47 protein-coding genes, 1 pseudogene and 1 riboswitch (1 of these 49 cut by a window edge) are annotated in these 57671 nt (G+C 49.0%); of the genes and pseudogenes, 35 read left to right on the top strand and 13 right to left on the bottom strand.

The genetic code is table 11. The features are described from left to right. Positions 1 to 4: 4 nt before the first annotated feature. Positions 5 to 172, top strand: a complete 168-nt coding sequence (locus S7335_RS26970; RefSeq protein WP_071776938.1) for a DUF2256 domain-containing protein — start codon at positions 5 to 7, stop codon at positions 170 to 172. Here S7335_RS26970 and S7335_RS18305 read toward each other — a convergent pair. Further along, positions 145 to 813, bottom strand: coding sequence for an HAD family phosphatase (locus tag S7335_RS18305; RefSeq protein WP_006455418.1), 669 nt, complete (start codon positions 811 to 813; stop codon positions 145 to 147). The two genes, S7335_RS26970 and S7335_RS18305, sit on opposite strands and share 28 nt — an antisense overlap. A gap of 64 nt (positions 814 to 877) precedes the next feature. Further along, positions 878 to 1043, top strand: a riboswitch (cobalamin riboswitch). A gap of 38 nt (positions 1044 to 1081) precedes the next feature. Here S7335_RS18305 and S7335_RS18295 point away from each other — a divergent pair. The 9 genes from S7335_RS18295 to S7335_RS18255 all read left to right on the top strand — a co-directional run bounded on the left by S7335_RS18295 (position 1082) and on the right by S7335_RS18255 (position 9730). Beyond that, on the top strand, positions 1082 to 1723 hold the full coding sequence (locus tag S7335_RS18295; RefSeq protein ID WP_006453822.1) for a HupE/UreJ family protein: 642 nt from the start codon (positions 1082 to 1084) through the stop codon (positions 1721 to 1723). Then, the gene (cobW, locus tag S7335_RS18290) at positions 1720 to 2772 is read left to right on the top strand and encodes a cobalamin biosynthesis protein CobW (RefSeq protein ID WP_006453906.1); all 1053 of its coding nucleotides are present in this window, start codon (positions 1720 to 1722) and stop codon (positions 2770 to 2772) included. The genes S7335_RS18295 and cobW overlap by 4 nt, the downstream gene beginning before the upstream one ends. A 46-nt stretch (positions 2773 to 2818) precedes the next feature. Then, positions 2819 to 3169 (top strand): nucleotidyltransferase family protein, encoded by a 351-nt coding sequence (locus tag S7335_RS18285; RefSeq protein ID WP_006453685.1) that lies wholly within the window; start codon positions 2819 to 2821, stop codon positions 3167 to 3169. Beyond that, positions 3151 to 3627, top strand: a complete 477-nt coding sequence (locus S7335_RS18280) for a hypothetical protein (RefSeq protein ID WP_006453621.1) — start codon at positions 3151 to 3153, stop codon at positions 3625 to 3627. The genes S7335_RS18285 and S7335_RS18280 overlap by 19 nt, the downstream gene beginning before the upstream one ends. 192 nt (positions 3628 to 3819) lie before the next feature. After that, a complete protein-coding gene (gene trmFO / locus S7335_RS18275) occupies positions 3820 to 5208 on the top strand; it encodes an FADH(2)-oxidizing methylenetetrahydrofolate--tRNA-(uracil(54)-C(5))-methyltransferase TrmFO (RefSeq protein ID WP_006455207.1) in 1389 nt (462 codons plus the stop codon). Then, positions 5209 to 6177: an alkaline phosphatase family protein gene (locus S7335_RS18270; protein ID WP_050765919.1), complete on the top strand. Its 969-nt coding sequence runs from the start codon at positions 5209 to 5211 to the stop codon at positions 6175 to 6177. Positions 6178 to 6324: 147 nt separating this feature from the next. Beyond that, a complete protein-coding gene (locus tag S7335_RS18265) occupies positions 6325 to 7233 on the top strand; it encodes a S1C family serine protease (protein WP_006456301.1) in 909 nt (302 codons plus the stop codon). 17 nt (positions 7234 to 7250) lie between these two features. Further along, complete coding sequence (locus S7335_RS26195; protein ID WP_006457497.1) at positions 7251 to 7913, top strand: response regulator transcription factor; 663 nt, start codon at positions 7251 to 7253, stop codon at positions 7911 to 7913. A 125-nt stretch (positions 7914 to 8038) separates the two neighbouring features. Then, the gene (locus S7335_RS18255) at positions 8039 to 9730 is read left to right on the top strand and encodes an NAD-binding protein (protein ID WP_006456375.1); all 1692 of its coding nucleotides are present in this window, start codon (positions 8039 to 8041) and stop codon (positions 9728 to 9730) included. A 53-nt stretch (positions 9731 to 9783) separates the two neighbouring features. On the opposite strand, the gene S7335_RS18250 is transcribed toward S7335_RS18255, so the two are convergent. Both S7335_RS18250 and S7335_RS18245 read right to left on the bottom strand, forming a co-directional pair. Further along, the gene (locus S7335_RS18250; protein ID WP_006455886.1) at positions 9784 to 10104 is read right to left on the bottom strand and encodes a hypothetical protein; all 321 of its coding nucleotides are present in this window, start codon (positions 10102 to 10104) and stop codon (positions 9784 to 9786) included. A gap of 140 nt (positions 10105 to 10244) precedes the next feature. Beyond that, positions 10245 to 10661 carry a hypothetical protein gene (locus tag S7335_RS18245; RefSeq protein ID WP_006454159.1) on the bottom strand — a complete coding sequence of 139 codons (417 nt, stop codon included), beginning with the start codon at positions 10659 to 10661 and terminating at the stop codon, positions 10245 to 10247. 245 nt (positions 10662 to 10906) lie between these two features. Here S7335_RS18245 and S7335_RS18240 point away from each other — a divergent pair, with 245 nt between their 5' ends. Beyond that, complete coding sequence (locus S7335_RS18240; protein ID WP_006454320.1) at positions 10907 to 11764, top strand: alpha/beta fold hydrolase; 858 nt, start codon at positions 10907 to 10909, stop codon at positions 11762 to 11764. Positions 11765 to 11854: 90 nt separating this feature from the next. On the opposite strand, the gene S7335_RS18235 is transcribed toward S7335_RS18240, so the two are convergent. Further along, on the bottom strand, positions 11855 to 12985 hold the full coding sequence (locus S7335_RS18235; RefSeq protein WP_006455595.1) for a cob(I)yrinic acid a,c-diamide adenosyltransferase: 1131 nt from the start codon (positions 12983 to 12985) through the stop codon (positions 11855 to 11857). Positions 12986 to 13112: 127 nt separating this feature from the next. Here S7335_RS18235 and fraC point away from each other — a divergent pair, with 127 nt between their 5' ends. The 3 genes from fraC (at position 13113) to S7335_RS18220 (ending at position 15603) form a co-directional block, all read left to right on the top strand. Continuing rightward, positions 13113 to 13685 carry a filament integrity protein FraC gene (gene fraC, locus S7335_RS26190; RefSeq protein ID WP_006455563.1) on the top strand — a complete coding sequence of 191 codons (573 nt, stop codon included), beginning with the start codon at positions 13113 to 13115 and terminating at the stop codon, positions 13683 to 13685. A gap of 1 nt (position 13686) precedes the next feature. Next, entirely contained in the window at positions 13687 to 14688 is a 1002-nt protein-coding gene (locus S7335_RS18225) for a DUF5357 family protein (RefSeq protein WP_006456014.1), read from the top strand. Between the two features lie 111 nt (positions 14689 to 14799). Beyond that, positions 14800 to 15603, top strand: a complete 804-nt coding sequence (locus tag S7335_RS18220) for an ABC transporter permease (protein WP_038019012.1) — start codon at positions 14800 to 14802, stop codon at positions 15601 to 15603. Positions 15604 to 15718: 115 nt separating this feature from the next. Here S7335_RS18220 and S7335_RS18215 read toward each other — a convergent pair whose 3' ends face one another. Beyond that, the gene (locus tag S7335_RS18215; RefSeq protein WP_006453769.1) at positions 15719 to 16345 is read right to left on the bottom strand and encodes an N-acetyltransferase; all 627 of its coding nucleotides are present in this window, start codon (positions 16343 to 16345) and stop codon (positions 15719 to 15721) included. Positions 16346 to 16571: 226 nt separating this feature from the next. Between S7335_RS18215 and larE the strand changes: the two genes are divergently transcribed. After that, complete coding sequence (gene larE, locus S7335_RS18210; RefSeq protein ID WP_006455952.1) at positions 16572 to 17381, top strand: ATP-dependent sacrificial sulfur transferase LarE; 810 nt, start codon at positions 16572 to 16574, stop codon at positions 17379 to 17381. Positions 17382 to 17486: 105 nt separating this feature from the next. On the opposite strand, the gene S7335_RS18205 is transcribed toward larE, so the two are convergent. The 3 genes from S7335_RS18205 to S7335_RS18195 all read right to left on the bottom strand — a co-directional run bounded on the left by S7335_RS18205 (position 17487) and on the right by S7335_RS18195 (position 20955). After that, positions 17487 to 18110: a heme-copper oxidase subunit III gene (locus tag S7335_RS18205; RefSeq protein ID WP_006454396.1), complete on the bottom strand. Its 624-nt coding sequence runs from the start codon at positions 18108 to 18110 to the stop codon at positions 17487 to 17489. A gap of 109 nt (positions 18111 to 18219) precedes the next feature. Continuing rightward, positions 18220 to 19851 (bottom strand): cytochrome c oxidase subunit I, encoded by a 1632-nt coding sequence (ctaD, locus tag S7335_RS18200; RefSeq protein WP_227500073.1) that lies wholly within the window; start codon positions 19849 to 19851, stop codon positions 18220 to 18222. Positions 19852 to 19929: 78 nt separating this feature from the next. Beyond that, positions 19930 to 20955, bottom strand: a complete 1026-nt coding sequence (locus tag S7335_RS18195) for a cytochrome c oxidase subunit II (protein WP_006457602.1) — start codon at positions 20953 to 20955, stop codon at positions 19930 to 19932. Positions 20956 to 21752: 797 nt separating this feature from the next. Here S7335_RS18195 and S7335_RS18190 point away from each other — a divergent pair. The 7 genes and pseudogenes from S7335_RS18190 to S7335_RS28920 all read left to right on the top strand — a co-directional run bounded on the left by S7335_RS18190 (position 21753) and on the right by S7335_RS28920 (position 30300). After that, the gene (locus tag S7335_RS18190; protein WP_006454870.1) at positions 21753 to 22784 is read left to right on the top strand and encodes a heme A synthase; all 1032 of its coding nucleotides are present in this window, start codon (positions 21753 to 21755) and stop codon (positions 22782 to 22784) included. 145 nt (positions 22785 to 22929) lie between these two features. After that, the gene (locus tag S7335_RS18185) at positions 22930 to 23931 is read left to right on the top strand and encodes a heme o synthase (protein ID WP_006457210.1); all 1002 of its coding nucleotides are present in this window, start codon (positions 22930 to 22932) and stop codon (positions 23929 to 23931) included. Between the two features lie 65 nt (positions 23932 to 23996). Beyond that, positions 23997 to 25016 (top strand): ABC transporter ATP-binding protein, encoded by a 1020-nt coding sequence (locus S7335_RS18180; RefSeq protein ID WP_006455961.1) that lies wholly within the window; start codon positions 23997 to 23999, stop codon positions 25014 to 25016. Between the two features lie 78 nt (positions 25017 to 25094). Further along, positions 25095 to 25964, top strand: a complete 870-nt coding sequence (locus S7335_RS18175) for an ABC transporter permease (protein ID WP_006455074.1) — start codon at positions 25095 to 25097, stop codon at positions 25962 to 25964. Positions 25965 to 26166: 202 nt separating this feature from the next. Next, positions 26167 to 26520, top strand: a complete 354-nt coding sequence (locus tag S7335_RS18170) for a hypothetical protein (protein WP_006454045.1) — start codon at positions 26167 to 26169, stop codon at positions 26518 to 26520. A gap of 405 nt (positions 26521 to 26925) precedes the next feature. Next, a pseudogene (locus tag S7335_RS18165) lies at positions 26926 to 29412 on the top strand (valine--tRNA ligase); the annotation flags it as partial. A 36-nt stretch (positions 29413 to 29448) separates the two neighbouring features. Beyond that, on the top strand, positions 29449 to 30300 hold the full coding sequence (locus S7335_RS28920) for a CAAD domain-containing protein (protein WP_255346482.1): 852 nt from the start codon (positions 29449 to 29451) through the stop codon (positions 30298 to 30300). A gap of 79 nt (positions 30301 to 30379) precedes the next feature. On the opposite strand, the gene S7335_RS18160 is transcribed toward S7335_RS28920, so the two are convergent. Beyond that, complete coding sequence (locus S7335_RS18160; protein WP_006457720.1) at positions 30380 to 31387, bottom strand: ABC transporter substrate-binding protein; 1008 nt, start codon at positions 31385 to 31387, stop codon at positions 30380 to 30382. 12 nt (positions 31388 to 31399) lie between these two features. Further along, entirely contained in the window at positions 31400 to 32035 is a 636-nt protein-coding gene (locus tag S7335_RS18155) for a LysE family translocator (RefSeq protein ID WP_006456349.1), read from the bottom strand. A gap of 123 nt (positions 32036 to 32158) precedes the next feature. Between S7335_RS18155 and S7335_RS18150 the strand changes: the two genes are divergently transcribed. From S7335_RS18150 to S7335_RS18140, 3 genes are all read left to right on the top strand, one after another. After that, positions 32159 to 32563 (top strand): GNAT family N-acetyltransferase, encoded by a 405-nt coding sequence (locus S7335_RS18150; RefSeq protein WP_006455307.1) that lies wholly within the window; start codon positions 32159 to 32161, stop codon positions 32561 to 32563. Positions 32564 to 32650: 87 nt separating this feature from the next. Then, a complete protein-coding gene (locus S7335_RS18145; RefSeq protein WP_006456939.1) occupies positions 32651 to 33283 on the top strand; it encodes a bifunctional 2-polyprenyl-6-hydroxyphenol methylase/3-demethylubiquinol 3-O-methyltransferase UbiG in 633 nt (210 codons plus the stop codon). Between the two features lie 22 nt (positions 33284 to 33305). Then, positions 33306 to 35009, top strand: coding sequence for an aconitase/3-isopropylmalate dehydratase large subunit family protein (locus tag S7335_RS18140; RefSeq protein ID WP_006455792.1), 1704 nt, complete (start codon positions 33306 to 33308; stop codon positions 35007 to 35009). Between the two features lie 65 nt (positions 35010 to 35074). Here S7335_RS18140 and S7335_RS18135 read toward each other — a convergent pair whose 3' ends face one another. After that, entirely contained in the window at positions 35075 to 36310 is a 1236-nt protein-coding gene (locus tag S7335_RS18135; protein ID WP_006455872.1) for a LeuA family protein, read from the bottom strand. A gap of 190 nt (positions 36311 to 36500) precedes the next feature. Between S7335_RS18135 and S7335_RS18130 the strand changes: the two genes are divergently transcribed. From S7335_RS18130 to S7335_RS18115, 4 genes are all read left to right on the top strand, one after another. After that, complete coding sequence (locus S7335_RS18130) at positions 36501 to 45305, top strand: type I polyketide synthase (RefSeq protein WP_050765918.1); 8805 nt, start codon at positions 36501 to 36503, stop codon at positions 45303 to 45305. A 3-nt stretch (positions 45306 to 45308) separates the two neighbouring features. Next, a complete protein-coding gene (locus S7335_RS18125) occupies positions 45309 to 47279 on the top strand; it encodes a type I polyketide synthase (protein ID WP_006454732.1) in 1971 nt (656 codons plus the stop codon). Between the two features lie 96 nt (positions 47280 to 47375). Further along, the gene (locus S7335_RS18120) at positions 47376 to 48077 is read left to right on the top strand and encodes an SRPBCC family protein (protein WP_006456192.1); all 702 of its coding nucleotides are present in this window, start codon (positions 47376 to 47378) and stop codon (positions 48075 to 48077) included. Positions 48078 to 48082: 5 nt separating this feature from the next. Then, complete coding sequence (locus tag S7335_RS18115) at positions 48083 to 48898, top strand: SDR family oxidoreductase (protein ID WP_006457135.1); 816 nt, start codon at positions 48083 to 48085, stop codon at positions 48896 to 48898. Between the two features lie 9 nt (positions 48899 to 48907). Here S7335_RS18115 and S7335_RS18110 read toward each other — a convergent pair whose 3' ends face one another. Further along, entirely contained in the window at positions 48908 to 49543 is a 636-nt protein-coding gene (locus S7335_RS18110) for an RraA family protein (RefSeq protein WP_006455675.1), read from the bottom strand. A 423-nt stretch (positions 49544 to 49966) separates the two neighbouring features. Here S7335_RS18110 and S7335_RS18105 point away from each other — a divergent pair, with 423 nt between their 5' ends. The 5 genes from S7335_RS18105 (at position 49967) to S7335_RS18085 (ending at position 54441) form a co-directional block, all read left to right on the top strand. Further along, on the top strand, positions 49967 to 51187 hold the full coding sequence (locus S7335_RS18105) for an ABC transporter permease (protein WP_006455441.1): 1221 nt from the start codon (positions 49967 to 49969) through the stop codon (positions 51185 to 51187). 94 nt (positions 51188 to 51281) lie between these two features. Continuing rightward, positions 51282 to 52001, top strand: a complete 720-nt coding sequence (locus S7335_RS18100) for an ABC transporter ATP-binding protein (protein ID WP_006457299.1) — start codon at positions 51282 to 51284, stop codon at positions 51999 to 52001. Positions 52002 to 52333: 332 nt separating this feature from the next. Then, complete coding sequence (locus S7335_RS18095) at positions 52334 to 52912, top strand: DUF3177 family protein (protein ID WP_227500028.1); 579 nt, start codon at positions 52334 to 52336, stop codon at positions 52910 to 52912. A gap of 70 nt (positions 52913 to 52982) precedes the next feature. Then, positions 52983 to 53273, top strand: coding sequence for a hypothetical protein (locus S7335_RS18090; RefSeq protein WP_006453966.1), 291 nt, complete (start codon positions 52983 to 52985; stop codon positions 53271 to 53273). A gap of 97 nt (positions 53274 to 53370) precedes the next feature. Further along, on the top strand, positions 53371 to 54441 hold the full coding sequence (locus S7335_RS18085) for a 3-deoxy-7-phosphoheptulonate synthase (protein ID WP_006453729.1): 1071 nt from the start codon (positions 53371 to 53373) through the stop codon (positions 54439 to 54441). A gap of 62 nt (positions 54442 to 54503) precedes the next feature. Here S7335_RS18085 and S7335_RS18080 read toward each other — a convergent pair whose 3' ends face one another. Beyond that, positions 54504 to 56012 carry a hypothetical protein gene (locus S7335_RS18080; RefSeq protein WP_006455032.1) on the bottom strand — a complete coding sequence of 503 codons (1509 nt, stop codon included), beginning with the start codon at positions 56010 to 56012 and terminating at the stop codon, positions 54504 to 54506. Between the two features lie 409 nt (positions 56013 to 56421). On the opposite strand from S7335_RS18080, the gene S7335_RS26185 reads away from it, so the two are divergent. Continuing rightward, positions 56422 to 57671: the 5' portion of a FecR domain-containing protein gene (locus tag S7335_RS26185; protein ID WP_006456634.1), read on the top strand. Its footprint extends 1039 nt past the window's final position; 1250 of the gene's 2289 nt are visible here — the first part of the coding sequence; it begins with the start codon at positions 56422 to 56424; the stop codon falls past the right edge of the window.

Below are 57671 nucleotides of genomic sequence, written 5' to 3'. Positions count from 1 at the left end.
CTCCATGCCTCGTCATCGTAAAAAGTCCGATCTTCCTTCCAAACCTTGTCAAGTTTGTGGTCGTCCTTTTGTCTGGCGTAAAAAATGGGAGAATTGTTGGGATGATGTGAAATATTGCTCTGATCGCTGTCGGCGGAGGCGAAATCAGATTGAGAGAGGCGACGAGGGTTGAAATAGCGTTTGAAGGTAAGGATCGCTAAAGTCTGCGATCACCCGCTGTGCACCGACTGAGATTAAGCCTGTTTCACTATGTGTTGTCATTACGCCTATCGTTGTGATTTTCGCTCCAACTGCTGATCGAATTCCTGCCGTTGAGTCTTCAAAGACAATTGCCTCCTCGGGCTTGATACCTAGTTTGTTCAACGCTGTCTGATAGGGTAGCGGGTCAGGCTTTCCTCTAGGAAGCTCATCGGCAATGATGACTGGATCAAATTGTTCACTTAGCCCAATCGTATCTAGCATAAACCAGGCGTTCTTTGGCGGTGCGTTAGTGACCACTGCCGCTGCGAGTTCATGCTTTTGAATAGCCGCTAGAAAGTCAGTCAGTCCTGATAGTGGCTCTAGAGATCCTTTTGCCCGTTTTCGGAACAGCGCTTCTTTGTTATCGCTAAAGGCTTCTCCTTCTTCTTCTGACATATCAGGAAAGAAGTCGGACACGATTGCGCTGTTTTGCCGTCCGCTGATCCTTTCTCTGTAGAGCGCTTTATCTATTTCGATGTCTCGCTCGGCAAACAGTTCTTGAAAAACCTGAAAATGCACTTTGTCGCTGTCAGTTAAGGTGCCATCTAAGTCGAAAATAACGGCTTTGAGCATAGTGATAGATTCAGGATGGACCAATATATTTTTACAAATGATAAGGGATGTAGACCTTATATGATTGTGTCGCTATGCGCCGTGCTAGGCTAGGTAGCCTGCATGGGGAAAGTTCGGTGAAAAACCGGCGCTGTCCCGCAACTGTGATGGCAATCTCTAACAAAGTTTCTTCAATATAGTTGCTTTCTTTTGCCTGAGCCAGAATGCCTGTGCGGGTTTTCGCTACACTCAACCGCTGTCTGCGAGGTACAGACAAGGAAAGTAACTCATGAATCATCGCCTATCGAGCCGTCGGATTCTATCTGGCGCTGTTTTTGCCGGTTTGGTTAGCCTGTGCCTAGCTAAACCCGCCCTAGCTCATCACCCCTTTGGTGGCAGCGCCCCTAAAAATATTTTTGAAGGAATACTCTCAGGCGCAGGACATCCTGTGATTGGATTTGACCACTTGGCTTTTGTGGTCGCAGCCGGTTTGCTTGCTGCTGTTATCAGCCGTGGCTGGAGAGTGCCGGCTGCTTTTGTCGTAGCTACGCTCTTTGGCACTGGAGTGCACCTCGCTGAGATTAATCTGCCGATGATAGAGATAGTAATTTCTGTTTCGGTGCTTTTGTTTGGAGCGCTAGCAGTGATGCGTGATCGTCTAAACCCTATGGTCGTCGTATTGCTGAGCGCTTTAGCAGGTGTCTTCCATGGCTATGCCTATGGTGAGGCGGTTGTGGGCGCAGAGCCGACACCGATAGTGGCCTATCTAATTGGATTTGCTGGTGTGCAGAGTGCGATCGCCTACACCACCTACCTGCTATCAAAACGCGCTATCAGCACCAACCAAACAAGTGGCCTCGTGTCAGTTCGTCACGCTGGCTTCGCGGTACTAGGTGTAGGCATCGCCTTTGTCGGAGGGTTATTGGCATGAGCAAACTCCCCGTTACCGTCGTCACTGGCTTTCTTGGCGCTGGAAAAACAACGCTTGTTCGCCACCTTCTACAGAACAATCAGGGGCGACGAATTGCTGTGATCGTCAACGAGTTTGGTGAAGTTGGCATTGATGGAGAACTGTTGCGCGACTGCCAGATCTGTGACGAAGAGACAGAAAATAATGCAGAAAAGAACAATTCTAAAAGCAACATATTAGAACTGGCTAACGGCTGTTTGTGCTGCACCGTCCAAGAAGAGTTCTTACCGACTATGCAAGCACTAATCGAACGACGCGATGAGCTAGACTGCGTAGTCATTGAAACCTCGGGCTTAGCCTTACCCAAACCGCTTGTTCAGGCCTTTCGCTGGCCAGAAATTCGCACTAGCGCCACTGTCGACGGTGTGGTTACCGTTGTCGATTGCGAAGCGCTAGCAAAAGGAGAACTAGTTGGCGATTTAGACGCGCTGGAAGCGCAACGTCAAGCCGATGAAGAACTAGACCACGAAACGCCAATCGAAGAACTGTTTGAAGATCAGCTTGGCTGTGCGGATATGGTCTTGCTCACCAAAGTTGACTGCGTAAATCCCACTGGGCTCGACAAAGTCAAAACCTGGCTAGCGAGTGAACTTCAAGACGGCGTCAAAGTCGTACCCTGTCACAGCGGTCAAATTAGCCCCGACGTCCTACTCGGTTTCAATGCTGCTGTAGAAGACAATCTCGACAGTCGCCACAGCCATCATGACCACGAAGAAGAACATGACCACGATGAAGACATCACCTCTATCCCGTTAACACTAGACCAAGCGTTTGAGCCAAAAGCACTAGTGCGTCAGCTTATGCAGCTAGTCAGTGAGCAAGAGATCTATCGGATCAAAGGCTTCGTCGCTGTCCCCGGAAAAGCAATGCGGCTGGTTTTAAATGGGGTTGGCAATCGGTTTGACTACTTCTACGATCGCCCCTGGCGGGCTGATGAGCCTCGACAAACCAAACTCATCGTAATTGGGCACGAGCTAGATGGTGAAAAGATCTGCTCGCAGTTTCAATAAGAATTTGAGAGTCTCTTAGAATGGAGTCACATCACTGTGATTTCGTATGGCGTTCTCCACTCACTTACTTGATGCCAGACTAGCTAGAGAAAGAAAGCAAAACGAACAAACTCGTCAACAGCTTTTGCAGGAAACGCTAGATTGGTTGACAGCCAATGCTCAGCGTTACGGTATCAGTAGCGGCTATCTGTTTGGCTCGGTGATTGAGCCAAATCGATTTACTCAACGCTCAGATGTTGATTTGGCCGTCGAGACTCACAAGACTGGGAATATCTGTGGACTAATGGGAGCTTTATCAGCGCATCTTTGCCGGGATGTAGACTGTGTTCCTTTGGACCAGTGCCATTTTGCTGCCAAGATTAGAGACATTGGGTTGATATGGACAGCGAAAGATTAGCGGGTCTGACAGCAGAACTAAAAGGTCAGCTCTGGCTAATTGAGAAAGTAAACGTTCGTTTGCAATCTAGGCTCAATGCTGGCTTGGACACACCAGGTCAGCTAGACAGCGTTGCCTACCAAATTCACAATCTCTACTGCTCAATAGAAGATCTGCTGAAGCTAGTTGCAAAGGCTTTTGAGAATAACGTTGGCACAGGTGAAAACTGGCATAAAGTGCTACTACTTCGACTCAGTCAGCCAATTGAAGGAATTCGTCCAGCTTTACTTTCTGAAGCCTCCTGGGATGTGCTGGATCAGCTTAGAGGCTTCCGCCATCTGGTAAGACACGCCTATGGAAAAGACATTGAGCTGACTCAGCTACAGGTGAATATTACGGCTGCACAAAAGCTGTATCAACTTATAGAACAAGATATTCATACCTTTGTCGCTGAGCTGGAAAAGACAGTTCCTACTTGATACCCTTTAAAGCCTTACTCTTCTGGATTTTTCCAAAGTTCCAAGCGGAGCACAACCCTAGAGATTCACCTACCGATACAGCAGAGAACCTGTTGCACTATAGACTCGTTATGATCAAGAAGGGGCAACTAATCACAGATACCCTCTAGAATTAGACAGCCAATTAGTTTAATGAGCGTTTGAGTGGTGAAAATGAGTGACCAGCAGCCAATTCATGTGATTGGCGGCGGCCTAGCCGGGACAGAGACGGCTTGGCAGATTGCGCGGGCCGGGGTGCCGGTGGTGCTGCATGAGATGCGTCCGGTGAAGAAGAGTCCGGCGCATCATTCTGAGCATTTGGCGGAGCTGGTGTGTAGTAATTCATTTGGAGCGATGGGGACCGATCGCGCTTCTGGAATGCTGCACGAGGAGCTACGGCGGCTAGGTTCGATTGTGATTGGCAAGGCCGATGAGCATGCAGTGCCGGCCGGAGGAGCGCTGGCTGTAGATCGCGGAGTGTTTGGCCAAGATCTAACGGCGGTACTGGCGTCGCATCCACTCATTGAGCTGCGACGAGAGGAAGTGCTGCGAATTCCTGAAGAGGGGGTGACGGTGCTGACGACTGGGCCGCTGACGAGTGAGTCGCTTAGTGAGGATTTGGAGCGGTTTGCAGGACAAGCCTATATGAGTTTTTTTGATGCGGCAAGTCCAATCGTGGTCGGTGAGTCGATTAATCGGGACGTTGCCTTTATGGCCTCTCGGTATGACCGGGGCGAGGCAGCATATCTAAACTGCCCGATGGATAAGGCGCAGTATTTTGCTTTCTATCATCAGCTATGCACGGCAGAGCAGGCAGAGCTAAAGGATTTTGAACGTGAGACGGCAAAGTTCTTTGAGGCGTGTTTGCCGATTGAGGAGATAGCCCGCCGGGGGGAAGACACGATGCGCTACGGGCCTTTGAAGCCTGTGGGATTATTTAACACTCAAAAGTACGGAGCGTTTGACGCGCCAGAGAACAAGGTGCATAAGCCCTATGCGGTGGTGCAGCTACGCCAGGAAGATAAAGCCGGGCAGCTCTGGAATATGGTGGGCTTTCAAACTAATTTGCGCTGGGGTGAGCAGAAGCGAGTGTTTCGGATGGTTCCAGGATTGGAGAATGCAGAGTTTGTGCGAATGGGGGTGATGCATCGCAACACGTTTATTAATTCGCCAGAGTTGCTGAACAGCTCGCTACAGTTTAAGTCGCGTCCGAATTTACTGGCAGCAGGGCAGCTAGTAGGAACGGAAGGCTATACTGCCGCGATCGCAGGTGGCTGGCTAGCTGGTACAAACGCTGCTCGAATCGCGCTAGGGAAACCGCCGCTGACGCTACCGATAACAACCATGCTCGGGGCGCTAGTTGATTTTATTAGCTCGGCTGAACCTAAGCATTTTCAGCCGATGCCGCCAAATATGGGCATTATTCCAGCCCTGCCCAAGCGAGTTAGGAACAAAAGAGAACGGTACGGACAGTATCGTGATCGCGCCTTTGCCGATCTTCAAACCTGGGCCGATGAGAACAACTTGTCGCTAGTGTTGCCAAAGATGAGTGCGATCGCATAGATGGACGAATCCCATTCTGTTCCATCCTCATCAGATGCTAGCTTCTTATTGGTGTTTTTAGATGGACTTGGGCTAGGAGAAGCAAACAACAATCCGCTATCTACGTTGGTAGCGATGCCATTTCTAGAAAGATATCTAGGAAGAAAGCTGCTGAAAGTCCCGTCTAATCAGTCATTTGATCGACTTCCCAATCTGTTGCTTCCTAATCTTCTATTAAAGCCAATTGATGCGACCTTAGGCGTCGAAGGTTTACCCCAAAGTGCCACGGGTCAGACGACACTCTACACCGGACAGAATGCGGCTAAGTTTTTAGGAAGGCACCAGTCAGGATTTGCCAATGGCTCTTTGCGAAAGCTGATTGACCAGTATGGATTGTTCGCTCAAGCCCTGGCGCTAGGAAAAACGGCAACTTTGGCCAATGCCTATTCGCCGGAATATTTTTATGCGATCGCTCGCAGAAAACGTCGTTATTCGGTCTGTACCCTACTAAACCTAAGCGCCGGTCTACCTTTTCGGATGCAGTACGAATACGAACAAGGGGAAGCCATCATCTGGAACATTATTGGCACGGTGCGTTCGGCCAGAGATGCACAGGTGCCAGGGCAAGTAGGCGCTAGAACGTCAATCCCTCCAGCCGTAGCCGGAAAAAGACTGGCCCAACTCAGTGAAGGCTACAACGTCACTTTATTTGAGTGCTATCTCACTGATTATGCTGGCCATGCTCAGGATTGGGATCAAGCTATTGCCGCTCTTCAGCGGGTGGACACTTTTCTAGCAGGTGTGATTGCCTACCTACCGCCAAACGTCACGCTGATCGTTACCAGCGACCACGGCAACATAGAAGATCTTTCTACAAAGCGACACACGCTGAACCCGGTACCGCTGATCGCGATCGGCCCTCATGCAGCCGATTTTTATCGGGTAGAAGACCTAACAGGGATTACGCCTCAGATTTTATCATTGCTATAAAAGTCCTCTGCCTTAGCTGATTCGCTTTGTCTGTCTCGCTGGGAACCCAGAACTCACTCTATAACCCTACTCATATGGGCGGTGCTAACTAGCGTCATCCAAAACACAATTGTGAGCATACGTTGTGAGCACCAAGGAAATAAGCTGATGGACACTACGCTAGAAACGCTCTCTCAAAATCTCTCGGATATTATCGCTAACACCAGTCGATCGGTGGTCTCTGTTTGGGGCAAACGCTCGGCAGGCACTGGCATCCATTGGAAAAGGGGACTAATTGTTACCTCTTGCGAAGCCCTCTCTACAGAAGATAGTCTCAAAATTGGTCTACCCAACGGTCAAACCGTCGACACGGAGCTGTTAGGAACTGATCTAGCGACCGATATTGCGCTGCTATCCCTGCCAGAAACTACAGACTTACCGGCTGCCGTGCTGGGCGATCCACAGACATTGGCATTAGGCCAATTGGTCTCTACCGTTGGCTATCAGGTAGGGCGAGGCCGAAAGCGTAGTCAGTTTGCCAGCCTAGGCATAGTTTGTCAGATCGGGCCGGCATGGCGATCGCAGCGCGGCGGACAGATCGATTGCTATATCGTTGTCGATCTCAGCCTTTACCGGGGTAGTGCTGGCTGTCCGTTGATCAACGCGGGCGGTCAGGTTGTCGGCTTCAATACTTTTGGGCCTCGGCGTCAGGTTTTGACCATACCCGCTACTAATGTGACGGCTACCGTCAATCAGCTACAGCAGCGTGGCAGGCTATCACGCGGCTATCTGGGTCTAGGAATGCAGGCGATTTCGCTGCCAGAGAATGTGCGAGAGCAGCACAATCTCACCCAGGCCGTTGGCATCTTGATCGTGAGCGTAGAGACGGAGAGCGCCGCAGATACCGCTGGCCTGACGCTAGGCGATATCATGCTCACTTTTGATGGAGAGATGCTGGAAGACCTCAAACAGGTTCAGTCTTTCCTCGGCCCTCAAAGCGTTGGCAAAGCGCTACAAGTTCAGCTACTGCGCGGCGGAGAACTTCGTTCGGTTTCCGTTGTAGTCGGTGAGCGCTAGGCGATAAAAGACAGTTCATGGAAAAAGTTGTTATCTGTGCGGATCAGTCTGTGACTAGAGCAGGCATGGCGGCGATGTCAAAGATGGCCACCACTCAAATCGTTGCTCAAGTTGGCAATCTACAGTTATTAGAAGCTTGGTTGCAGAATCAGCGGGCAGATCTAGCAATCATTGAGCTATCCGCGCTAGGAATTACTGAGAGCGAAGCAGTCTTTCAAATGCTGGAGGAGCTGCCATTAGAAGATGCGCTAAGCGTGTTGATGCTGTTAGAAAATGGGATTGAAGCCCAAGCAAGAGAAAGCGCGGCTCAGCTAGTCGGCACAGGCGCTGTCAACATAGTGCCTGTAGATATTTCAGCAAATCAGTTGAGATGCGCGATTTCAGCAATTATCAGCGGCTTCAATATCTCTCATCCCAGTATTACAGAAACTCTCTTTTCTCAATCTGACACGGCCTTTAGTCTAGCCGAACCATATCTTATAGATCCGCTGACCACCAGAGAAGTTCAGGTGCTAAACCAGCTAGCAGACGGGCTTTCTAACAAGGCGATCGCCCAAGTCCTGACGATCTCTGAGAACACTGTTAAGTTCCACATCAGCGCTATTTTGGCTAAGCTCGACGTTTCTAGCCGCACTGAAGCGGTTAGCGTCGGGATCAAAGCAGGTTTGGTGAAGCTATAGCTAACTCGTAGAATGTTTTTGGTGTCAGCGTTGAAATTCGCCCCAAAAGCGTTATCTCGACTACACCTGGAAGAGTCACGATCTTCTTAGAGTAGAGTGATCGGTTGTTTCTAGCATCGTCAGCCATGACGCCTCAAATCATCGTCTACGGGTTGGATTCTATTGGCTATGGCGTCCTATGTCTGCTTCGCCAACAGCAAGCCGCCGTTGTAGGCGTTAACCGCTATTCTATTCCAGGGGAAGCAGATATTATTGTGGGCGATCTGCTTTGCACAGAGACACTGCGTAGAGCCGGGGTCGAAATGGCACAAACAATCGTTATTGCCAACAACGATGATGCTACTAATCTAGAAATTCTGCTTCAGGCGCGTTTGCTTAACCCCCGCATTCGCATTATCAATCGACTGTTCAATCACAGTTTAGGCGATCGCCTAGATCGCACCCTAGTCGATCATACAACGATGAGCGTGGCAGATCTCTCGGCGCCAATCTTCACCTTTGCGGCAATGAGTCAGGTGGCCATCGGTCATCTTCAGCTATTCCAGAGCATCTGGCCAATCTACGAAGAGCGGATTCACCGGGATCATCCTTGGTGTAATCGTCTTCTTAGCGAACTTTGGAACGATCGATCCCGAATGCTGATCTACTACCTGACGTCTGATGCTGAAATTAGCCTGATTGAAGCAATGAGCCAAGATCGGCGCTTGCAATCAGGCGATCGCCTGATTATTGGGACTCATCCTAACATCGCAACCTATCGATCTACCGCCGCTGAAAAGATCAAAAAAAGCTTTCTTTGGCTAGAACAGTTTCGGCGCTATCTGCGACCAGGTTTGATTGTCAGCTTTTTTCTATTGATGACGATTGCGATCGCTACTTTTACCTACATTCTCTTTGGCTGGGAGCAAAGCACCCTAGTCGATGCCCTTTACTTCTCAGTGGGCATGATTACGGGAGCTGGTGGCAATGAAGACGTTGCTGAAAGATCATCTGCGCTTTTGAAGGTATTCACTGCTGTGATGATGCTAGTCGGTGCTGGCGTAATCGGAATCTTTTACGCGCTGCTTAATGACCTAGTGCTGGGTAGTCGGCTAAGAGCATTTTGGGACGTGGCCAGGGTCCCTAGCAAAGGTCATTACATCATCTGTGGTCTAGGGGGAGTAGGGATCAAAACGGCACAGCAGCTACTAGCCCAAGGATATAAAGTTGTGGTAATCGAACGCGATGATGACAGCCGGTTTCTCAGCATGGCTCGGTCTCAGCAAATCCCAGTGATTTTAGCCGATGCGAGCTTGCCGCTAACCTTGCAAACGGCGAATATTGCTCAGGCAACTGCGCTAATTGCGGTTACCAACGACGATATGGTCAACCTAGAGATTGCGCTCACTGCCAAAGAGCTGGCTGCGCATCTATCGATTGTTGTACGCAGCAACAATCCTACCCTTGCCAACAGAATGTCTCAAGTATTTGACTTTACCACCGTACTAAACCCTTTTGAGATTGCGGCATCCACTTTTGCAGCAGCGGCGCTAGGAGGCCGCATTTTGGGCAGTGGCGTTACTGGCGAGATTCTATGGATTGCGCTTTCTCTTTTGATCACGCCTACTCATGCCTTTTGCCACAGACTTGTTCAAGAGATTGCAATCGAAGCAGATTTAGTGCCGCTCTATTTGCAAAGCACCCATGAAAGCTTCCACGGTTGGAATTTACTGAACGCCATTTTAGAACCTGGCGATGTCCTCCATCTGACGATTCCAGCGAAGAATATCGAGCGACTGTGGTGCACCCGCCAAGGAAGCTTAGAGTATCAGCAATAGTGACGGTTACGTTCTCTATAAGAGAAGAACTCGATTAAGGCATGAAAGAGAACTTAGTAGGCTTTGCTAGAAAGGTCTTGTAGGATACCGGACTCGAAATCTTGACAGCCAATAGCCTGCTCTGAGAATGCAACAGAGGGCCTTATAGAACATTTCAGATGGTAGCTATTAGTCGCATACTGACAGCCGGCACAGGGGATACGGTGCATTTGACGAACGTTGTCGATACCTTTACGCAGTCCGGTAACCAGGTTATAGGTGGTAAGCAAAATCACTCCCCACACAAATACAAAGCAAATAGTAGGTAAAAACGGACGCACCCAAACCACAAACTTTGCTAACAAGACAAATGCTAGCTGCATCACCTGGTCCATTGAGACAATCCTTCAGTGCAAAGAAGACACCTCTTATCTTAGAAGCGGGTCTCAACAAGATAGGCTCAAATTCACGAAATTTATAACTACCATAGAGAGCATAGAGATCTTCCCAATCGGCATTCTCAGCTGGGTGCTCTCTACTCGCCTCTTAGCTTTTCCGCCATATCCGCATGCATTAGCGCAATTTTGGGATCTCTCTGGATAGCTTGAAAATACCGTTCACCTAATGGGGTCAATGAGTCTTTGTTCGGCTTTAGCATCAGCCGGGCTTTTTCGAGCAGAATGGCAGCACTTTCTGGTTCAACTGCGTCTTTCTTCCGCAGATCTAGCAGCTCGTCAATCTGGACAATAAATTGGGAAATGGGTCTAAGCCAGCTAAAAGCTTCATCTTCGGTCACCAGTCGAAAAAATTCGCCGCTATTGGCAATCGGACCATGCGTTTGCTCATATACGGTTCGCTCAGAATAGAGCAGCGCTTTGTGCAACTTAAGCAAATCGGGACGAATCCGTTGAAGGCGGACGACTGTCTGGTCATCAGGGAAAGTAGCGCTCATGGTGATGGGTAGCTTTACTGGGATTAGAGTAGCATTTTGGTCTTTATCGTGTTGGTCATTATTGACGGTTTGCCATAGGTGCTCTTTTTTGTGAAGGATGTAAAGGAAGCTGAACAACGCCTGCGGTTTGATTTTTCATATGTTTGATCCAGGGTATTTGACTGGGGTGTTTGATCTGGGGTGTTTGATCTGGGGATTGTTAGAGGAGTAAGGTCAAAGGGATACCAAGCGTTTGGAGTAGGCCAGTGGGGAAGATTGCAGAGCAAGAATGTGAGGCCGGTGGACTACGGTGGTTCTATCGAGAAGCACTGCCGGTTAATCAGTCGGGTAAATTACCAGTGGTTTTGCTGCATGGGCTGGTCTCTCAAAGCTATAGCTGGCGCGAGGTGATGGCAAGTCTGGCAGATGTAGGCTTCAGAGCGATCGCACCTGATTGGATTGGCCATGGTTATTCATCCAAGCCAGATAAACGCGAATTTGACTACACCCCTGAGGCCTTTGTCGCTGGATTAGAAACCTGGCTCGACTCGCTAGAAATCGACCGATTTTATTTAGTGGTTCAAGGTTTTTTGGGCTCGGCGGGGCTACTGTACGCAGCAAAACATCCTGACAAGATTGAGCGCCTGGTAATTTTGAACACGCCGCTGACCACTGCTGCCAAAGTGCCTTTCAAAATTTCGCAGCTGGGCATTCCACTGGTGGGCGATATGCTGACGCAGGACCCAATTCTGGTTGATCGCACGCTAGAAGGCGCAGGACCATATGTGGTTGATGATAAAGACTTAGAAGTCTATCGTCAGCCGTTTTTGAAAAGCTCGGATGCGGGGCGATCACTCTTAGCGACTGTCAAACAGCTTCAGCTAAAGCGCATTTTACCTGAGATTGATCAAGGCTTTGCAGACTGGAGCATACCTACTCTGATTGCTTGGGGTACAGCCGATAAGTGGCTACCTGTTTCTTTGGCCAAAAACTTTGCCAAAACGCTTACCGATGTGGAGATCGCCGAGCTAGAAGAAACCGGACACTATGCCCAAGAAGATTGGTCGGAAAAAGTAAGTGAGGTAGTTGTGCCTTTCCTAAGGCGAAAAGCGATAGGACGCTGACTCACTCATAGGGGCATTAGCGGCTCTCATCTTTAGCTTGAGTGTTAGCCCAATCTAGGGTTTGTTCGCACGAGGTAGCTCAAGTCCAAATCAAAAATCAACCCCCCGTTTGAGTTCGACGCCGCGTTCTGCATAGTGCTTGTGACAGTAAACTTCTGAGTGCGTGCTGGCAAGCTGAAAGTAATTAGGCTGATTTTTACAGCGTCCGGTGATGATGACCTCGGTGTCTTTGGGTTTACGCAATAGCGTCTGGATAATCGGCTCTTCTGGCAGTAGCTCTAGATCCACCGTAGGGTTGAGTTCGTCGAGGATGATGGTTTTGTATAGCCCTGAGGTGATTGCTGTGCTGGCAACCTCCCAGCCACGTTCGGCTTCGATGTAGTCAATCGGCTGCTGCTGTCCTCTCCAGACAATCGCGTCGCGGCCACAGCGTTGGTGATCGACTAGGCGCGGATAGCTTTTGCGCAGGGCGGCGATCGCTGCATCTTCTGTATAGCCTTTGCCTCCTTTTAGCCATTGGATTATCATCACTCGGTGAGACTTATCTTGGCTGATGCCGCGACCGATGGCTTGAAGCGCCTTACCGAGCGCACTAGTCGATTTGCCTTTGCCGTCCCCTGTATAGATCTCAATGCCTTCAATTCCAATATCTGCGGCGGTTTGATGAATCTGCGGCTTCATTTCCGAGTGCAAATCGGCAATCTCAATGAGCTGTGGCGGTGCGCCTCTTCCGGTCGCGATCACTTCTAGATGCTCAGGTTTATTCCTGAGCGACTTGACCACATCTGCAATCGAAAGTAAACCAAGATCTAAAACCGGGTTGATTTCGTCTAGAACAACGACAGAATAGAGTCCCGATGCGATCGCTCCTTTAGCCACATCCCAGCCGCGTTGGGCCTCTTGTTTGTCGAACTTGGTGATCTCTTCTGGCCCGAAAAACTCAGATCTTCCTGTACGCACCTGGTCAATCAAGTGGGGAAACCCCCGTTGCAATGCCTCGATTGCAGCATCCTCGTCATAGGTCCGTCCGGGGCCTTTTAGAAAGCGTAGCAGCAGTACTCGGCTTTCCATAAATTGATGAATGCCTAGGCCAATTGAGCGTAGCACTACACCTAGAGCAACCTGAGACTTGCCTTTCCCTTCGCCGTCATACAGGTGAATTTGACCCGTTAGTCGTTCGCTGGTGTTCTGAGCAGTGCGGATACCGATGGTTCTAGGCATGGAAAACTAACACAAATTCACCTCTAGGTTATATCTTATGCGGTATGTCGGTGTGGGTAAAAGTAGCCGTTTTTTGGTGAGGCGGCTTTGATCCCAAGCGTTTTAAGAATATTAGGCGAAGACCATAATGGAGTATGAGCCAATATTTCCAATCAAAGCGATTGTGTTCCAGATCTTGTTTCTAATGGTGACAATCGTGATAGAAGCTGGCATCTTAAGGCAGCGGCTACGGCTAGGATTTCAAACGAGTGTGCAGTATGCGCTGGTGACTAATCTAGCAACGGTCGTCGCTGGCTGGATCGTCTTCTTGGCTATAGAGCCACTTGCTTCTATATCCATCAGAGAGCGGATGATCAGCTATGTACTTTTTGATAACTTGCTAATCGGCGGCTGGACAGCGCAGGTAGGGGCCTTGCTGTTCGTTTGCGCCATTGTAGTTTTCTTTGTGGCTATCTTTATCAAGGCAAAAGGACTAGAATTGCTGCTACGCGCTGATGACACATGGGAGGTTTTGGCACCTCGAAACCAGAAAACAAACCTTCGAGACGCTCGATACGCCAGAGCCCGTGGAGATGCTTCTAGAGCGCAGAGCACTATCTCTAGCTTCACGGACGCTGTGATTTACGCTAATGCTGCTAGCTTTAGCACGATTTTGCTGCTGCTATTGCTACGCACCGTAGCGCAGGAATGGACTTTTTGAGATGCAAGATCTGCTTCGCAGCTTCGGTAAAGAGATCAAAACCCTGCTTCAGCCACTTTTGCCAAACGAATATTTCTCATGGCAGACTTTACTACTGCTGAGTTTGTTTTCGCTGTTTATGGCAGCGGCTGTTGAGTCTACTGGCGAGAGCAACCCGTGGGCAGTCGCACTGCTTACTAATTTTAGCTGGATATTTTTCATCTCTGCCATCTGGTGGGCACTTAAGGAGAATCCGATTGAAATATTCAGATTCTCAATCAATCCTTGGATCATAGGCGCACTCATCTGTTTATTTTTGTTCAACCCGTGGACGGATGATACTCGGTTTCGCTGGGCACTAACCTGCTGGCCGCTAATTTCTATGGGTGTCTTAGCGCTACCACAGTTTGTCGACTGGGAACTTAGGCTGAAGCAACGTAGCCAGTCAACAAATAAGACCTTAGTGATGACAACACTGATCAATCTGTTGTTGAGTAGCTGGATTTTATTCCATTTTCGAGTACAAGACTGGGTCAATCACTATCCCAGTTTGCTAGCTAGCAGCCTTGAACAAAGTTCGTTTGTTTATGACTTTGATCAAGGCAGAGCGCGTCAGGCTCAAGGGATTCCGTTGTTAGAAAGTATGGCTGTTGAGATTACAGAAGAACTTAACGAACAACCGTGGTATCAAACCGAACGTTGGCTCTATACTCGGGACTCTCAGCTTGAGACAATTTTCCAGCGTGCAAAGGAGTTGCTAGATGCCCCAACCGAAGGAAAATTCTGGCAAGTAGAAGTTCCTCAAGCGCTAAGACCCGTTGATGAGGGTTATCTGCTAGATCTTACGGTTAACTGGACTGGGCCAGCGAGTAGAGAGGGTAGGTTGTTCGTTCAAAAGACCTGCAAAATTCTACCAGTTGACCGATCTAGTGCGGTTTCTATGCAAGCAGACGCACAGCCAACATCTAGATCTACTTTCGTGGACTGCGGCAGCGAACTAGCCTTACAACGGCTGAGAAAATAAAACCTATCAAACCTATAAAGTTTGATACCAAGTTGCTCGTTCTCAATCCGCTGGGCATTGTATAGGCGATGATTCGTTTCAGTAGTGATTGATCGCTACGGTAAGGCACCCATGGATTTGGTAACGACGCTTTCGACCACTTGGAGCAAGATCTGGACAATCGCTCGCAATGTATTTCTAGAAGTCATACGCGATCGCATCCTTTATGTTGTTGGCATCTTTGCCATCATCATGGTGATGGCCATTGTCCTGTTGCCAGAAGTCGCGGCGGGCACCGAAGATAAGCTCATTCTTGATACCGGACTTGCCGCTATTAACCTTCTCTCTTTATTGGTAGTCGTGTTCGTTGGGACGAGCCTAATCAACAAAGAGATTGAGAAGAAGACTGTCTTAGTGCTAATTGCTAAACCCGTTAGCCGAACGGAGTTCATTTTGGGAAAGCACTTTGGACTTAGCCTGGTTATGGCCGCGTTGATCGGGGCTTTGACTTTACTGATGCTAGGCCTATTTTCTATCAGTGGCATTCCTTATCAGCTAGATCTAATGCTGCTAGCAATTTCCTTTATGTTTCTCGAGATGGTGCTGCTGATCGCGGCTGCTATCATGTTTGGCGTCATTACTAGCACTGTGCTTGCCACTTTGATGACACTTGCTCTCTTCGCAGTTGGCCACGAAACTCGAAATATCTTGGCATTTGATCAGATCGCAGAGAGCGAGAGCTTTCGCCGGGTGGCAGAAGGGCTATTTTTGGTATTGCCTGATCTCGAAAGGTTGAATCTGAAAAATGAGATTGCTAACGGTTTTGTTGCGCCCCCTAGCGGTGGGGGCTTACTAGAAAATGCTGTATATGGACTGATTTACACAGTGCTACTGCTGACAGTAACCGTCACGGTATTTGAAAGTCGTCAGTTTTAGACCTTTGGCTAGCTAGAGAGATAAATCTTTTTTACAGATCCTTTTTCACACAGTAAAGTCAATGTATAAGGGCCTATGTGAGCTAGTAAGCTAAGACGAACTAACGAGTATGATGTTATTGCGGTTGACGCTGCATGGGAAACAGGGGCGGTGATGTCCCTACTTGGATGGTGCCTAATAATTCAAACCCGTGTCGCTGATAGAAGGCGGTACTTTTCTGACTCGATGCTTCAAGATAGGCCAGCGTTTGAGTGCGATCGCATTGAATAAGAGCCTGCCGTATTAGGGCTGAGCCATAACCTCTGCTCTGTTGGGAAGGGTCGATACCGATGAGTGGTAGATACCAATGTGGCTCACTTGGATGATAGCGGTCTATCTGTTCAAATACCGTAAAGAGATCTGTTTGCCGCTGCTTAGAAACGGTGCACTGTAGAAAGTTGAATAGCGCCTCTTCGTCTGGGTACGTGTTCGGAGGAAGCCATAGAGATGCACCGGCGTAGTCCTCAACGAAGTAGGCGCTTTTCTGTGCAAACGCCTTACCTCCAAATACCTCGACGAAGCTCGGAAAGTAGGTGAGATAAGACTGTAAGTCAGGCCATACCCAACGGATGACTGGATCGGAGCGAAACGCCCGGACGAGGACATCAACAGTCGGCGTCTCGTCGGTCGCGGTGGCGATCTTAACGAGTGGCTTTTGAATAGTTGCAGCTGTCTTGAAGAAAGAACGCTTAGGTGACTTCATGACTCATACATTCATGTTCGAGGATAAGGGCTTTTGCCCTCTAGGCATACTCTAGAAAACAATCGAGAAGGAATCGGGAGATCGGGGTTTATGGCAGATCGGGGCTTGTGGCAGATCGAGGCGATCAAGATTTCTGGCTATTGCAAAACGTCAAAGGGCAGCTAATACCTTTGTAGAAGCGTTAGAGTGAGAGCTGAAGTCTTCTGTAACGTTGCTTACGCTCGATATGTCTGACAAACTGGCCCAGCTTCAAGCTATTTTTCGCGCAATGGATCGCGCACTGATTGCCTATTCAGGCGGAATTGATAGCACACTAGTAGCAAAGGTGGCCTGGGATGTGCTGGGCGATCAGGCGCTAGCAGTCACTGCTAATTCCCCTTCTTTGATGCCAGAAGACTTCGAAGATGCCAAGACGCAGGCAGCGCAGCTGGGCATTGCGCATCGCGTGGTAGAAACGCATGAGATGGACAATGAGCAATATACGTCTAATCCAGTCAACCGCTGCTACTTTTGTAAGAGCGAACTGCATGATACGCTGCGACCTCTCGCCGACGAGCTAGGCTATGACTATGTAGTAGATGGTCTTAACGCCGACGATCTATTAGACTATCGACCGGGAATTGCAGCAGCGAAGGAAAGAGGCGTGCGATCGCCCCTTGCAGAAGTGGGAATTACTAAACTAGAAGTGCGCGAAATATCTAGGCAGCTTGGCCTGCCTTGGTGGGACAAACCTTCTCAACCTTGTCTTAGCTCCCGGTTTCCCTATGGCGAGCTGATTACAACAGAAAAACTGCACCGGGTAGGAAGAGCTGAACGCTATATGCGAGATTTGGGGTATCGAAACTTGCGCGTGCGATCAGATGGAGAAACTGCACGGATTGAGCTGATGCCAGAAGAGATAGCCGATTTCACGAGTAGAACCAACCTACCATCATTGGTAGAAGCCTTTCAAAGCTTTGGTTTTACCTACGTGACGCTAGATCTAGAAGGATATAGAAGCGGTAAGCTTAATAGAGTCCTTGAAGCAACCGCATAGAAGAACACGTATGGAAGAACATGTTTAGAGCTGTCGTAGCAAAATAAGGACGCTATCTCTAGTGCCCTTATAAAGAAGATTGCAATACGATATGACTCGTCTAGGCTACCAAAGGTACAACAGAATAAAGAGAATAATCCAGATGACATCTACAAAATGCCAGTAGAGTTCAACTGCTTCGATGCCGAAGTGATTCTCACTAGAGTAGTGACCGGGAACCCGTGCACGCCAAAGAACAGCGCCCATCAGCAGTAAGCCTAGGAAGACATGCAGACCGTGGAAACCCGTGAGCACGTAGAAAGTACTCGCAAATAGATTGTCCTTCAAGCTAAATTCTAGGTTGGCATACTCGTACCCTTGCCCAAGCAAGAAGATAGTGCCCATAACGATAGTCACGGCGAACCAGGTTTTGACACCGCCAACATTGTTATTCTTAACTGCTGTATCGGCTTTGTGAATGACAAAACTGCTAGAAATAAGAATCAAAGAGTTAATGCCAGGTAGCAAAACTTCTAGCTCTGGAGTTCCAGCGGGCGGCCATTCTGTCGCAACCAGGCGAAAAGTGATATATGCGATAAATAGACCTAAGAACAGCATGCTCTCAGCGCACAGAAAGACAAGCACGCCGAACAGGCGATGGTCGGGATGTTCTTCGTGATGACTGACGGCGGCGTTTTCTTCTTGAGCAAGATTAAGCGTACCTTCAGCAGTGTTGATGGAGCCTTGCATAGGGCGAAGAGTGTGGGTTTACTGGGATATGAAGTATAGAGTGGTAGGAATAGGGGGAAGATAGGGAAATGGATATACAAACGCCTCTCCCTAATTTTCTAAATCCTGACTACGAAGCAGGCGCAGGGACTGCGTGAGCGTAGAGTTCTTCAGGGTCTCTTTCGGCGGTGTAGCCTAAACCGTAGTCATAAGGACCTGTAATTAGCTCCGGCAGTTCTTCGAAGTTCTCAATGTGTGGTGGAGACAGGGTTTGCCATTCCAACGTGAGGGCGCGCCATGGGTTCGCGGGTGCTTTCTCACCATAGCGCCAGCTCCAGACTGCGTTGATGAGGAACGGAATGGTGGAAACAGCCATGACGTAAGCGCCAATGGTGGCGATAACGTTCAAATCAGTGAACTGAGGATCGTAGAGGGCAATGCGGCGGTTCATTCCTCTTAGACCTAGTTCATGCATCGGCATAAATGTAAGATTCATGCCGATAAACGACAGGGCAAAATGAACTTTACCCCAAAATTCGTTCATCATCCGCCCAGTCATTTTAGGGAACCAGTGATAGACCGCCATGAAGATGCCGAAGACAGAGGCACCAAAGAGCACATAGTGGAAGTGGGCCACAACAAAGTAGGTGTCGTGAACGTGAATGTCGAAGGGGACGGCGGCAAGCATAACGCCGCTGATGCCACCGATCAAAAACAAAGATATGAACCCTAAGGCAAACAGCATTGCGCTAGTAAAGGCAATCTTTCCTCTCCAAAGCGTAGCCACCCAGCCGAAGACCTTGATTCCAGTAGGTACGGCAATGACCATAGTGGTGATCATAAAGAACATACGTAGCCACGGAGGGGTACCACTAGTAAACATGTGATGTGCCCAAACAATTAGGCCTAGAAAGCTAATGACAATAGAGGAATAGGCGATCGCCCGATAGCCAAAGATAGGCTTACGCGCATGGACAGAAACCACTTCACTAATCGCACCGAACAGCGGCAGCACAAAGATATACACTGCCGGGTGCGAATAGAACCAAAACATATGCTGGTAGACAACTGGATTGCCGCCACCAGTAGGGTTGAAAAATGCGGTTCCTGCAATTAGGTCGAATGCCAGCAGAATTAAAGCACCAGCCAACACAGGCGTACTGATCAAAATCAACAGGGAGGTCGCAATCATCGCCCAGCAGAACAAAGGCATCTTAGTCAGCGGCATACTGGGCACGCGCATCTTCAAGATGGTGACTAAGAAGTTCAGGCCGCCTAGGATAGAAGCGGTACCGCCTAAAAGAACGCTTAAGATCCAAATCCCTTCTCCTAACATACCTGTTGTTAGGCTTAGCGGTGGATATGAAGTCCAACCAGCTTGGGGGGGCTCATAGAAGAAGCTGCTGATCAGCAAGATACCGGAAGGGGGGATCATCCAAAAAGCGATCGCATTTAGCCTAGGAAAGGCCATATCCCGCGCTCCAATCATCAGCGGGATCAGATAGTTTGCTAGTCCTGCGCCCGCCGGCACAATCCACAAGAACAGCATTACCGTGCCGTGGAGCGTCAGCAGGCCGTTATATACATCTGGGGTCACAACATCAGGAGCCGGAGTCGCTAGCTCTGTACGCATTGCTGTTGCTAGCGCACCGCCGATTAGATAGAAGAAGAAGGCCGTGACCAGGTATTGAATACCAATGACCTTGTGATCGGTACAAAAGGTAAAATAGTCAGTCCATTTGCGCTCATTGCCCAGCAGCATTGGCGTATCCGGGCTAGAGGCTTTGGGTTCAGAAGTGATAGTCATACAGATGAGTCGCTATATTTTTTCTGTACAGTTTTATTCGCTACGCAGCGCTGTTAGGCTCTCAGGGGCGATCGCTAATTGCAGCGGATCTACAAAAGTCTCTAAGTATTCGGCGTCTGTTTTGTCAGCAGCAGGCGTTGGTAGAGACGCGATCACCTCACCGTTGTCCAAAGCCGCCATCCGCTCATCTACCCAAGCGGCATAGTCTTCTGCCGAATGAACAATGAGCTGAGTACGCATGCCGCCATGGTAAGGACCACAAAGCTCAGCGCAGACCACCGGATAAGTGCCTTCACGGATGGCGTTGATCACTAGCCTGGTCTCTTGTCCTGGGATCATGTCTTGCTTAACGCGAAACTCCGGCAGCCAGAACGCATGCAAAACGTCCTGTGCATTCAGTTTCAGCTCTACCGGTTCGTCTACTGGGATATGCAGCTCACCATCTACAATCCCATCGGGATAGTTAAAGATGAAAGCATATTGCAGGCCCTGCACATTGATCGAAAGGGCACTGTCCGCCATCTCTACAGGAGCACCTAGCCCAGCTTCGCTAATTAGCTCGCCCTCTGATAGATCACTCTCTAATAAATCACCTTCTAGCGGCAGTTCACCCAAAGCTGAAGTCGAGCTACCTGGCACCGCATCAGCCGCGTAGGCAACCTCGACCATTTTTCCAGGTCCGCCCATATCGTGCTTCATCAGCTCTAGCCCGCCCATACGGGTATAGATATCAAAGCTATATATGGAAATACCTAATACAACAACAGCTGGAATTGCGGTCCAAACAATCTCAAGCGGAATGTTGCCCTCAAGGTGTTCGCCATCGCCCTCGTCCCCATCCTTGCGACGGAATCGAAAAACGGCGACGAGCAGAGCACCTTCTACAAGCAGAAAAAGGCCAAAGCCAATAGTGATCATCGTGCTGAACAATCCATCAACTAGCTCTGCCTCCTGAGAAGCGGCTACTGGCATCAGGCCATTATTTTGGCCATACCAAAGACTAGCAATGGTGACGAAAATACCCACTAACAGGGTCAAAATAGGACTTGGAATATTCACAGTGGTGATTCACGGACCTAAACGAGTCCGGCTAATGAGGAGGGTGAGTCGAGCTGGCGATCAAGAGCGCTGCTGATCGAGTTTTGTTGCCTCACACAAGGTAGCGCTATTTCTAATGGTATGAGTGCTTTGTTAAACGATTGTTTTGCGCTTTAATCTTTTTTCTATAATCAGCTTTTATGCGAGATCATCTCTGCGAGATCATTAGAGAGACCTTAGAGCTGTTTATGCTTCTTATTCAGCATTTCTACTTTCTGCTTTGAAGAAGAAAAATAGGTAGAAGAGACTAATCAGGTGCTGTTCTACGAGGATTTAGGCTAACTTATGGTCTACGTTCATATCACGGCTGTATAGGCCAATACACTCAAGTGAGCCCGATGGAAATACTAGCGAGGACAGCGCTCTGATAGCACTTGAGCGATCGCATAGGCGACCACTTAGGCGCTTTGAAGACAGACACAATAAATAACAATATTAAGCAAGGTTAAGCATTTGTAGATGCATTCTAAAGGAAAATGTCTACGCTCAGAGAATATTTAGTTTGTTGCGCTATATTTTCACTCGACAGCGTTGAAGTGTTGCAAAAATCTCTTGCCGAACTTTTACCGACAAAATTCGGTTGTGAGTAATAGCAAAGATCAGCTCAGCAGAAATGCGAAACAAACCTTAAGAACAAGGCTGAGCAGGTTTGTCCTCTGGTGAGACTACTAGAATTTATCTAGATTGCTCCGGGCTAATACTTAAACCAAAACGCTTTCTTAGTCAGTTGTTTCTTTGGATATCTCTACTATCTATACATGGCTAACTCTAGCTCTTTCAACTTCAATTTCTTGAAAGCCGTCCCCCCAGTGAACACTCCAGCGAACTCCGTAGATAGCTATTGCCTAGACTCGGCAGAAATAACCTTCATTCGGCGCTGGGTCTGGAAGATGGCTTTTGCGACGTTGGCACTGATGGCTGTGGGTAGCGCCACAAGAGTGATGAACGCCGGCCTTGCCTGCCCTGATTGGCCTTTATGCTATGGCCAGCTAGTCCCGACTGCTCAGATGAATCTAAGAGTGTTTTTGGAGTGGTTTCATCGCATGGACGCCTCTTTGATCGGTCTGATGGCGATTGGACTGGTTGGCCTATGCGCTTGGTATCGGCGATCGCTACCTGGTTGGTTGCCTCGGGCGGCAGTGGGCGCTCTGTTCTTGATTGTGGTGCAAGGTATCTTAGGCGGTCTGACCGTGATTGAACTGCTGCGATTCGACATCGTCACAGCGCATCTAGGAACAGCGCTACTGTTCTTTTGCAGCTTGCTCGCGATCGCCCTATCCCTGCTGCCGTACCGCCCCACTGGTAATACCGGCAAGCTTCCCTGGCTAGGGCTATCCGCCGCTGGGCTGGTTTACGCTCAGAGCATCATTGGTGGCTTGGTAGCCTCTAGATGGGCTGCACATCAGTGCTTTGGCCTATCCGAGCTGTGCAACATTATGAACACGCATATCGCTGGCGTACTCCCACCGACATTGGCAGTACTGCTGCTAGTAGTTAGTGTCTGGCGAACACCTGCTCTCAACAGCCATCTACGGATACTGGCAAATGCTGCGGGCGTACTGGTTGTTCTACAGATTTTGCTAGGGATTGCCACACTCAAGCTGCAACTACAGGTAGAGCCGCTGACGGTCTGTCATCAGACCATTGGCGCAGCCCTACTAGGTACGTTAGTGGGGTTTTCGGTGCTGTCTTTACGGGACTATCGAGCTTTACGCAACTATCGAGTTCAGCCAGAAGGGCTGACATCTGACCAGCAAATGGCTTCTCCCACTTCCTCAGCCGCTTTGTAGGCAGCAGTATCCCTTTTAATCTCTTTTGAAGTTGCTTCAACCCTACCTCAAGATCTCGTGCCAACATCTTGTGCTCAAGACTTGTGCTCAAGCAGCCTTTCACACTCTTTTTTGAACTTAATTGCAATAGGACTTTCCTTAAACTATGCAAACCTCGATTTGGACCGCGCGACGCCATGATGGCCCCCGGCAGGTCATTCAGAGCTATTGGCAGCTGACTAAGCCGCGCATCATTCCGCTATTGCTGATCGAAACCGCAGCGGGAATGTGGGTGGCTGGAGAAGGCCGAGTCGGTCCAGTTTTGCTGCTGGTCACTCTGTTGAGTGGCACACTTGCAGCGGCGTCGGCTCAAACGATCAACTGTATCTATGATCGCGACATTGACTACGATATGGAGCGAACCCGCCACCGTCCAATTCCCTCTGGTCGAATCCAGCCGAGAGACGCCCTGCTATTTGCGCTAGTCATGGCGATGATGTCTTTCTCTCTACTAGCAAGCTTTGCTAACTTGCTTAGCGCTAGTTTAGCGATGCTAGGGATTATGGTGTATGTGGGGGTTTATACCTTTTGGCTGAAGCGATCTTCTCCCCAGAATATTGTGATCGGCGGCGCGGCTGGTGCGATTCCGCCGCTAGTCGGTTGGGCAGCAGTCACAGGCCATCTAGATCTGGCGGCTTGGGTGTTCTTTGCAATCGTGTTCGTATGGACGCCGCCTCACTTCTGGGCGTTGGCAATGCTGATCAAAGATGACTATGCCAAGGTGAACGTACCAATGATGCCGGTTGTCGTTGGCAATCAAGAAACGGCGAAGCAGATCTGGCGCTATACGGTCGGGCTAGTCCCTTTGACACTAGTGATGGTGTATCCGTTGGGAGCCTGTGGTGTGGTTTATGGACTGGGCGCAGCCGTACTCGGTGGTCTTTTCCTGAAAAAAGCATGGCAGCTACGCTGTCACTTTGATGATCGCGATCTAGCTAGAGGTACTTTCAAGTACTCAATTTTCTACATGATGTTGCTAGCAGTGGTGATGGTGCTCGATTCTTTACCCGTTACTCGCTTTGGTGTTAGCGCCCTAGCACATGGATTAGAAGGAATCTATCAGGCTATTCCTATGGTGAGCTGTGTGACTGGTTCTATCTTGGGATAATGTTGGTGATTAAGGGTAGGCGAGTTTACGTCTTTGCCCCGAACTTCATACCCTCTCTTTGACCCATGCATTCTGCAGTCTTAGTCGAAAATTTAAAGAAATCCTATGGTGAAGTAGCCGCCGTCAAGGACGTTTCTTTTGCTATTGAACCTGGTGAGATCTTTGGATTGCTGGGGCCTAATGGTGCAGGCAAGACGACCACGATTCGCTGTCTGTGTACGCTGACTGCTCCGGATGCTGGCAATCTGGAGCTGATGGGTGTCTCGGTCTTAAACGATCCTCGACGTGCTCGGCAGTTACTAGGCTACATCGCTCAAGAAGTTGCTCCGGACAAAGTTTTGACGGGCCGGGAGCTATTGGAATTGCAGGCCGCGATCTATCATTTGCCACAAACCCAGGCAAAAGCGCGAATTGAGCACATGCTAGCGCTGCTAGAGATTACCGACATTGCCGACAGGCGGACAGGTACCTATTCGGGTGGTCAGTTGAAACGGTTAGATCTAGCAGCAGGGCTACTGCATCAGCCTGCGGTACTTATACTAGATGAGCCGACAGTAGGATTAGATATTGAGAGTCGTTCTGGGGTATGGCGGTTTTTGCGGCAGCTAAGAGAGCAGGGGACGACGATTCTATTGACTAGTCACTATCTAGAAGAAGTAGACGCGCTTGCTAGCCGAGTGGCGATTATTGATCAAGGCAAAGTGATTTCGACCGGAACGCCTGCGGCGCTAAAAGCTGAGGTGGGGGGCGATCGCATTACCCTGCGCATTCGAGAGTTTGCGGGTGATGACGAGGCCGAGAAGGCCCGCTCTCTGCTAGCCGATCTGCCAGTTGTGCAAGATGTGATTATTAACAGTGCCCAAGGAAACTCTTTGAACCTGGTGGTAGATAAAGGTGGAGAAGCTTTGTCTGCTGTACAGTCTGTGCTAAAAGAAGCGGGCTTGCCAACCTTTGGCATTGCCCAATCTCAGCCGAGCTTAGATGATGTCTACCTAGCGGCAACTGGTCGAACCTTGATGGACGCAGAGATGGCAGCAGTTGGTAAGCGAGACCTGAAAAAAGAGCGGAAAGCAAGCATGAAATAAGGCAGCTATATTTGCGCTAGCCTGTATGTAAGCCTAGAAGATCTATCCATCACAACTGTAAGCCCAACGAGTCGATCGATGAGTCAATCTGTTTCTGCTCCTATTTCCGACAACCCTGCTGCCCAGCTTCGATCGCCTGGCACTAAAGAATTCATTCAAGAAACTGTCGCACTCACTCGCCGCCTGTTTATTCAGCTGCAGAGACGACCAACTACACTAGTCGCTGGGGTTATCCAACCTTTGATGTGGCTGATTTTATTTGGCGCGCTTTTTCAAAACGTGCCAAGTGATCTGTTTGGTGAGAGCCGCAACTACGGCCAATTTCTCGGTGCAGGTATCATCGTTTTTACCGCTTTTGCAGGCGCGCTCAATGCTGGCTTGCCTGTGATGTTTGACCGGGAATTTGGCTTCCTCAACCGCCTGCTCGTAGCACCTTTGGCTTCACGCTTTTCGATTGTGGTTGCCTCGGCTTTGTTCATTGCGACTATGAGCCTGATTCAAACAACTGCAATTGTAGGATTAAGCGCCGTACTAGGTGCTGGGCTGCCTGGGCCAGCGGGTCTGCTGCTGATGACGGTGATTGTGTTACTGCTAGTGTTTGGTGTAACGGCGCTGAGCTTAGGGCTAGCTTTTACGCTACCAGGCCATATTGAGCTGCTGGCGGTGATTTTCATTACTAACTTGCCGCTGCTGTTTGCGAGTACTGCTTTAGTGCCTTTGTCATTCATGCCGCCTTGGTTGCAGGTCATTGCCAGTCTTAATCCATTAAGCTATGCGATTGAGCCAATTCGCTATATCTACTTGCATTCGGACTGGAGTTTTACTAGCACAGTAATGCGGGCTCCGTTTGGAGATATCAGCTTAGGTTTGGCAGTTGGGCTGTTGCTGATATTTAGTGTGGTGGCTTTAGCGACAATTCGTCCTTTAATTAGTCGCCGGATCAGTTAGTTATGCTGAGGCTAAAGTGCCGTAAGCCGAAGTAGAAAGTGCCATAGGCCGAAATAAAATGTCATATGTTGGAATCAACGATCTAGATGAAGCAAGTTAGCACAGCCATCCAGACACAGTATCGGCACAAGATTTCTAGTTAGAATGGCTGCAATTGATACACTAGTGGCATCTGAGAAAAGACCCTTTGGAGAGATGAGTAATGCGTAAGGCTTTAGTTGGACTGATGGGTTTGGGTGTGGTGCTAGGGCTGGGTATGAGCGTCGGTGTGCGAGATGCGATCGCTCAAGATTCTGGCGTTGCTAACACGGCTGAAGACTTTAAGTCAGGAGATGCGGGTGATGGTATTTTAGGCTCTAATGTCGATATTTGGGATATCTTTCATCGTTCCTCTGTACTCTCTGGTGCAGGTGTTACCGATGAAGGGTTCTATCGTAGCCAAAGCCGTCGGATTAACCGCGAAGCTGAATCCTTACGCGAACGTCAGCGCGCAATCATAGAACAGCAAAATGGGGCAGAGCAGCAGAACAACATCATTCCTGAAACAGGCGAATAGGTTTTATTGAGCTGAACTCAACTGTTGGGCACTTAACTATTATTTGTACGATAGCTTTCGCCACTTAGCTTTACACGTCTTCTAGGGCTGAAATTCTAGGACTGAAACCTTTGATGCATGAAGAGCTAGGTGGTCGTCGATGGCCGTAGGCTTTGCCTTCTCGCAGAGTATGCATCCGGCCATTGCTATACCTACTAGGTAGGTACTATTGAGCTACTTTCCTAGTCCTTTCACAGCGCTACCTGAATCGTTCTACTTTCACAGCTTTGATAGATCAGCACCCAACTGCAGACGTCTGGGTGCTTTTTGCTGCTGAGCCTTTAGACTGATTAACTTCTTAGACGTATGAGCGTTCAAATCACTGCTACCATTTAGCTGAATCAACCCTTGCTTTTCCCCTTTGCAATGACTGCCACCACCCCCACGCTTGCTAGCCAATACGATCCGACTACCACTGAAACCAAGTGGCAAGACTACTGGCAGCAAAATGAAGTCTTCAAAGCTGATCCTAGTAAAGGTGGCGAGCCGTTTTGCGTGATGATTCCACCGCCAAACGTAACGGGTAGTTTGCATATAGGTCATGCCTTTGAGCAGGCGCTAATTGATACGGTCGTTCGCTATCAGCGGATGAAGGGGAAAAACACGCTGTATCTGCCAGGAACTGACCATGCTAGCATTGCCGTTCAAACGATTCTAGAAGAGCAGTTCGCAGATGAAGGGCAGACCCGTGAGTCAGTTGGAAGGGAGAAATTCTTAGAACGAGCTTGGGAATGGAAAGCTCAGTCAGGGGGAACAATTGTTGGTCAGTTGACCAAATTGGGTATTTCTGCGGACTGGTCCCGTGAGCGCTTCACGATGGATGAAGGCCTGTCTACTGCGGTGCTAACAGCGTTTAATCAGCTATACGAAGAAGGGCTGATCTATCGCGGTAGCTATATGGTGAACTGGTGCCCGGCCAGTCAGTCGGCAGTTTCTGATTTAGAAGTAGAAAAGAAGGAAGTCGATGGTAAGCTATGGCATTTTCGCTATCCGCTCGTTGGCGAAGAGGGCGAGCTAGAAGTCGCCACTACCCGACCTGAGACTATGCTAGGGGATACTGCAGTGGCGGTAAATCCTAACGACGAGCGCTATCGCCATTTGATTGGTAAGAAGTTGTGGCTACCGATCGCTGATCGAGAGATCCCAATTATTGGTGACGAATTTGTCGATTCGGAATTTGGTACAGGCTGTGTAAAGGTAACCCCTGCCCACGATCCCAACGACTTTGAAATGGGCAAGCGCCACAACCTGCCCCTGATTAATATCTTGAACAAAGACGGCACGCTGAATGAGAATGCAGGCGAAGACTTTGTTGGCGTTGATCGTTTTCAGGCCCGCGATCTGGTAATCGAGAAGCTAGAAGCGGAAGGCCGGATGGGCGGGATCGAAGACTATCGGCATGCTGTTCCTTATAGTGATCGCGGTAAAGTCCCAATCGAGCCGCTAATTTCTACTCAGTGGTTTGTCAAGATCGAACCGCTAGCTGAGCAGGCGCTAGCAGCACTCGACCAGCAAAGCGATCCGCAGTTTGTCCCTGAACGCTGGACGAAAGTCTACCGGGATTGGTTAGTAAATTTAAATGACTGGTGCATTTCTCGGCAGCTATGGTGGGGGCATCAAATTCCAGCCTGGTATGTTGTCACTGCAACAGAGGATGAAATTTGTGACGATACGCCTTTTGTTGTTGCAAAAAACGAGACCGAGGCCTGGGAAAAGGCAAAAGCCAAGTATGGCGATGATATCCAGCTTAAACAAGATCCAGACGTACTTGATACTTGGTTTTCTTCAGGCCTATGGCCGATGTCTACTTTGGGCTGGCCTAATACGAGCACGCCTGACTACCAGTTTTACTACCCAACTCAAACGCTCGTAACTGGGTTTGATATTATCTTTTTCTGGGTGGCTAGAATGACACTGATGGCAGGTCATTTCACTGGGAAGATGCCGTTTGATACCGTCTACATCCATGGTTTGGTACGCGATGAAAACAACCAAAAGATGTCGAAATCGAAGGGAAATGGTATCGATCCGCTGGTCTTGATTGACAAGTATGGGACAGATGCGTTGCGCTATACGTTAGTGCGCGAAGTAGCAGGCGCTGGCCAAGATATCCGCCTAGACTACGATCGGCAAACAGACGAATCTTCAGCAGTAGAAGCCTCTCGAAATTTTACCAACAAGCTGTGGAACGCCTCACGTTTTGTGATGATGAACCTGGGCGGACAGTCGCCATCTGGGCTAGGAATGCCAGGTACCGCCGGGCCTTTGGAACTCGCGGACGAGTGGATTCTATCGAAGTTTCATCAGGCGGCAGGGCGATCGCGCACCTACCTGGACAAATACGGCTTGGGTGAAGCTGCTAAGGAGCTATACGACTTTACCCGAGGGGACTTTTGTGACTGGTATATTGAACTCGTTAAGCCGCGTCTATATGGAGAAGGCGAGACGAAAAGAACCGCACAGCAGACGCTAGCCTATGTTTTAGAAGGCACTTTGAAGCTGTTGCATCCTTTTATGCCCCACATTACAGAAGAGTTGTGGCATACGCTCACTGGCGTGGGTGAAGAAGATTGTCTGGCCTTACAGCGCTACCCTGAGCCTGAGTCTGAGAAGATCAACAGTCAATTAGAACAGCAGTTTGAATTGTTGTTTGATGTGATTAGAACAATTCGCAACCTGCGAGCAGAAGCGGGAGTAAAGCCTTCTACAAAGATCGAAGCCATCCTCAAGACCGACAGCTCTGATGAGTTGGCAGTGCTGGAATCGACGCAGGCTTATATCAAGGCGATGGCGAAAGTAGAAACCTTGACCATTCAAAACACCGATCTAGCTCCAGAAGCCGAAATTGTCGCTGAGACGCTGTCTGTTTCTAGGGCGGCCGAAATTGCCGTGACAGCAGCGCCTGGAACCATCAATTCTACGTTAGAGCAGCCTTCGCGCTCAGAGGGTGCCTCTTCAGAAGGTGCCGTCTGGGAGAAAGCGCTAGATGCGGTTCTGCAGTTTCTAGACGAGCCAGGTAAGCATTTGCAACTGTTCTTTAGTGACTACAAGAGACCTGCGCTGTCTTTAGCGATAATTTTGGGTACGGTCATGACCTACCGTGTGCTTGATTCGATGTTAGATGCTATTGATGAAGTGCCGGGCTTGAGAGGTTTGTTCCAACTGGTAGGCTTGTTTTATGTGGGTCGATTGGGTGTGAGACGATTGTTCAAGGCAGAGGCGCGCGCGCGCACATTTACTGAATTGAAAGACATCTGGAGTCGGATTACAGGCGATCGCACCGCGGCAGACTCCAAACCCGCTGCTCAATCGATCAGCCAACCGGCGGAACCCTATATCGAAGTAGACTCATCTACAACAGAAGCAGAGACTACAGAAGAGACGATAGAAGTTACGCCCATGCCAGAAGGCGTATCGACAGCCGATCTGATTCGAGCCACCGCTCAAGCCGCTCAAGTGAGGTCAGAGTCAGCCGCTCAGCGAGAGATGTTCGCTGGGGTAACCGGTACTGTGCAAGTGCTAATTCCGCTAACAGGGGTGGTGGATGTAGAGTCACTACGAGCGAAGCTAGAGAAGGATTTGGCCAAAGCGGAAGGTGAAATGAAATCTCTAAACGGTCGGTTAGGCAATCAAGGATTTGTTAGTCAGGCTCCCGCAGCGGTAGTGCAGGGTGCTAGGGATGCACTAGCTGAGGCTGAAAAGCAAGCGACACTGGTGAAAGAGCGACTCGCAATGCTATAGAGATTAAAACGTATAAGCTAGTCAACTTAACCTGCTAAAACTGATTGAAGTTAGCTTGCTTTGGTGTGGCTTTCCGCCCTCATTCGATGGTCCTATCAACGCGAAAGATGACGGTGCTCGGTAGCTGAACCTCCACGGCATCAGCGGCGGCTTGGTTGACAGTTAACTGTAGATCCTCAACAAATTCAACAGGTAAATCACCAGGGTTCTTGCCTGCTAGTACTTGGACGATCATTTCTCCGGTCTGACGACCCACATCGTAATAGTCGAAGCTGAGTGTGGCGATCGCGCCGCTCTCTACAGCCTCTACATCCCCTGCAAACACCGGTAGCTTGTTGTTCCTTCCTATTCGAACTATCGTTTCTAAGGCGGCTGGTGTGCTACCTGGTGGGATATAAATGGCATCTACCGATCCGACTAATCCCCGTGCTGCTGCTGCTGTCTCATCAGGCGATAAAACAGTAACCGCTTGAACCGCAAGATCCTGCTCTAGCGCACTTTGGTTGATTAGTGAGACTAAGCTAGACGTACTACCTTGCTCCACGTCGTAGATTATTCCTAGGGTGAGCGAGGTTGGCACAATCTCTTTGATGAGCGCTAGCTGTTGGGGGATCGGTAGGCGATCGCTGACGCCACTAATATTGTCGCCTGGTCTATCTAAGTCGCTCACCAGTTCCGCAGCTACTGGATCGCCGACTGCTGAAAAGACAATCGGAATATTTTGGCTGACTGCTGCTGCTAATTTTGCATTAGGGTTTGCGATCGCCACAATCACATCGGGACTGGCCTGGGCGTATTTAGTCGCGATCTGCCTGGCGGTCGCCGGACTTCCCTTGGCACTTCGCCATTCCCAGCGCAGCGTTGTCCCAATTTCATAGCCCGCTGCCAACAGCTCATCTTTTATCCCTTCGCGTAGCACATTTAGCGTCGGATCCCCTACTAGCTGCGTTACGGCTACGAACGGCATGTCATTCGTATCGCCTATTGTCTGTCCGTTAGTAGTGCAGCTTCCTAGCATAATTCCTAGAGCGGTAGCCACTCCTGTAGCCACTCGTAGAGCGGTTAGCCAAGTGCGTGCACAGCTCATACGACTAATCTCCTATTTACGAGCTGGCGAGACCGTTGCCGCAGCCATGCCCAAAGCAATATAGGTAGCGCCGACAACATACTTTTGTCGCCGTAAAAACGAAGCATTTTGAACCAGCCACTGCCGCGTCTTGCCAGCGATTAGAGCGTAGGTGCTATCGCCTGCTAGGCCAATGCAGATAAACACACAGCACAGGGGAATCAGCTGCTGCCAAATCGGACCTACTGTCGGATCGATAAACTGTGGCAGAAACGCTAAGAAGAAGACCGCTGCTTTCGGGTTCAAAACGTTGACAACCACGCCCTGGTAGAAAATCTTGGTAAGCGATCGCGGTGCTACCACCTGTTCAATCGATAGCACTTCGTTAGATAGCAGCTTCTGAACGCCTAAATAGATCAGATACAGCGCGCCGATATACTTCACCGCCTGGAACGCGACTACCGAGGTCATCAAGATAGTGGATAGCCCTAGCCCCGCTGCAAAAAAATGCACTAGCGAGCCTGTAGAGATTCCTAATACAGAAGCAAGACCTGCCTGCCTTCCCTGGTCTAGACTACGGGTCACAATATACAAGGTGGCCGGCCCTGGCATCGCTACCAAGACAGCCGCTGCTAACCCAAATGAAATCAAAGTTGTTAGATCTATCACTAGCGGTATCCTCTTGCCTAGCAGCGTATGATGAGACTTAGATCAGTCGTACAGCCATCGGTCGTACAGTCATCATTTGTACAGCTGTACAGCGTATAAAGTGGTAGGACAGTTACAGTAGAAATGATTACATATTCTCAGCGTAGAGACATTTCAGTCGAACAGATCCTGCCTATCTATGAACTAAACGGTTGGTCTGCGGCGCAAAAACCGGATGCTTTACGCAAAGCACTAATCAATTCTCACAGTCTGGTCTCGGCCTGGAATGATGAGCAGCTTGTTGGTCTTGGTAACGCCATCTCAGATGGCTTTTTGGTAGTCTACTATCCTCACTTGCTAGTTCACCCAGACTATCAGCAGCAGGGAATTGGCGGGAAGATTATGGAGCTGCTATGCAAAAACTACGAAGGGATGCATATGCAAATGTTGGTCGCTGAGTACGAAACGGTCGCATTCTATCAGAAGCGCGGGTTTGAAAGAGCGGGTAAGACAGAGCCTATGTGGATATATGCCGGAGACGATCACTAAAGGTCAAGCGATGCGCTCTACAAAAGCAACTGCAAGCGCAGACAATTCCAACGGTATCGGGAGTGAAGTTTACATTCTGGGGGTTGTATGACCGAAGAAACGATTAGAGGGCGAGCTTCTGATTGGTTTGAGCCGCTGTATGCAAACGCGGATGGCGATACTGGCCAAGTGCCCTGGGCTTTACCTAGCGCGACGGCGTACTTAACTGATTGGCTAGAGCAGAATGAGGTGGCGGGGGAAGGGCGATCGGCGGTAGTTGTGGGCTGTGGCTTAGGTGATGATGCTGAGGCGCTAGCAAAGGCTGGGTTTGCGGTAACGGGGTTTGATATTTCTAAAAGCGCGATCGCCTGGGCAAAGGGTCGCTTTCCCCATTCTCTAGTCAACTACGTCACTGCTAATCTGTTTAACCTGCCTGCTGACTGGCTAGGTAAGTTCGATCTAGTTTTTGACTTTAGAACGATTCAGGCACTGCCGCTAAGCGTTCGAGAAGAGGTGATTGAAAACATTGCCGCTTTAGGCACCTCGCAAGGAACCGTACTGATTGCGACTTACATGCGTAAAGATGACGGAGATCCAGGGGATGATGCGCCCTGGCCCCTATCGTTTGATGAGCTAGCGCATTTTGAGAAAGCGGGCTTAGAGAGGGTGAAGCAAGAACGCTTTACGAACAAAGACAGCCGATTTCGCGATCGCACCTTGACCCAGTATCGTGTCCCTTAGAACTTTCACCATCGGAAACGCTATGACTCAGCAGGTGCTTAGGTTAGGGGACAACATCAATACAGATGACATTATCCCAGCTAAACGTGGCACTAATGGTGATTTAGACCATCTTGCACATTATGCGCTAGAGCATGTGATCGGACCGGGCAACCTTTTGAAATACGACGTGATCGAAGCCGGCGAGAACTTTGGGTGTGGATCTAGCAGGGAGTTTGCCCCTATTGCCATTCAGGCGGCGGGGATTCAGAAAGTTCGGGCGAAGTCTTTTGCTGAAATCTTCTATCGCAACAGTATCAACATTGGACTGCCGCTAGAGGTTATTGGAAAACCTTTGCAGAATCCAGCGGTAGAGGCTATTGTCGCTGCTGGTGGCCTGATCGCATTTAACCTGCAACGACGACAAGGGAAAGTCGATATTCCTCAAAGTCAGACGTTAGCTCGACCGATGACGGTAGCCGAAAAGCTGCTGGCGCAGGCCTCAGGAAACTCATACGTACGGCCTGGAGAGGTGGTGTTTGCCAAGGTGGATTTGGCGATGTCTCACGATGCGATCGCCGGCCCGGTCGGAGCGCTATTTCAGCAGCAGTTTGGACCGAACGCCACTGTGTGGGATCCAGGCAAGATCGTTCTAGTCGCCGATCACTTCATCCAAGTCAACGACATTCGCCAAGATCGTGGTGCGATCTCTCTGCACCAGCAGATGGTGGACTTTGCCAAACAGCAGGGCTGCCATCTGTTTGATGTTGTTTCTCCTGGTGAAGCCGCTGGAATTTGTCACGTTCTTCTACCTGAGCAAGGCTTTGTACGACCGGGTATGATGATTGCTGGCACAGACTCTCATAGCTGCACTTATGGCGCGTTTGGTAGCTTTTCTACAGGTGTAGGGACTACGGATATGGCGAACATTTTCGCGATGGGTGACCTTTGGATTCGAGTGCCAGCGACGCTGCGGATTGAGCTGTCTGGAAAGCTGCCTGAGTTGGTAAGCGCCAAAGATATTATGTTGTTTATCTTGGGTCAGATTGGATGTCACGGCGCAACTGGGACAGTTGTAGAATTTGCTGGCAGCGTTGTTGAACAGCTGCCGATGGACGAGCGAATGACGTTGGCAAATATGGTCATAGAGTGCGGGGCTATGTGCGGCTTAATGCCAGTCGACCAGACCACCCGAGAATACGTGAAAGCGCATACGAATCAGCCTTTCACTGAAGTGACAGCCGACCTAGACGCTCAGTATGAACAGAGCTATCGGTTTGATCTTAGTCAGCTAACTCCACAGGTAGCTGCGCCACCGACGCCCGATAGAGTTGTTCCTGTTCATGAGCTTGATGGTGTGGCAATCACTCGGGCCTTCATCGGGTCTTGTACGGGCGGAAAGCTACATGATCTCGCAGCAGCAGCAGCAGCAATCAAGGGGCAGCGAGTCAATCCGGCGGTGAGTTTGTTTGTCGTTCCAGCTTCACAGGCGGTTAAAGAGCAGGCAGAATCTATGGGCTATCTGTCAACTTTAGAACAAGCGGGTGCAACCGTCTTGAAGTCGGGCTGTGGTGCCTGCATCAATGCGGGGCGCGGTGTTTTGGGCGCAAAAGAAACCGGAATCTATGCGACCAATCGTAATTTTAAGGGCCGCAGCGGCGATCCGACCGGACGGAACTATTTGGCCTCACCTAGAACAGTGGCAATTTCAGCAGTGCGTGGAGAAATTAGCGACCAGTTGCCATAGTGATGTTCTAGACGATAGTGGTGTTCTGAGCGTTATGTCTGCCAGTCACCATGATACGACGCGGACTATGCTCCTATCAGATGTTTATTCTGACTAGCCCTTCGTGAGTCCAAGGTCAGTGGGTTCAAAAGAGGTATCAGGTTTCTTTCCTGGATTAGTTTGAGCATGTCTTCTACCGAAAAAGATCGCTTTTCTCGGATGGCGATCGCTTTGACAATGGCTCTTAGTCGTTCGTATTCGCACTGGGGTAGGGGCCAGTTGAGATACTGTTCAAATAGATATTGAAAGTTACTCGATCCACTGCCTTTACCAAACCAGATCTCTGGCTGCTGATGAGGAAAAATGCTGTAGCTGCGGCGATCGCGTAACAAAGCGCTAACGTGAATGCCCGACTCATGCCGCTGAGCCTGACGCGAATAAGGTGCATGAGGCCGATGTCCCTGCGCGTGTAAATAGTCAACCACCTGATCTAGTGCATCGTAATCAATGCCTGCCACTTCCCAGCCAAAACGCGATCGCAGCCCCTTTAGAACCTGTTCAATCGGCGCATTACCCGCTCGTTCTCCAATTCCTCCGAACGTGCCTGAAATGCCCCTAGCGCCCGCACACACAGCCTGAATCGTATTTTCTAGAGCCAGCCCCATATCGTTGTGAAAGTGGACAGATAGCGGTACTGCGCGAGTATGTTGCAACAGGTTTTGAATCCACAGAGCTGTCCGCTTAGGCGTCAGGCTACCGACTGTATCGCAAAGTAAAAATTCGTCAATGTAGGGCGATAGCGTGTTGATACACTCGACTAGAAAATCATTATCCGCTCGGCTCGCATCTTCTGCGGCAAAGCAGATTCTGAGTCCTTGTTCAGCTGCGTAGCGTACATGTTCTAAGGCATGAATCAACATCCGCTGACGGCTGCGTTGGATGACCGGAAGATCGATATCATCGTCGATTGTTTTGCCCTTGAACCTCGGGTCTTTAGCGATTTCTAGATCCCTTAGAAACAGCAGTCGATCGGACACAGCATGGAAAAGAATGACCTGTCGCACACCGCAGGTCTTGGCATGCTCGATTGCGGCGCGTCTCATCATCGTCGAAGCAACGATTTGACGCTTTAGGCCGCTGTCAACCAGGCTACTAACCAATTTTGCCTCGCTAGTATGAATAGCAGGCATCAGCGCAATCTGTTGGACCCCAGTTTGAGCAATCAGGTTAGCTAGGGTTGTTTTGTCTTCAAAGAAGAGACCAACTTGCTGTTCTCCGTCCCGTAGCGTTTCATCCGAAATGAGTAAATTGAGAGTCTCCATCTATTCAAATAGAAGGGTTGAGTCGGTACAAACCGTAAGCTAGACCCGTAGACCTATGTAGATACAGTCATTATCATGCCATATTGTCGTAGCCTTGCTGCTTTACAGATTGGCTCAAAACCCGCTATGGTACTGCTTCAAAGAGTCTATTGCGTTCAAGCTACTTGATCATCCCTAAGTACGTACAGGTATGACCGTGTCATCCTCAAAGTCAATATCGCAGCAGCCAGACAAGCAGTTAGAGCAGCCAACTCAATCACTAGCGATTGTTCACGGCGATCCTTTTCCTGATACGACTGATTTTCCTCCTAACTTAGTTGACGCGCTAGATCAAGCGGCGAAAAGAAAGACTGGCACTCGCTATCTATGCCCTGACGGTACGGAGACTCTACAGCCGTATGATCAGCTATTAGCTGCCGCTAAGCAAATCGCGTTCGGATTGATAGAAAGAGGGTTAGGAAATGACTCTTGCAAAGTAGCAAAGAAACCGACTGATAGAAAGACCATAACAAGACAGCACGATTTTGTTATTCTTCAGTTCTCCAAAAGCATTGATTTGGTCACCGCCTTGTGGGGATGTTTCCTCAGTGGCTGTATTCCGGTGCCTATTTCTGCGCAAGCTAGTAGTACAGGCGGACAGACGCTATTAGAAAGCGCGATCGCCTTACTAGAAAATCCTATTCTGCTGACAGACTCGCCAGATCTCTCAAAGTCACTACCAATCTCACTTTCTACTAGGGTTCTAACGCTCGCTGATCTTCAGAAAAATCACTGTGGTGAGCCACCTCTATATGAGCCACAGCCAGATGAGCTAGCGCTCCTCCTTTTAACCTCTGGCAGTACAGGCGCGCCCAAAGGCGTCCAGCTCACCCACCAAAATATCAGAGCCAGCGCCTATGGCATGGTAACTGTAAACCAGCTTTCTGCAAAAGATACTACGCTCAATTGGATGCCGCTTGAGCATGTAGCTAGTCTAGTCATGTTTCATTTAACAGAGATATACATAGGCTGCGAGCAGATTCATGTTGCGCGCGAACTTGTCTTAAAAGATCCCTTAGTCTGGATGGACCTTTTGGTTAAGTACCAAACTAGCGCAACCTGGGCGCCTAATTTTGCCTATGGTTTGGTTAATGATCAGGCACATAGGGTTGTAGAAAGAGCTAAGCGCTATGGTTGGGACTTCTCTTCTATTCGCTGGATGGGAAATGGAGCAGAAGCTGTCGTCGGAGAAACAGCCCGACAGTTTTTGCAAATGTTGGCCCCCTATGGTCTAGCTGAAACGGTAGTTAGTCCGGGCTATGGGATGACAGAAACTTGTTCTGGAATTGTCCATTCTCGTCAGTTTTCGCTAGCCTCTGCGACTAAATCAGATGCCTTTGTGACTCTAGGAAAGCCGATTCCAGGCGTCTCAATTCGAGTGGTAGATGATACAGACTCGGTAGTTTTTGAAGGGGAGATTGGTCGCCTACAGGTAAAAGGATTGAGTGTTACCGCTGGTTACTATCAGCCCCCAAATGAGCAAGGCTCGAGTGGGTTTGATAATGAAGCGGCTTCGACTGTAACAAAGTTAAGTAAAACAGCGTCAAGTAAAACCGATCCAAATGTAGCCGCGTTCACAGAGGACGGTTGGTTTAATACGGGTGATTTAGCATTCATTCAAGACGATGCGTTGACAATTACCGGTCGGCAAAAAGATGTCATCATCCTTGGTGGCGTCAACTATTACAGCCATGAGATCGAATCTGTCGTAGAGACGATAGCAGGCATAGATACTTCTTTTACGGCAGCTTGCGGGGTGCGTAGCGCAGAAGATGCCACCGAGCAACTAGCCATTTTTTTTCATCCTGCTGCCGGGACCCAAGACCTAGACGCTATTGTCTCGTTGATTAGACAAATTCGGACCCAAGTAATTGATCAAATTGGCATCTCTGCGACCTATGTGATACCGGTAGAAGAGACAGATATCCCTAAAACTTCTATTGGAAAAATTCAGCGTAGTCAGCTTAGCAAGCGATTTTTAGCCGGTGAATTCAATCCGCAAGTGCAGCGATCTATCAAAGCGTTCCAAGCTAGTTTAGAAACTACGAATCTCAGTCAGTCCAAGCTTGAGCAGCATATTTCTTCTATCTGGAAGTCTGTTCTTTCTGTAGAAAGAATCGATAGAAATAGAAACTTCTTTGAGCTAGGCGGATCGTCTTTGCAACTAATGCAGGTCCTTGGACACTTGCAAAACCAGCTTGCCCCTACGCTAAAAGTCGTTTCTCTCTTTCAATATCCTACGATTGCTACGCTAGCTAGCTATCTAAAACAACGCAACCAAACAGATTTAGAAACGCCCTCACAGCCTCTACGCGACTCGTTGAAAACGAAGTTGGAAGAGGGCTGTAGCAGTCAACACTCAGATATTGCCATCATTGGCATGGCCGGTCGATTCCCAGGCGCTCCAAACTTAGACGCTTTCTGGCAGAACCTAAAAGACGGTGTGGAGTCAATTACTTTTTTCACTGATGAAGAGATGCTAGCAGCAGGAATTGACCCTGCGCTGCTACAGCATCCAAACTATGTGAATGCTAGCCCAACCCTAGAAGAGATTGATTACTTCGATGCCAATTTTTTTGGCTACAGTCCTAAAGAAGCTCGGCTGATGGACCCTCAGCAGCGACTACTGTTGGAATGTGCGTGGGAAAGTTTGGAAGCCGCCGGATATGACCCACTCACTTATGAGGGTGCGATCGGCCTGTTTGCAGGGGCAACGATGAATACTTACCTGCTCAATCAGGTTTATCCGAATCGTCATACGCTCGATTCGAATGATTCACTAGATGTATTTACACTTAGCTCTCTTGGTGGCTTCCAAGCGACGGTTGCTAATGATAAAGACTATCTGACTACTCGGGTCTCTTATAAGCTGAATCTACGCGGGCCTAGTTTGAATGTTCAAACGGCCTGTTCTACTTCTCTAGTGTCTATTCACTTGGCGGCGCAGAGCTTGCTACAAAGAGAATGCGATATGGCGCTAGCTGGGGGCGTGTCGGTTGAAACGCCGCAGCAGGCAGGCTATCTGTACCAAGAAGGTATGATCTTAGCTGAAGACGGCCATTGCCGGGCATTTGATGCCGGGGCGAAGGGGACGGTGTTTGGCAGCGGTGTGGGCCTAGTCGTGCTGAAGCGATTGGATGAGGCGATCGCGCATAGGGACTTTATTTATGCTGTTATCAAAGGATCTGCGGTAGGTAATGACGGTGGACAAAAGGTAGGCTATCTAGCCCCCTTGAGTGAGGGACAAGCGCGGGTAGCCGTAGAAGCGTTGGCGATCGCAAATACCCCTGCCGAAACGATTGGCTATGTCGAAGCGCATGGGACGGGCACTCAGCTAGGCGATCCGATTGAGATTGCAGCCCTAAGCCAGGCCTTTAAACGTTGCCCTGAGCCTCTAAGCACGGACAAAAAACAATTTTGTCCGATTGGATCGGTAAAGACTAATGTAGGCCATCTTAATATTGCTTCTGGTGTCGTTGGTTTTATCAAAACTGCATTGGCCGTACATCACGGTCAAATTCCAGCGAGCTTACACTTTCAAACGCCAAATCCGCAAATTGATTTTGCTAATGGTCCCTTCTATGTCAACACAGCGCTTGCTGATTGGCCAAGGACCAAAACGCCAAGGCGAGCTAGCGTTAACTCACTGGGTATTGGGGGCACTAATGTCCATATGGTTTTAGAAGAAGCGGTCGTTGAAGATCGTGATTCGCATAGCGCTAGCCAGCCAGCCGGATTCCAAGCGGAACTATTTGTGCTTTCTGCGAAGACTCAGACTGCTCTGAAGGCGCTTGCTAAAAAGCATGTTGATTTTCTTCGTGACTGCTCAGATATCTCTTTGTCAGATATCTGTTTTACTTTAGGCGTAGGGCGATCGCACTTTCCCTATCGTCTAGCGCTAGTCGTTAATTCTGTAGAAGATCTGCGTACTCAGCTTGATGAATGGCTGTTAGCACCAACAGATCTTATGACAACTGGGGAAGCTGCTTTTCTTTTCACCGGTCAAGGCGCTCAGGCTGTAGGTATGGGGAGAGAGCTGTATGAGACTCAACCTGTCTTTCGCCGTGAGCTAGATTGCTGTGCTGATATTCTACGACGAGATAACTTTGATCTGCTAGCTGTGTTATTCGAAGAAAGCGAACGGATCAATCAAACAGAATACACTCAGCCTGTTCTATTTGCGCTTGAATATGCGATCACAAGGCTGTGGATAAGCTGGGGTATACAGCCTACAGCGGTGCTAGGACATAGCCTGGGAGAATATGTAGCCGCTTGTATAGCAGATGTATTTGACTTAGAAGACGGACTGAAGCTGGTTTTAGAAAGAGGTCGATTAATTCAGTCTATACCTGTCGGTGATTCTGCAGGTGAGCCTATTGATCACGCTGGTGGCGCGATGCTATCAGTGACGGCAGATGTCAACACCTGCAAGCAAGCTTTAGAAGAAGACATTGCGATCGCGGCAATTAATTCTCCTGAAAATACAGTGCTATCCGGATCGTCAGTAGCTATTGATAGGATTGCTGAAAAGTTCGCCATGCAGGGGATTAGATATCGAAAGCTAAAGGTTTCTCACGCTTTTCATTCTTCGCAGATGAAGCCAATACTATCCGACTTCCGAGAAGTTGCGAACTCTATTTCTTATCGAACACCGAGTATAGAGATTGTCTCTAACATCAGCGGAAAAACGACGGATACTTTTGATGCCAACTATTGGGTTGAGCATGTTCAACAACCTGTGCAGTTTGCTCAAAGTGTTGAGACGCTTAGGGAAAAAGGCGTTTCTACCTTTATTGAATGTGGCCCTCGTCCAGTTCTGCTCACACTAGCACAGGCGACCCTCTCTTCTGATTCATCCGTTGCTAGTTCATACACTCTATTAGCAAGCTTACAGCCGCAAAAGTCCGATAGCTGGCAGATGCTTTCTAGTTTAGCGGCTCTCTATGAAGGGGGATATGCAGTCGATTGGAAGGCGTTCTATAGCCATCGTCAAGTCGGTCGAATTCCCCTACCTACATATGCCTTCGAACGTCAGCGGTACTGGATGGAGCGGCCTACATCAACCAGGCCACCGACCTCGATAGATGCATCGTCTCATCCTCTAGCAGGCTCAAAGATCTCTACGCCGCTTCGACAGATTCTTTTTCAACAAACGGTTCATTCAGCTCAGCCAGACTATTTACAGCATCACAAAGTTCAAGGTCAAGCTCTTTTCCCAGGATCGGCTTTCTTTGAGATCGGCTTGTCGGTAGGCACTGAGATTCTACAAACTACCTCGGTTCAGCTCAGTGAGGTTTCTATTTTGAGACCACTCCCTATCTCTGAGAAATTGACAGCAATCCAGACGATTCTAACCCCTGGTACCGATGAGCAGTCTGCTAGCGCTTACCGCTTTGAAATCTTCAGTCGATCTTTAGAAGATTCAGCTTCTTCTAAGAACTCGGAGTGGACATTACACTGTGAAGGCGTTGTCAGCGCAGCTAAGCAGATAGCAATAGATTCTATTGAAATCAAGCAGATACAAGCTAGGCTAGGGGAAGTGCGATCGCCCCAGGTCCATTACGAAGCGTGCGAACGTATTGGTCTTTCATACGAGGGTCTTTTCTGTGGCATCGAGGCCATATGGCACGCGCCGAACGAAGCCTTAGGTCGAGTTCGAATTGCGCCTGAAATTATCTCCAATAGCGCTAGCTATCAGCTACACCCTGCTGTACTAGACGCTTGTTTTCAGTGTATTTTAGCGGCGCTACCAGCTTCTGCGAGCGCCAATGCTTATGTGCCTATTGGCGCTGAACACGTGATATGTCACCGGCCCTTAGCGATCGGTAGCTCGACTAAAAGTCAGTTTGTTTGGAGCTACGTTCAGCTTTGGCCGATTGAAGTGCGCGCTCACACGGTGACAGCAGACGTGCAGATATTCGATGACGAAGGAGAGATAATCGCTGCAATTACGGGCTTGATGGCAAGACGCGTAGTGCCCGCCCATCAAAATCCACCCGATCAAAGCCCGCTATCAGCGCAGCTTCCTCACTGGAAAGACTGGATTTATACAGTCGAATGGCAGCCGACGGCGGTGGTGGATAGTCCCCAATTAGCAGCAGGTGACCACTGGTTAATTCTGGGAGAGGATGCTGCTAGGTTAAAGGCGATCGCCCGTCTCCTAACAGAGCAAGCGCAAAATTGTACCCTTGCACTTTTGGGTAAGGCTCAGCAGCAGAGCGAAGCGTATCTCGAGATAGATAGAGAACATCCTGAAAGCTTTCACACGCAAGTGCAGCGAGCAAGTAGCTGGCGAGGTGTTCTATATTTTAGCGGCAGTGACGTAGAACAAAGTTGCAAAGGCGCGCTTTATATCACGCAGGCATTAGTTAGCTGTAATCTATCTACCCGCCTTCTATTCGTTACTGATCGCGCCCAAGCTGTTCTTGGCGACGACTCTCTAAACGTTGCCCAGTCGCCGCTTTGGGGACTCGGTAGAACAGTTGCCCTCGAACATCCTGAATTAAATTGCGTCTGTTTAGACTTAGATTCAACTGCTAGCGAACAGCAAGTGCTCTCTAGTTTGCTCGCCGAAATTTATCAGAACGATTCTAGAGAGAGTCAAGTTGCCTATCGAAACGGAAAGCGCTATGTGGCTAGACTAACTCGACCCATTCAGCAGAGTGATCAATCTGTTGATAATCTGCAGCTACAAACGGTAGAAAGAGGAACTTTAGAGAACCTTAGCTGGCAGGAGACGTCTCGCAAACAGCCAGCGCCTGACGAAATAGAACTCCTTGTACAGGCAACCGGGCTTAACTTTCGAGACGTGTTGAACGCGTTGAATTTGTATCCTGGCGAGGCTGGCCCTTTGGGGCTTGAATGTGCTGGAAAGGTCGTTGCGGTTGGGAAGCAAGTGAAGAAGATAGCGGTAGGAGATAGGGTGATGGCGATCGCTCCTGCTAGCTTTAGCCAATATGTCACAGTCTGCGCAGATCTAGCGGTACCTATACCCAAGGGTCTTAGCACTATCGAGGCCGCGACTATTCCAACAGCGTTTCTCACCGCTTACTATGCGCTAGTAGAGATAGGCGAATTAACCGCAGGTGAGAGTGTCCTAGTGCATGCGGCGGCAGGTGGCGTTGGCCAAGCGGCTGTGCAGATTGCCCAACGCTTAGGCGCAAAGGTTTTTGCAACCGCCTCTCCACCCAAGTGGGCGTTTTTAAGACAGCAGGGAGTACAGCATATCTTCAATTCTCGTACTCTAGACTTTGCCGACCAGATTATGCAACAGACCGAAGGGCGAGGGTTGGATATGGTGCTCAATTCGCTTTCTGGAGAGGCGATCGCCCAAAGCCTTTCTACACTCACTACCGGTGGTCGATTTCTAGAGATCGGTAAATCAGATATCTGGTCGGCGGAGCAGATGGGACAGCAACGCCCCGATGTTAGCTATCAAATCATTGATCTTGTTGCGGTAACGAACAGCCAGCCTCAGCTTATCCAGTCAATGCTAAGCCGAATCGCTACTGAGATACAGAATAGCCGCCTATCACCCTTATCCCATCGACTCTATACCGCCTCAGAGACAGTAGATGCCTTCCGCACGATGCAGCAGGGGAAACATATAGGGAAAGTCAATATTACACCGCCTAATCTATCCTCATCTTCTAAACCTATCGCGATTCGTGCTAATGCGACCTACTTAATCACTGGCGGAGCGGGCGCACTCGGCCTACAGGTTGCTCAGTGGCTGGTAGATCAAGGGGCCCGGTCCCTTATCCTTTTATGTCGCAGCCCTGTGTCGATGAAACCTCAGTTCAAGAAGATTCAACAGCATATCGACCGACTGCGTCAATCTGGTGTTGATGTAAAAATGCTCCACACTAATCTTCTAGATAGAGAACGGCTTCAGCGGGATCTAGTGCATACGCTTCAATCTACCAGTGCTCCTTTGAAAGGACTCTTTCACTTGGCAGGCGAGATCGATGATGGCGTGCTTCAACAACAAAGCTGGATAACGTTTGAGTGCGTCCTGTCAGCGAAGGTCACCGGAACGTGGAACCTCCACCAAGTGACGCAGGATATGAGTCTTGACTACTTTGTGATGTTTTCTTCAGTGGCTTCTTTGCTAGGCTCAGTAGGGCAGGCAAACTATGCAGCGGCGAATAGCTTTTTGGATGCGATCGCTCACTTCCGCCGTCAGCAGGGACTGCCTGGCTTGAGTATTAACTGGGCTGCTTGGGCAGGTTCAGGGCTCGCAGATACTCCTGAAGTAGAACAGCGTCTAAAGCGAGCTGGTATTCCTCTGATCGAACCAGAGACGGCCTTAGAGATTCTTGATTGGCTACTCAGTTCAACAGAAGACGCTCAGATCGGTGTCTTGCCAGGGAAGCTGCAAAATTGGCAAATGGCCCATGTTCAGACCTCGCTTCTGACAGCGATAGAGTCAACAGCTCTAAAGTCACGAAAGTCAAAGCGTTCTTTAGAACACTCCTCCCAGCCCACTCAACAATCACCGCGTCCATCTTCTCAAGAATCTTCCAAAAGTCATGTTAGATCAACTATTCAAGCAGACTTAAAAGTCGGTAATACAACTGCTCTGATTCAGCATTTACAAGACCAGCTCGCTATTGTTTTAGGACAAGCCAATGGCATAGCTGTCGATCAGAGCGCCGACTTTACGGATCTTGGCCTCGATTCTCTTACCGCTGTAGAGTTTCGCAACCGGCTACAGACTAGTTTAAAGTGTTCGTTACCAGCAACACTCGTGTACGACTATCCAACCTTGGCCCAGCTAACAGACTATATTGCTAGCCTACTAATCTCTTCAAAAAGTCACACCGAAAGCCACGGCACTAACAAAACTTTCGACAAACAGATTAAAGCAGCTAGCTTAGAAAACTTTAGAGATCTTTCTGATAACGAAGCAGAAGCGTTGTTATTAGAAGAATTGAGCAAGCTAGACCAAACGTAGTCTATGAATGATGCTTCCGCCTCGCTCTCGCCGACCAAACGAGCTCTTCTAGCTATCAAGACGCTTCAGGCAAAACTCGACGCGCTTGAGCAGGCTCAGTATGAACCTATCGCCATTGTGGGAATGAGCTGTCGCTTTCCAGGTGGGGTGGACTCTCCTGATTCATTTTGGAAGCTACTAAAAAGACAAACTGACGCGATCTCTAAGGTCCCTAGCGATCGCTGGCCGAGCGAACACTATCACGATGTCGAACCCACTGCTCCTGGGAAAATGATCTCTTGCAACGGTGGATTTATCCCGAGCCTATATGACTTTGATGCCGCATTTTTTCGCGTTTCTCCAAGGGAAGCGGTGACGCTCGATCCGCAGCAGCGCCTTGCTCTAGAACTCGGTTGGGAAGCACTAGAGCATGCCGGAGTCGCACCTGATGCTTTGAGCACGGACGATCAACGCGCTGTTGGTGTTTTTTTAGGGATTAGTAGTATCGACCACTGGCAGCAGCTACTTGAGCGATCGCCAGAGGAAATTGATGCCTATCTGGCAACGGGAAATTCTCACAGTGTAGCGGCAGGTCGGCTGTCCTTTTTACTAGGGGTGAACGGGCCTAGTTTGGCAGTTGATACGGCTTGCTCTTCTTCCTTGGTAGCGGTGCATCTAGCCTGTCAAAGTCTGCGCCAACGGGAATGTAATCTAGCACTAGTAGGTGGCGTCAATCGAATTTTAACCCCAGCGGCAAGCATTAATTTCTCTAAGGCACGAATGCTCTCGGCAGATGGACGCTGTCGAACGTTTGACAAAGCCGCAAGTGGATTTGGCCGAGCAGAAGGCGGTGGAATGGTCGTGCTAAAGCGGCTAAGCGATGCCCAAGCAGCAGGTGATCGCATTCAGGCGGTTATCCTGGGTTCTGCGACTAATCACAACGGGCGAACGAATGGTTTAACTGCGCCCAGCAAACTAGCCCAGGCCGCTGTCATCCAGCAGGCGCTGACCGCTAGCCGCCTAACCCCGGCCGCTGTGGACTATGTGGAAACCCATGGCACAGGGACTGCACTAGGAGATCCGATTGAAGTTGGCGCGTTAGAGCAGGTGTTCGCAGATGCTAAAAGGACAGCGCCGGTAGTGCTAGGGGCTTTAAAGACGAATATTGGCCACGCGGAAGCCGCTGCGGGAATAGCCGGGCTGATTAAGGCTGTTTTGGCGATTGAGCATGAACAGATTCCAGCTAATCTGCATCTTGATTGTCCTAATCCGCTGATTGCGTGGGAGACGCTACCTTTTTACCTGCCCCGGCAGACAACGCCTTGGCCAAAAGCAGACTCTCGCACGGCGGGTGTCAGTGCCTTTGGCTTCAACGGCACTAACGCACACTTGATTGTGCAGTCACCGCCGCCACTGTTTGAAGATGCTCGCCCAAAAAATGAACGTTCTAATCGACTTGATCGAGATCCCATAGCGTATTCATCAAGTCACGAGCCTATTTCCTCTTATCTTCTACCGCTATCTGCTAGGACGCCTGCTGCGTTAACGCAGCTACTTGCACGCTATGCTCAGTATTTGGCAGCTCATCCAGATATTGCCTTAGCTGATCTGTGTTTTACCGCTAGCACCGGGCGATCGCACTTTTCCTGCCGTCTAGCAATTATCTCTCCTTCTCTCTCGGTTCTCCGTCAAATTTTGATTGCGACGCTCTCAGGCCGACCTCAGTCTGACTGTTATTACAGTGACAGCTACAAAAGTGGTAGTCCGACACTCTTTTCTGATTCAAAAGCATCTTATGTTTCTCCTTCAGTAGCTTCTCCAACAGCTTCTCCAGGGGCTTCCCTATCGGCAATTTCTCTTGAAGCTACGGCAAAGCGATACGTCAAAGGGGAAGTGATTGACTGGAGAGTGCTTTATCAGAAACAAAAGCGAATTAAGTTGGCCTTACCAACTTACCCATTCCAGCGAGAGTATTATGGACCCAGTCAAGCCTAGCAGCACACAAAACTTCGGGTGTCACTTTCGGTGCAGACCATAGGGCAGCCTATAAGGTAACTTATACTGAAGAATCTGTGAGGTTAGTCGCGATATATGTCTTCTCGTCATGCTTCCCGGCGCGTTCGGTCTCTAGGCAAACTGGCCGCGATCGCGCTTACTCTGATCACACCGCTAGCAACTACTGCCTCAGCCCAAACCCAACTCTTACTTGCAAACGAATCTAGTCAAAGCGTTTACGATGCTCTTACCGCTCAAGAACGCGCTGCTTTGGAAGGTGGGCAGGTGATGGTCAGTGCAGCCAGAGATGGTGATAGCGGGCAGTTTGTCGCGCGAGTGCTGATTGATGCCCCAGTGGCACAAGCGTGGGAAGTACTAACAGATTACGACAACTTTGAGAAGTTCTTACCCAACATTGAGAACAGTGAGCTTTTAGAGTCAGAAGACAATCGCCGAGTGTTCGAACAGAGGAACGTGATTTCTGTGGTTCCTTCGGTGCTTGAGATTAACAGCCGAGTGGTGATTGAATCAACAGAAGCCTATCCAAAGACAGTAGACTTTCGGCTGGTGGATGGCGATCTAGATGCTTTGCAGGGCGTTTGGCAGCTCGATCCGGTAGTGACTGATGAAGCTGGAACAGAACAGGTTCTGATCACTCACCGGGTAAATATCGATCCGGGTAATAGTTCGCCAAGAGGGCTGTTTTTTAGCACCTACCGATTGGTTCTAGAAGATTCTTTGGTTGCAGCTAAGGCGGAAACTGAGAAGAGAGCAAAAGCGCTTGCTAATCTGCCATAGGCCAAATGAATAGCAACCTTGAGCACACAATCATTACCGGTGGATCGAGTGGGATTGGTAAGGCGATCGCGCTGCAATTAGCAGAACAGGGTAGCTGCATCTCAATTATTGGCCGCAGTCAGACTCGCTTGCAGTTGGCAAAAGCAGAAATAGAACAGGCTAGAAGGTCTGTCCAGCAGAAGGTAGTGACGGTGGTAGCAGATGTAAGCGATCGCCCTCAGGCTGAAAAAGCGATTCAAACCGCTATAGAAGAACTTGGGCCACCTCGCTTACTCGTGACTAGTGCAGGTATTGCGCGACCGGGACACTTTCAAGCACTGTCTGCAGAAGTGTTTGAAGCGGCCATGTCTACCAACTACTTTGGTACGCTCTACTGTATTCGTGCCGTCTTGCCCGTCATGGAACAACAACGCTCGGGTCATCTATGCCTAATCTCATCTGCTGCTGGCCTAGTTGGACTTTACGGCTATAGCGCCTACGGTCCTAGCAAATTCGCCGTTCGAGGCCTGGCTGAATCGCTTCGAGCAGAGCTAAAGCCGATAGGTGTTGGTGTTTCTGTGGTTTATCCCCCTGATACCCAGACTCCCCAGCTTGTCGAGGAAAACAAAACGAAGCCGGCTGCGACCAAAGCAATTACGGCAACCGCTAAAGCGTGGACAGCAGGCGATGTTGCACGGCTCATCTTGCAAGGCGTACAGCAAAATCGATTTGAGATTTCTCCAGGGGTAGAAGTCAAAGTTCTGACTCGATTGCACAGCTTGATAGCGCCGCTGCTAAATAGTTACTTTGACAGAATCGTTGCTAGACATCCACGCGATTAGCTGCCAACCTTACTCGCTAGGTTCTACAAACCCTTTTTCTAATAACAGTTTTTCGATCTTTGTGCGGTGAGCGCTCTCCCACTCTGACAGCGACTGCGTGGCATCTTTATCTGCTCTCTCTTTGGCAATCTTCCAAACTGCTTCGGCTTCTCTATGAGGCACGACAGCAATCCCTTCCTCATCCGCGATCACAATGTCTTTTGGAAAGACTCTGACGCCACCGCAGATGATTGGCTGCTGCAGTTCACCTAACTGCGCTTTCTTCCCTGGTTTAGGAATGCAACCCCTAGCAAAAACAGGGAATCTAGCCTCTCTTACTTCAGCAATGTCTCGAATAGCACCATCAATGATAAAGCCAGCAATGCCTCTTTTCTGGGCGATCGCGCAGACATTGCCGCCACTAATTGCGTAGTCACTATCTCCTGCTTCTACCACAATGATCTCTCCTGGCGCAGCCCGGTAGATTGCCGCATGCAGCATCAGATTATCACCTGGCATACACCGCGCAGTATAAGCAGGCCCAGCAATGCGCGGAATTTGTGGCCATAGCTCACGCATGCCGATATCCATGAACTGTTCTCGGCCTAGTCCATCAGCATAGGCAGTTGGAGAGATAGATTGGTACTTCGTCAAGGTCTTTGCCACACAAGCATCCTACAAAGAAGAATGGAAACAGTATTGAAGAAGTATATCAACAGCTATGTGTTTGGAAAGCTTCTACGATGGCGTTGAGCAATGGGGTTCTAGCAACAAACTCCAGAAAGTATTGAAAGAATGAACTGTCTATGTTGCTGTCCACGACTCGGATTCAACCGTTCATGGACTTTATGGCAGATCTCTTTCGAAACAAAAGAGATCTGCTAGAAGGACGCAGAATAATAGATCGCCACCCATAGATTAATTTAGCTTTGAGTGCCTTTGGGACATTAACCGAAGAATCTGATAGCGCTTACAAGGCAAGTTAAATTCGTTACTCTAGAGATGTCAGATGTCTAGAGAAGATGTCTGTTCAAGAACTCGAAAGGCCAAACTTCAAAAGATCAGCTATCAACAGAATAGATTTACTTCATGGATTTTGCTGAAAGCCTGAAAATGGCGACCAAAACGCTCAGTGCTAACAAGCTACGCAGCGGCCTGACGATGCTAGGTATCATCATCGGCAACGCCTCTGTGATTGCTATGATTGGCATCGGTGAAGGGGCTCAAAAGTATGTAAACGGCCAGCTACAGACACTAGGACCCAACGTACTGTTTGTCATTCCGGGTAATCGTGAGGCTAGGCAGCTAGGAGATCTCAATATTCCAAGGACGCTGGTGCTCGCAGATGCTAAAGCGATCTCAACTCAAGTCCCTTCTGTAGCCGCAGTTGCTGCAGAAAAGACGACTCAAGGTATTGTCAGCTATCGTAGTCGCAATACGAGTACAAACATTACGGGCACGACGAGCGGATTTTTGGGTGTCCGTAACTTTGAAGTAGCTCAAGGACGATTCCTAACCGATCTAGACGAGCGCTCAAACAGTCTAGTGGCGGTAATTGGCAGCACGCTAGCTGAACGACTATTCGACAACGAAAGCTCAGTAGGTAAGCAGATTCGGCTCAAAGGCATCACGTTTGAAATCATCGGCGTCTTAGAACAAAAGGGATCGAGCCTAGGACTTGATTACGATGATTCTGTGATGATTCCGATTACGACACTGACGAGTCGGCTCGCTGGCCGCACCTCACCTTATGGAATTGAAGTAGGGTTTATCTCTATTTCGGCAGTTAGCCAAGAGGCGATGGAGACCGCTGAATTTCAAATTACTAACTTGCTAAGACTGCGTCATCGAATTACAGCAGGGGATGACTTCTATATTCAAAGCCAAGATACGCTGCTAGATATTGCTAATACAGTGACTGGCGCATTGACTTTGATGCTAGCTGCGATCGCTTCCATATCCTTATTCGTTGGCGGTATTGGCATCATGAATATCATGCTGGTTTCAGTCCGCGAGCGGACTCAAGAGATCGGCTTAAGAAAAGCCATTGGTGCGTCACAAAAAGATATCCTCAGTCAGTTCCTAATCGAAGCCATTATTCTCTCTGCGCTTGGCGGCCTCATCGGAACTGCTTTTGGTGCGGGCAGCATCTTTCTGATTGCGGCTTTCAGTCCCTTTGAAGCAGGTGTCTCAATTAGCGCTGTGGTCATTGCGGTCGGCGTTTCGGGCAGCATTGGCTTATTCTTTGGCGTTGTTCCAGCGCGGCAAGCCTCGAAGTTAGACCCAATTGTGGCACTGCGCAGCGCATAAAGCTTCGTAGCGCACAGAGCTTCGCAGCGCATAGAAAAAAGTACCTAGATTCACACTTACTAGATTCATACTTAATCGTTTCAATTTTTATTTAATGTCTCCCCTGATTCAGTTTCGCAATATTGCCAAAGTCTACGGCACAGGTAATACCGAAGTTCGCGCTCTGTGGGATGTCAATATGATTATTGACGGCGGTGAGTACTGCTCAATTATGGGGCCGTCAGGCTCAGGAAAATCCACGGCAATGAACATGATTGGCTGTCTTGATCAGCCGACAACAGGGGAATATTTATTCGATGGGCAAGATGTTGCGAAGCTAGCCGAAAATGAATTAGCTCACATTCGCAATCGAAAGATCGGGTTTGTCTTTCAACAGTTTCATCTGTTACCCCATCTTAGCGCCTTAGAAAATGTGGAACAGCCGATGATGTACGCCGGCGTTTCAGGAAAACAGCGAAAACAGCGAGCTGCCGAAGCACTAGAAAGGGTAGGCCTAGAAAATAGGATGAACAATCGGCCCAATCAGCTATCGGGGGGCCAGCAGCAGCGAGTGGCGATCGCCCGTGCCATCGTTAACAATCCTTTGCTGATTCTAGCCGACGAACCTACCGGAGCCCTGGACACCCAGACGACTAAGGACGTAATTGATATCTTCTCTGAGCTAAACAAAAGTGGCATCACTGTTGTGATGGTTACGCACGAACCCGAAGTAGCTCGGTTCACTAATAGAATTATCTGGTTTCGTGATGGAGAAGTTGTCAACCATCATTTAGATCCAGCAGAGCTAGCTACCGTCACGGCAATGCCTGTATAGCAAGATTCTGACTATCCAAGCGCTCACCAAACGCTCAATCGTTTCTCCTGTGACTTTTGCTAATGAATGCTAATGAAATTGAGGGTTGCTTATATCGCTCGTTGATGGTTCTCAAAAGAGAATAGCTGAGATAGCGGAGACCCGTTACCAAATAACCAACAACTCGTACAAGGTTTCACTACTTTCAGCCTTTCAATTCCCAGAGTCATGAAAGAACGACATAGCTCATACCAGTATGGCTTGACAGATCAGAGCTGCATCTGTTCATCAAGTGCTACATTGATTAATGCTTATTTATTCCTGCATGCCGCGTGCTTATAAACCCTGCCTCAGTGCGTCCTTTGGTTTGGACCGATTATCGATTAGCGCTGCTGGTTACTGTCTTTGTCCCACTGACTATCTTGATCTGGTCGTGGGTAAAGAAATCAGAAGCGATTAGCTCGCTGATGACAATCTACTGGCGAGTTGCTAGCCTGTTGGCAATTACGGTCTACTTGATGATAGGAGGCTGGGGCATTAGCTTTATTACAGCGCTATTAGCTAAGGTTCTAATTCCTCTAAGCGTTTGGTTTTGGGCAGATCTTAATGAGGAAATCAGAGAACAGCCCAAGCGATCGCTCATTCTAGGATTTAATGCCTGGCGTTGGGCTATCTCAGCCTACTGCGTACTAAGTGGGATTTTACAGATACTTTTTATTCGTTGTGCATTTTCTGCCGCTCAGCTTAGTAGTACTGTTTGCCAGGCTTGGCTAGAGCCTTCACTATTTTTCAAAGACTATATACATAGCGGCCTGACTAGGGGATTCCTAGGTTTCTGGGGTATCGTCGGACTAGTAATCTATAGCCTCTACCTAGCTTATTTCGTCTTTGTTAAACTGGGTCGTCAGGGTCGCTCAGCACTAAATCAATAGATAGTGCATTACCTGAACGACGTTTGCTTTTTGCAGTATCGCGATCTGGGCAACCTTGATCCAAGCAGTGATGAGCCAAGATACAATAGCTACTCGATTGGAAACCTACACGCTTCAGCATCCCCAGGAAGTGTTAGTAGTTCACGCCCAAATCGAACAAGAAACGGACGAAATCATCATATTTAGAGGATTTTCTAGTTCACTGATGCGTCCTACCGACTTCGACCCAGAGGTGCCTGTGTTGCCTAGGGAGGCTGATATCTCATATATAGATAGGTTAAAGGGGCCCTATCAGCCGCAAGCACCACAATATATTGAGAAGGAAATTTCTCTAGAAGAATTTATAAGTAGGTTGCTTTGATGTGTAGTCGCTGACACACAATAGGTCGGTGACCTGGCACAATGGGGAAAGTCTTCTCTATTATTCGGCCGCATACCTATTGATAGATACCCAACCTATGTACAAGACCCAAGACCTTCACGTGGTCGAAAATCGTCCCTTGCTTGCTCCTAATCAACTACTTACGAAGCTCCCTTTGACTGAGACGGCCGCTGCCTTAGTCACAGAAACGCGTGATCGCATTCGTAATATCATGCACAACGAAGATCACCGCCTGCTGGTGATTGTCGGTCCTTGTTCTGTGCACGATGTAGACGCTGCCTATGACTATGCGCAAAAGCTGATTAAGCTCAGAGAGAGATTTTCAGACCAGCTGGAAATTGTCATGCGAGTCTACTTTGAAAAGCCACGGACAAGTATTGGTTGGAAGGGTCTGATTAACGATCCTCATCTAGACGGTAGCTACGATATCAATGAAGGATTACGATTAGCTCGAAAGCTGCTACTTGATCTCTGTGATCTGGGTTTGCCGGCTGCTACAGAGCTACTAGACCCCATCACGCCACAATACATCGCCGATGTGATTGCCTGGACAGCTATCGGTGCCCGGACGACTGAAAGTCAAACGCACAGAGAAATGGCGTCAGGTCTTTCTATGCCTATCGGTTTTAAAAACAACACTGATGGCAGCTTGCAAGCGGCCTCTAATGCCATGCTAGCGGCTAGCCAGCCGCACCATTTTCTTGGAATCAACGGCGATGGCCATGCCAGTATCGTTTCTACGACAGGCAACGCTGATGGCCACTTGGTTCTAAGAGGTGGCAAACAAGGCCCTAACTACGAAAGCGCCCATGTAGAAAGCGCTGCCCAAACGCTCGCTGAGCAAAACCTAAATCCACGCATCATGGTTGATTGTAGCCATGCTAACGCTAACAAAGATCACAATCGCCAAGTTACTGTGCTAGAGAACATTGCTGAGCAAGTAAGGCTTGGCTCACAGCACCTGATGGGCGTCATGATCGAGAGCCATCTAATCGCAGGCAATCAACCTATTCCTAAAGATTTGAAGGCTCTGAACTATGGTCAAAGTATCACTGATGCCTGCGTGAGCATTGAAACAACTGCCGCAATGTTAGACCAGCTTGCGTCTGCAGTAAAACAGTCAAGTGCGGCCAAAGTCGGCGCTTAGTGTAGGCAATTCAATCGTAGCTGCTTGAGATGAGGCTTAGAATAACCTAGAATATAGGGCTATCAAAACAGCGGTATATTCACATTTAGTCCAGCACCGTAGAAAATATCATCCAAATTTACTCTTGGTGCAGAGGAGTTGCCTAAGCGGGTACCGCCAAATAGGCTGAGCCTGCTTTCGGGCGTGATGTTATAGCTAATGACGCCTAAAAACTGGTGAGATATGTCGAAACGGTCAATTTGAAGATAGTCGTCAAATTCTAGCTGGTATAGCAAGCTAGTACGAAGATTTGGAGTTGGTGCATAGTTCACAGAGGAGATGAGTGTTTGCCGAAGTCGGCTAGCGTTAGCCGGATCGGCAAAGCCAAGCCGTAGCTGGTAGAAACCGTCTACCCATGCTCTCTTACTTAAAATTCTGCGGTGGCTGACCATAGCGTCTAAGTAATTTACACCCAGAAGCCTTTCTCGATAGCCTGGGGTATATAGCTTTTGGTTACGCCAGCCAACTTGTACAAATGTTCTACGAAACAGGCGATGCCGTATGCCAGCTTGTACTTCTACTTCGTTGTAATCAATTTCATATCGGGCGAGACTCGTTCCTGCGATCGCGTATAAATTTGTGTTTTCTGAAAGCCTTGGAAACAGATATAGCGTCAGTCCGCTCTGATAAATTTGCTCTTCTATCGCAGTTTCAGTCCGAAACGCATTGTCTGTATTCAAAAATCCCAAGCGCCCGCCGAGGAAAGCAATCGGTAGTTTGGGATTGGGAGGGGGCGGTGGTGCCTGAGTCGTCTGCAAGAGTCGTAGGACACCTAGGTCTTCATCTTCACGTGATCGCGTTTGCTGTAGCCGTAGCGTTCCTAAATCGTCGTCTAGAACCCGATCCGTTTGTGCTACAAGGTCCTCACTAGCGGTATCAAAAGGAAAACTGGTTCTATCTGAAGTGCTGACCGGCGCTGCTGACTCTAGGAGAGCCATCTTTTTTGAAGTAACCGTATCTAAGAATGTTGTTTCTAGTGCGATCGCTTCAGCCTGTTGTGTAGTGACAGCGGAAGTCGATGATTTTGTGGGTAGTTCCACTCCCGGTAGAGCTTCCTCTGCAGACGTTTCTTCTAGTCGCGGCTGATCCCTGGCTGATTCTTCTAGCAGCGCTTCTAGTTCTGTCAAGTTTCTTTGAGTAACTAGCTGAGCTGCAAGCTCACTTTCTATCAGACAGGCAGCTCGCTGACAGGAAGAAGCGGATAGCTGAGGGAGAGTGCCTTCGACCACCGTTTCTTCGACAGCGATCGCCGAGCTGATAGAACTAGGTGTAGATTTTGCCTGCGTATTAGTCTGAGCATTAGGTAGAGCAGGTGGTGTCTGGGTTGGTGACGATTGTGGTTGCCATACCTGCTCGGATTGGATTGCCCAATTAGCAGTTTCACTACCGCCTGTTCCTATTGCCTCAGTGCCTACTCGGCCCTCAGTACCTATTTGTGAGAGAGCAGATACGGATAATACATTCAGCACACCGCCTATACTGATACTTAGTGTGAGAACCCGCTGGCAAGCATACAAAGCCCGGTTCTGCATAGACAATTAACCTGAAGGGGCAAAACCCGTGTGTTCTCCTCGAACCAAAAACACACAAATTCTAGACTAGGACATATAGGCCGTAGTTAATCAGCCTAATCTACACGTGTAAATTAACTTACACTATCTATATCCGTATACAGAAGTCTCTATCCAGCAGAAAACGTAGTGAAATTGAATTTTTGCCAGTTTTTCTCAACTAACTTCATCTTGTTTGAACAAATAATCATGATTTGAACAAGTCTAGTTTAAACAGCTCTCAATCGCGTTGATTAGGTTTCAAAATAGAGTATATGGAATTACTAACGCTTAAAGCGCCGACGCAAAGCATTAAATATAGAGTAAGAGAAGAACAGGGTAAGGGCAGATCAGCAGAACTTTTCAGTGGGATTTCCTCCATACATCGTCTATGTGTGATAAGCAGTTGACAAATCATCCTAACCTGAAGCGCGATCGCTCTATCTTCTCGTGGACTTTGTCTATAGGGCTCGCCTTAGCTAGTCTTGTCCTCCTACCTTGTGCGGCTGTTGCAGAGCCTGAGGAGCTTGAGTGGGCAAGGGTAGATTTCTTGAGCAACCGAGTACAGCTTGTTCCTAGAGAGCAAAGAAGTCGGCGTGCAAGAATTGCTGATGTCCTAAGCATCGGTGATGCTCTAAGGACCGCTAGAGCATCGCGCGCTGAGCTACGTTTCAACGACGACTCTTTAGCACGCATTGGAGAAAGGGCTACCTTTCGATTTACTCCAAGCACTCGTAACTTCCAGCTAAGTAATGGCACCATTTTGCTGTTGATTCCCCCAGGCAGAGGCCGTAGCACTGTTCAAACGCCTAATGCAGTGACAGGCATTCAAGGCTCCGCGCTGTTTGTACGCTACATACCAGAGACGGAAACGACAATCGTCGGTGCGCTGACAGATAACCCCAACGGGCCGATGATTCTGTTCAACGAAGACGGAAGTGAGCAGCAGGCGTTACGCTCGCATGAGATCGGTGTGGTCGAAGGTGATCGAATCACTCAGGTCTATCAGTTTGACGGTGAGTTGTTCTGGCAGACTAGTGGCCTAGCAGAAGGTCTTGACTACCTACCAGCACCTTCTCAGCCAGGTAGTTCTTTGGAGGCAAATGATCCTTTAGAAGGCGTTCGCCAGGAAATTAGGGAGGCACTGTCAAATCAACGTCCGCTTAATGGCAACGGTATTATCGAAAACCCCGATTCCTTTAGCAGACCAGCTCCACCAGCAGAAGTTGTTCCCAAGCCAGCTACCGTTGAACCCACAGCAGCAGATTCTCAACAATCGACACCCGTCACTACTAACGGCGCCGCAGAACCTGATTCCGTAGAAGGCACTATCTCAGATACTTCTGAGGGTTCCGACACGTCTGTGGAAAGCACAGATATAGCAACGGTGGGCAATGGCACTACTGATCAAGAAATACTGGACACTTCAGAAGAGTTGGAAATGCAAGTAGCCCAAGACCTTGAGTTGGAGCTAGAGCTAGAGGCAGATGGCGTAGAAGTGCATGACTTAGAGATCAATGAGACAGTTCAGCAATACTTAGAAGGAGATACCGGTGAGCTAAGCAGCTCACAAGATTTCGAAGCGGATAGTTCCTTACAGCCCAACACCGCAGATGCAACGGAAGACGCTGAAAGTAGCTC

It is taken from the genome of Synechococcus sp. PCC 7335 (assembly GCF_000155595.1).
GTDB lineage: Bacteria > Cyanobacteriota > Cyanobacteriia > Phormidesmidales > Phormidesmidaceae > Phormidesmis.
The sequence above is the reverse complement of the archived record's forward strand: the minus strand, read 5'-3'. Positions and strand labels throughout refer to the sequence as shown.

Bases quoted from the DNA above. Each gene is read 5' to 3' on its own strand.
- S7335_RS26970 (WP_071776938.1), top strand. From the start codon at position 5: ATGCCTCGTCATCGTAAAAAGTCCGATCTTCCTTCCAAACCTTGTCAA.
- S7335_RS18305 (WP_006455418.1), bottom strand. From the start codon at position 813: ATGCTCAAAGCCGTTATTTTCGACTTAGATGGCACCTTAACTGACAGC.
- S7335_RS18295 (WP_006453822.1), top strand. From the start codon at position 1,082: ATGAATCATCGCCTATCGAGCCGTCGGATTCTATCTGGCGCTGTTTTT.
- cobW (WP_006453906.1), top strand. From the start codon at position 1,720: ATGAGCAAACTCCCCGTTACCGTCGTCACTGGCTTTCTTGGCGCTGGA.
- S7335_RS18285 (WP_006453685.1), top strand. From the start codon at position 2,819: ATGGCGTTCTCCACTCACTTACTTGATGCCAGACTAGCTAGAGAAAGA.
- S7335_RS18280 (WP_006453621.1), top strand. From the start codon at position 3,151: ATGGACAGCGAAAGATTAGCGGGTCTGACAGCAGAACTAAAAGGTCAG.
- trmFO (WP_006455207.1), top strand. From the start codon at position 3,820: ATGAGTGACCAGCAGCCAATTCATGTGATTGGCGGCGGCCTAGCCGGG.
- S7335_RS18270 (WP_050765919.1), top strand. From the start codon at position 5,209: ATGGACGAATCCCATTCTGTTCCATCCTCATCAGATGCTAGCTTCTTA.
- S7335_RS18265 (WP_006456301.1), top strand. From the start codon at position 6,325: ATGGACACTACGCTAGAAACGCTCTCTCAAAATCTCTCGGATATTATC.
- S7335_RS26195 (WP_006457497.1), top strand. From the start codon at position 7,251: ATGGAAAAAGTTGTTATCTGTGCGGATCAGTCTGTGACTAGAGCAGGC.
- S7335_RS18255 (WP_006456375.1), top strand. From the start codon at position 8,039: ATGACGCCTCAAATCATCGTCTACGGGTTGGATTCTATTGGCTATGGC.
- S7335_RS18250 (WP_006455886.1), bottom strand. From the start codon at position 10,104: ATGGACCAGGTGATGCAGCTAGCATTTGTCTTGTTAGCAAAGTTTGTG.
- S7335_RS18245 (WP_006454159.1), bottom strand. From the start codon at position 10,661: ATGAGCGCTACTTTCCCTGATGACCAGACAGTCGTCCGCCTTCAACGG.
- S7335_RS18235 (WP_006455595.1), bottom strand. From the start codon at position 12,985: ATGCCTAGAACCATCGGTATCCGCACTGCTCAGAACACCAGCGAACGA.
- fraC (WP_006455563.1), top strand. From the start codon at position 13,113: ATGGAGTATGAGCCAATATTTCCAATCAAAGCGATTGTGTTCCAGATC.
- S7335_RS18225 (WP_006456014.1), top strand. From the start codon at position 13,687: ATGCAAGATCTGCTTCGCAGCTTCGGTAAAGAGATCAAAACCCTGCTT.
- S7335_RS18220 (WP_038019012.1), top strand. From the start codon at position 14,800: ATGGATTTGGTAACGACGCTTTCGACCACTTGGAGCAAGATCTGGACA.
- S7335_RS18215 (WP_006453769.1), bottom strand. From the start codon at position 16,345: ATGAAGTCACCTAAGCGTTCTTTCTTCAAGACAGCTGCAACTATTCAA.
- larE (WP_006455952.1), top strand. From the start codon at position 16,572: ATGTCTGACAAACTGGCCCAGCTTCAAGCTATTTTTCGCGCAATGGAT.
- S7335_RS18205 (WP_006454396.1), bottom strand. From the start codon at position 18,110: ATGCAAGGCTCCATCAACACTGCTGAAGGTACGCTTAATCTTGCTCAA.
- ctaD (WP_227500073.1), bottom strand. From the start codon at position 19,851: ATGCTGCTGGGCAATGAGCGCAAATGGACTGACTATTTTACCTTTTGT.
- S7335_RS18190 (WP_006454870.1), top strand. From the start codon at position 21,753: ATGGCTAACTCTAGCTCTTTCAACTTCAATTTCTTGAAAGCCGTCCCC.
- S7335_RS18185 (WP_006457210.1), top strand. From the start codon at position 22,930: ATGCAAACCTCGATTTGGACCGCGCGACGCCATGATGGCCCCCGGCAG.
- S7335_RS18180 (WP_006455961.1), top strand. From the start codon at position 23,997: ATGCATTCTGCAGTCTTAGTCGAAAATTTAAAGAAATCCTATGGTGAA.
- S7335_RS18175 (WP_006455074.1), top strand. From the start codon at position 25,095: ATGAGTCAATCTGTTTCTGCTCCTATTTCCGACAACCCTGCTGCCCAG.
- S7335_RS18170 (WP_006454045.1), top strand. From the start codon at position 26,167: ATGCGTAAGGCTTTAGTTGGACTGATGGGTTTGGGTGTGGTGCTAGGG.
- S7335_RS18160 (WP_006457720.1), bottom strand. From the start codon at position 31,387: ATGAGCTGTGCACGCACTTGGCTAACCGCTCTACGAGTGGCTACAGGA.
- S7335_RS18150 (WP_006455307.1), top strand. From the start codon at position 32,159: ATGATTACATATTCTCAGCGTAGAGACATTTCAGTCGAACAGATCCTG.
- S7335_RS18145 (WP_006456939.1), top strand. From the start codon at position 32,651: ATGACCGAAGAAACGATTAGAGGGCGAGCTTCTGATTGGTTTGAGCCG.
- S7335_RS18140 (WP_006455792.1), top strand. From the start codon at position 33,306: ATGACTCAGCAGGTGCTTAGGTTAGGGGACAACATCAATACAGATGAC.
- S7335_RS18135 (WP_006455872.1), bottom strand. From the start codon at position 36,310: ATGGAGACTCTCAATTTACTCATTTCGGATGAAACGCTACGGGACGGA.
- S7335_RS18130 (WP_050765918.1), top strand. From the start codon at position 36,501: ATGACCGTGTCATCCTCAAAGTCAATATCGCAGCAGCCAGACAAGCAG.
- S7335_RS18125 (WP_006454732.1), top strand. From the start codon at position 45,309: ATGAATGATGCTTCCGCCTCGCTCTCGCCGACCAAACGAGCTCTTCTA.
- S7335_RS18120 (WP_006456192.1), top strand. From the start codon at position 47,376: ATGTCTTCTCGTCATGCTTCCCGGCGCGTTCGGTCTCTAGGCAAACTG.
- S7335_RS18115 (WP_006457135.1), top strand. From the start codon at position 48,083: ATGAATAGCAACCTTGAGCACACAATCATTACCGGTGGATCGAGTGGG.
- S7335_RS18105 (WP_006455441.1), top strand. From the start codon at position 49,967: ATGGATTTTGCTGAAAGCCTGAAAATGGCGACCAAAACGCTCAGTGCT.
- S7335_RS18100 (WP_006457299.1), top strand. From the start codon at position 51,282: ATGTCTCCCCTGATTCAGTTTCGCAATATTGCCAAAGTCTACGGCACA.
- S7335_RS18090 (WP_006453966.1), top strand. From the start codon at position 52,983: ATGAGCCAAGATACAATAGCTACTCGATTGGAAACCTACACGCTTCAG.
- S7335_RS18085 (WP_006453729.1), top strand. From the start codon at position 53,371: ATGTACAAGACCCAAGACCTTCACGTGGTCGAAAATCGTCCCTTGCTT.
- S7335_RS18080 (WP_006455032.1), bottom strand. From the start codon at position 56,012: ATGCAGAACCGGGCTTTGTATGCTTGCCAGCGGGTTCTCACACTAAGT.